We start from the raw sequence: 55912 nt of genomic DNA, 5'->3' as shown, positions 1-55912 counted from the left end.
CTCAGCGCAGCCGCAAGCAGTCCGAACGCACGATACTGGCGATAGATAGTTCCGCTTTGCAGGTCACGCCAAAAGCAATGGAAAAAGAGCCCAATCGCCAAAACCAAGTAAGCCAGGCCCAGCACGGTCGAGCCGTAGGCGATATGATGGGTTCGGTAGGCCAGTCGTGCGAAAACTTCAAATAATGAAAACTCTCCCAGCGAAGTTCTTTCTTCCAGTTGGTCGAAGATATTGCTCCAGACCTCAGGTCCGAACACAAGGGCAGTGACCCCGTATTTCGCAAGCATGAGGCCCAGACAGATCGTGCAGAAAACAAACGTCCCCAGAACGCTTCTGAGTACGGCCTCAGGGACATCTTCATCAGAGGTCAGGCAGAAGAAAGGGAGCAGTATGACAAAAGCCACGCCCAATGGAATTTGACCTGTCAGAAACTCAAAATAGATAATGACTGCTGCTGCGATCCCAATGATAGCCAAATACGTGTCGCGCCGGCAGGCAATCGCCCCGAACGAGACTATTGCAAGAAATAGAAGGTGAACGAACAGGTCAGCCGGTCCGATTGACAGCGACATTCCGAAGTATTGAACGCCGGACAGGGTGAGCAGCAATACTGACATCAGGCACAGCCCAAGATTTATCGATCGAGCCGGTGCCGGTATGTCTGGTCGGCTTGCGCGGACTAGTGTGATCACGGCCACCAACAGCAGTGTCAGAGAGTTGGCCGTCAGCAATAGATTGCGAAAACCCTGAACGCCGACCAGAGGCACGACAAGCTCGGCCAAGGCGCGCCCACCGTGCATGTACCTATGGTAAGGTACAAAGCGGTATGACTCTTCGTTCCCGTTTACGACCTGGTCCATCAAACGACCGCAAACTACCTCTATCAGAGGATTGTCCTCGACTGTCTCGCGGCCTTCGATAAGCGGGCGCCCAAATGGTGATACTGCCCTCTCCAACGCGGTTCCATGAGCGTTCAGCGCCATTGACAAGATGAGGCAATCATTGTCTTGAAACACGCCTCTTTCCCGGTTGTTGAGCAACCGGTGCACCGCAGTCAAATTCCCTTCTTCAATCGCTTCTGCGACCTTTATTCTGAGCTTCGCGTCGTCGGTGACGGCACTTGCCAAGTTCAATGCTAAGAAAAAAGCCCCTGCAACGATTATCACGACTATGGCGATCAGAAGTGCCGAACCGAACGCGCGCCTGATTTCGCGCCAATCGACTCTCTTGCCGGCGATAGTTACTCCAAACATTCGTTACTCCTTCGGCACCTTGACGCTTGGAAAAGGATCCTGCGCGGCCGACCACATGAGACAATTGCTTAATTTCAACCAATCAAATCAGCTTATATAATGACACGTGAATTCCCAGAAAAAAGTTCACGGGCTGATTGATACGTCGGTTCGTTTTGTTGTTTTGGCCTGTATTCTATGGGGTAAAGAGCAAGGAGGTGTCCCTTGGGGAACCTGGCCCCGCTAGGACACGGCCGGTGCAGGTGCCTTCTGCGTGTGCTGGTTGCGCAGCAGGTTCTTTTGTACCTTTCCCATAGTATTGCGCGGCAGTTCCGAGGCGAGTTCATAGCGGCGCGGATGTTTGAAACGCGACAGCTTACCTTTGACGGTCCCAGCAATCTGTTCCACGTCAAGTTTCGCACCGGGCTCGGGAACCAGAGTGGCAATGATCGCTTCGCCGAAGTCGCTATCGGGAATTCCGAAAACGGCTGATTCCAAAACGCCATCGATGTCGTTCAGGACGTCTTCAATTTCCTTGGGGTAGACATTGTACCCACCGGTGATGATCAGATCCTTCGACCGACCCACAATCGACAGGTAGCCATCCGCGCTGTATTGGCCCAAATCACCGGTTATGAAAAAGCCGTTGTCACGTAGTTCTTCCGCCGTTTTCTCGGGCATCTGCCAATAGCCTTTGAATACATTGGGTCCACGTATTTCGATCATTCCTACATCGCCCTGGGGCAGTGTTTCTCCTGTTTCGGGGTTGGTCACAATCACCTCGGTGCCGGGCAGAGCCATGCCAACAGTTCCAGCGCGGCGTTCGCCATCATAGGGGGTCGAGGTGTTCATGTTTGTTTCTGTCATGCCATAGCGCTCTAGGATGCGGTGGCCTGTGCGCGTTTCAAACGCCTGATGGGTTTCTGCCAGCAATGGGGCTGAACCGGAAATGAACAGGCGCATGCCCCGTGTGATCTGTTTGGTGAAACCGTCATCTTCCAGCAATCTGGTGTAGAAAGTTGGGACACCCATCAAAAGGGTCGACTTGGGCAATTCCTCCACGATCGCGCTTGCGTCGAACTTTTCCATCAGCCGAACTTTGGCGCCGGCGAGCAGCGACGTATTCATCGCTACGAAAAGTCCGTGCGTGTGAAAGATCGGCAGCGCGTGAATCAAGCGGTCGTCGCTTGTGATGCCCCACAATTCCACGAGAGTTTGGGCATTCGACAAAAGGTTCTGATGGCTCAGCATTGCGCCCTTAGAACGACCCGTGGTTCCCGACGTATACAGCAAGGCTGCAAGGTCGTCCGGGGCGCGATCCACGGTTTCAAACTCGTGGGGCTGTGCGTCAGCCTCGCGGCTCAGACTCGAAGTATCGCCGCCGAGGGTCCGCAGTTTTGCGCCATAACAGACCGCCAGTTTTCCGATCTCAGTTTCGTTGGTGCCGTCGCAGACGATCATGGCTGGTTGGGCATCAGAGATGAAATAGTCCAATTCTGCTAACGTGTAAGCGGTATTAAGCGGCAGGTAGACTGCGCCCGCCTGAACCGCAGCAGCGTATAGCGCCAGTGTATCAGCCAGCTTTGGGGCCTGCACAACGACGCGATCTCCTGGGGAAACTCCGCTGTTCTGCAAAACATGCGCGATCTGTGCGGCGCGTTTCAGAAACGCATCATATGACATCACCTGTCCGTCATCGAGTTGCAGGAAGGGAGCCTTGTTTCCCGCGTGGTGGGCAAACAAGCTGTCGTAGAGAGTGTTGGTCACGCTGTATTTTCCTCTGGTCTGGCCGCAAGTGCTGCGGTTGAAGCCGCGCGCACGGAACGCGAGGCTTCGATTGTGGCATGTGCCGCAAATTCTTCGTGGTGACGTTCTGTCTTTTTCAAATCGTAGAGGTAGTTGACCATTGCGCCGCCAGATTGGGATCGTCCGTTCTGCGACAGGTCGGCCTGGGCATGCAGTTCGTGAAGCTCGGCACCGTTGCCCAGATGAAAACGGGCCACGGGATCCAGCGGCATTCCATCTTCGCGCTTGGCGAATAACAGGTATCGGGCGGCCATCGCCCGCACGTCCTGTGCAAAGGCTGTTCCCGCAAGTACGGCTTTGGCGGCATGCCCATGCTCGGGGTGCCCTGTTTCGCCAGCCAACCACCGGTTCATACCCGGGATCGGGGACAAGGTCACAAATGTATCAAGCCCCGGCAGCTCTCGCGAGAGTTCCGTCACAACCTGCTTGATCAACAGGTTTCCAAAGCTGATGCCCGTTAGACCCTTCTGGCAGTTTGAAATGGAATAGAATGCCGCGACTTTTGCCTGTTCGGGTTCGATCGGTTCTCGGACTTGGGACAAAAGCACATCAATCGCGTTCGGAATTTCAGCCGTCAAAGCAACTTCGACAAAAATCAGCGGCTCATCCGGCATCGAGGGATGAAAAAACGCAAAACAGCGACGGTCGGGCGGGTAAAGCCTGCGCCGCAAGTCGTCCAGATCGTTAATCTGATGAACCGCCTCATACGCCACGATCTTGTCCAGAACGCGGGCTGGTGTATCCCAACTGATCTGTTTGAGGACCAGAAAACCCCGGTTGAACCAGCTTCGCAGCAAATGCACGAAATCTATATCTGTGCGCCTGAGTTCGGGGTTGGACTTGAGAAAACGCAACAGGTCGACGCGCATTGCCACAAGCTCTTGCGTTGCGCCTGAGGGTTGATTCAGCCGGCGCAGCAATTCTTGCCGTCGGGGTTCGGCGGCCTCGCTAAGCCTTTTATACAGATCGACGCTTTTATCTTTGGCATAGCGGCGCGCCGTTTCAGAAAGTTGATCCGCGTCCAACTCAAGCTGGTCATTCAAATAGGCGAAGAAGTCCAGTTTTTCGGGGCCGTCCAAGGTCTGGTATCGATCCAGGATCGTGGAGGCGAGCACGAAACCCGATACTTCACCTTCTGCAGACAAGAGTGCTTCACACAGCTCTGATATGGATCGCTTGTCGTCTTTGCCTCGCTTTTTTCCGGGGCGGTCGAACAACTGATCGAGCAGGTCGCCCAGAAACCAGTTCCGCTGCATTTCAGGGCTCCATCTGACTGCTCAGATACTCACCAGTTCGACGGTAGTGATCGATCAAATGCCGTGTTGCGCTTTCTGCGTCGCGATCCAGTGCCGCGTCCAGAATTTCCTGATGCTCTGCGTTGATATCGCGCTTTTTGTAACTCGACCCACCAGCCGCCAGATAACGATAGCGGATGTTCAGGTCGTAAAGCTGCGAACAATACCGCAACAGCAACGGCAGTTTCGCATTGTCCAACAAGGCCATATGAAACGCCTTGTGTGCGTCTTCAAAGTCGTGTGCCCCTTTTTGGCCCGCCTTTTTCATGTGGTGGTGACGCAAAACAAGCCTGTCTTCCCAGGCTGAGTCTGCATTGGCGATGGACGCGCGCAACGCGGTTTCTTCAAGATTGCATCGCAACAAAAGGATTTCCTCGAAGTTGCACTTGCTCACCGGTGCCGCCCTGAAGCCGCGCTGGTCAATTCGTTCCACCAGCATGTCCGAGGTCAAAAGGCTTAGTGCTTCGCGAACCGGGCTTGCGCCAGTGTCTAGCAGCCCGCGGAGCTGCTCGATCTTGAGCTTTTGACCGGGTGGCAGCTCGCCAGTCAGGATCATTTCGCGCAGCCTTCGATACGCACCATGAGTGGCGGAAGTCTCTTTGCCCTCGGTGTCAAGCATGGCGTCCATATCTGGCTTTCCCTTCTTCGTGGCGCAATCTTCTGGGGCCCTTAGCTGAGAGCGTTCGTTCCAGTCGAGAGCCCGACTGAGATGTTCAATGAGCCTTCGTTTATCATCCATCGCCGAAGTACAAAGCTGCGCGCCCCGCTTTTGTGCATCGGGTCATCTTCTGCCAGTTTTCTGGCGGCTTCGAGACTGTCGGCCCTATAGATGATGAGGCCCATCCCCTGCATATGCTCGCCGGTTTCATCCGACATCGGCCCGGCAAAGGCCAACTGCCCGGAACGTTCAAGCTGTGCCTGATATGCCAAGTGATCTGGAAGGGATGCCTTTACGTCTTCCGGCGCTTTGGCAGGCGTGCTGTGCGCGACGTAAAGCTCTAAAGCAAGTGCGCCCCGGCCTTTCGCTTCTGATTTGTAATCTGCCCAAGCAACCATTGCCGTCCTCCTAAAAATATCGATATTATTTGACATATGACAAAATAGTCGGCAAAAATCAAGCGAACTGACATGGATGGTGAAAATGAAATACCTGGTGGGAGAGACTTCGGAAGGCACTGCGGTTTTTGCCGTGAGCGGTGAAAACGCTGTGAATTTAACGGCTTTGGACCCCGCCGTCGGTTTCGACTTGATGGGTTTGATAGCCAACCCGGAACTGGCCGACTCACTGGCTGACAAAATCGCCGCTGCAGACCCTGTGGCTGTGTCTTCCATTGTGCCAGCCTTGCCCGTGGCGGCACCCGGCACGATTATTTGCATGGGGTTGAACTATACCGACCACATCAAGGAAGGCGGCTATGACATACCGGAGTATCCGACACTTTTCATGCGTGGGAAAAACTCGATCATGGCGGCGGGGCAGCCAATGGTGCGGCCAGCCTGTTCCGAGAAACTCGACTACGAAGCCGAGCTTATGCTGATCGTTGGAAAACGTGGCCGTCATATCTCGGAAGCGGACGCGCTGGATTATGTCTTTGGCTACACCGTGTTCAACGACGGTTCGCTGCGGGACTATCAGCGCAAGACCGTTCAATGGACGCCCGGCAAAAACTTCGATGACACGGGCGCGATCGGTCCTTTCACCGTAACGCCCGACGACCTGCCCGAAGGAGCGTCCGGCCTGAAAATCGAAAGCCGCGTAGGGGACGAAATCCTGCAAAGCTCGAACACCGCCAACATGATCTGGGGGGTTCCACAGGTCATCGCGACGATCTCGGAATATACCACTCTCGAGCCCGGTGATCTGATTGCGTTGGGGACGCCGCCGGGTGTTGGCCACGCCAAAAAACCCAATCCACGTTGGTTGAAGCCGGGTGAAACCGTCGAGGTCGAGATTGAAGGCATCGGCATATGCGCCAGCCCGGTCATCGACGAAAAGGATGCCAAGTCAAAGGTGGCCGCAGCATGAGTGCACCAACCGGGGCAGAATTAGAGGCACTTCGCGCCAAGGCGCAGCAAGATCATCGCGATCTGCGCGAGCGTATTCCCCGTTTGACGGATGACGCGATCGCCCTGATCCTGCGCGAATCCAGGTCGCACTACGCATGGACCGACCAGCCAGTTTCTGACGAATTGCTTGAAGAGATATACGACATCACGATCAACGGCGCGACCAGCATGAACACGCTGCCAGCCCGCTTTGTTTTCGTCAAAAGTGCCGAGGGTAAAGAGCGGCTTGCCAAGTCTTTGAAGCCAAAGAACGTGCCGAAAATGATGGACGCACCGGTTACTGCCATCATTTCGTATGACATGGAGTTCTGGAAAGAGCTGCCCTTTCTTTTCCCGCACGAGGATCGTCGACCCCTGTTCGTGGATAATCCCGAATACGTGGCCGATACTGCGTTTCGCAATGGGACTCTGCAGGGTGCCTACTTCATGATCGCAGCGCGGGCCGTAGGGTTGGACGTTGGTGCCATGTCGGGCTTTTCAAACAAGATCGTCGACGAGGAATTCTTTGCGGGCACGACGCTCAGGTCGAACTTTCTTTGCAATCTGGGCTACGCGGATGAAACAGGTTTGTTCCACAAACTTCCGCGATTTCCGTTTGAAAAGGTTTGTTCTTATGCATGAGGAGGCGCTGCCGTGGGTATGAAAGTGAAACCCGTCGTGACTTACCGCACGACAGCTCGGTGCCCGACACACGCGCGCACTGAGATTCCAATACGCGATCTGGATGTGGTTATCGACGAACCTGTCGAGCGGGGCGGGACAAATCTTGGTCCGTCTCCGACTGAAACCGCGATGGCAGCGCTGATCGCCTGTACCAACGTCATCGGGCACAAGAATGCGCACCGTCTGGGAATTGATCTTGGCACAGTGACAATCGACGCGAAATGCAGGTTGGACCGGCGCGGTGTCCTGATGGAAGAGGAGATTGATGTTCCGTTTCCGGAAATTGAACTCACCGTGAATTGTGAAACCCCCGCCAGTCAGGAGGAGCTGACACGCGTGGGTGAGGAAACAGCCAAATATTGCGCCATCGCAAAACTGTTTGAAGCGGCAGGCACCGACCTGACCGTCAACTGGGTCAAAGCAAACAAATAAAAAAGACCCGACTTTCTGGGAGGAGAGAAATGAAAAACTGGACCAAACGCAGTCTAATGGGCGCCGCTTTAGCTGGCGTTATGGCGCTGCCCGTTGCCGCAGAAGAAACCATCTCCGCGGTGGTGATAGATGGCTACCCCGACCGCGCCCTGTGGGTGAAGGAATTCACCAACTTCTTCATTCCAGAAGTGGACAAACGGCTGGCCGAGTCCGGCAACTATAAGATGAACTGGCAAGAGAACTATGGCGGTTCGATCGTAAAGCCAAAGGGCGTTCTGGAGGGGATACAGCTTGGCCTTGGCGACATCGGCATCGTCACAACGATCTTCCATTCCTCCAAGCTGCCAAGTCAGGGTATTTCCGGCTCGACGCCTTTTGTGGCATCGGATTCCCGTGCCGTTGCCAAGGCCGTGGATGAAATAGCACGTGAATTCCCGGCGATGCAAAACGAGTTTGCCGCGCAAAATCAGGTCTATCTGGCAACGGGTGTCGTTCTCGACACCTATCAGGTCTTCTGCACGGAACCGGTTTCAACTGTCTCTGATCTGGAAGGCCGCAAAGTGGCTGGGGCCGGGTTAAACCTGCGTTATCTTGAAGGTATCAAAGACGCGGCCGGAGTTCGCGGTGGCCTGACCGATTTCTACAACATGCTGCAAACTGGCTTGGTGGATTGTGCGATGCTCTGGCCCGAAGCCGCCAAGACCTTCAAAATCGCCGAGGTCGCGCCTTACATGCTTAAGGCTGACTTGGGTGCCGTGAATTCCAAGACGATCACGGTGAATTCGGACTATTGGGCAAAGCTGCCCGACGAAGTCAAAGACGTTCTGAAAGCCGTCGCCATTGACTATCGTGATCATGTGGCCGGCATCGCCATGGACCGCGCCGCGGCCTCAAGGGATGCTTATACCGAAGCAGGCGGGACGATTGTCGAAGTTTCGGACGAAGATCGCGCGGCTTGGGCCAACGCAATGCCAAATGTCGCCCAGGAATGGGCCGCCACGCTGAATGAAAACGGCGAGCAAGGCGACGAGATTTTGGCCGCCTATCTCGGCAAGCTTCAGGATGCCGGGTTCACCGGAGTGCGTGACTGGACGGTCGAGTAACCACCCGGCGACCCGAGAAAGGGGCCTTTCATGCTGAAGACCGCAGTTGCTGGCCTGTCGCGGGTCGCCAATTCGCTCGCTATAGCTGCCAACGCATTGGGCACGCTCGTCGTCCTTGCGTTGGTGGTCATCCTGAATGTCGACGTCATAGCGCGCGGCCTGTTTTCGGCCCCGTTGCGTGGAACCTATGAGATGGTTCAGTTCTCGGTCGTGATGATCGTTTTCCTGCAGTTGGCCGACGTGGTCAGGGTGGACCGGCTGACACGGTCAGACGGGTTCCTGAACCTGATGCACCATCGTCGCCCCGGCCTGACGGCCAACCTCAGGCGGATCATCAATGCGATCTCGGCGATCTTCATGGGATTGATCGCCTATGTGACCTTCCCGGAATTCCTGCATATGTGGGAGACACAGGACTATTTCGGAGTGCCCGGTCTTTTCACATTACCCTGGTGGCCGGTCAAATTGGTCATCGCGTGCGGGACTGCGCTTGCTTGCGTGATCTTCCTGCTCAAGGTCGTCACGGCGCAGGACCGCCCGCAACTTGTCCGCACCCCCGAGCATGACGAGGCCGCAGAATGACTCCGATCGAGATTGGCCTGATCTCGGTCGTTGCAATCGTTTTCCTGATTTACGCAGGCGTCTACATTCCGATCGCGCTGGGCGTCGTGTCGTTCGTGTCGATCTGGCTGATGCGGGACAACTTCACACTTGCGCTGAACCTGCTGAAAGTGGCGGTGGGCGACAGCGCGATGGAGTACAGTTTCGCGACCATTCCGTTGTTCACTTTTATGGGGCTCATTGTCTCGAAGGCCGGGTTGGGCAAGGACATCTACGAAGTCATGACCATGCGGTTTCGCAAGGTCAAAGGCGGCATCGGCATGGCAACCGTCGGAGCCAACGCCGTCTTTGCAGCCGTAACCGGGTCTTCAATAGCCTCCGCTTCCGTGTTCACAAAAGTCTCGGTTCCTCAGATGATGGCGCAGGCTTACAACCCGCGTTTTGCTGTTGGGGTGGTCGCCGGGTCTTCGGTCTTGGGTATGATCATCCCGCCTTCGGCCATGCTGATCATCTATTCCTTTGTCGCCGAACAATCCGTGGGCGATATGTTCCTGGCAGGCGTTATTCCGGGGATCATGCTGGCCATTGCCTACGTCGCCGCGATCTGGGTTATGGGCCGTTTTACGCCAGCTTTTGTCGGCGGTCGGGTCGTGGAAGACACTGAATGGATGTCCGGCCGTGAGGTCGCGTCGAAAACCTTGCCGACACTGTTCATTATCACAGTCGTGCTCGGCGGGATTTACACAGGGTGGCTAACCGCAGTCGAGGCCGGTGCAGCCGGAGCGCTGGTGGCGCTTATCATCGCTGTGGCACGCAAATCCATGACGCCCAGAGCCTTCTGGGACGCCCTGCTGGAAACCGGCCACATTACAGCGGCGATCCTGTTCCTGATCACTGCGGCTTCGATCTATAGCCGGATGCTGGGGCTGGCTGGGTTGCCCAATCAGTTGCAGGACTTGCTTGCGGGGAATTCGGCGTCCTTCTGGACGATCATGCTGCTTTACGTCCTGCTGATGTTGTTTCTGGGAACATTGCTGGACACGGCATCAATCATTCTGATCGTGGTCCCGCTGTTCCTGCCCATGGCCGAAGCCCTTGATATGTCGCTGATCTGGTTTGGCATCATCACCGTTGTCGGTGCTGAAATCGGGCTTTTGACGCCACCTTTGGGTATTTCCTGCTTTGTTATCAAATCCACGATTAACGATGACCGGATATCACTCAAGGACGTGTTCATGGGCGCGCTGCCCTTTGCGTTTGTTATGCTGATCGTCCTGTTCATTCTGATCGAATTCCCGATCCTCAGCCTTGCCCTGATTTAAGGAGACCCAGATGCGCTCTGTCACCAAAGACAATATCACCGACGTGTTCATGGGATACTTGTCCAAGGACACCGATCCGAGGATGCGAGAAATCATGGGGTCTCTGGTCAAGCACCTGCATGACTTTGCCCGAGAAACCAACCTGACGCATGAAGAATGGCGCGCCGGAATCGCGTTTCTGGAAGGGTGTGCCGCAGTGGAAACAGAGGACCGGCATGAATTCGTGCTGGCCTCGGACGTGCTGGGATTGTCGTCGCTGGTGGATATGCTGCATTCCAGCCCGGATGCGACCAGCTCGTCCGTATTGGGCCCGTTTCACGTCTCTGGCGCGCCTGCTTTGCCGATCGGTGGCGACATGAAACGCGACTACGGCGGGCCGGTGCTGCTTGCAGAGGGCGTTATTCGCGATACCGAAGGCAATCCGATTGCCGGGGCCGAGCTTGATATCTGGCAAACGGCACCGAATGGCCTTTATGCCAGTCAGGATGAAGAACAGGACACGTATTCTTTCCATGGTCTGATGACCACTGGTGAAGATGGTCGGTACGCGTTCACCACCGTGAAACCAGTCGAGTACACCGTGCCGTCAGATGGGCCTGTCGGGGATATTCTGCGGGCATGTGGCCGCCATCCGTGGCGACCGTCGCACCTGCATTACATCGTCAAAGCACCCGGCCATCGATCTTTGGTGACCGAGATTTTCCCCGACGACGATCCCTATCTGGATCAGGATACGGTGTTTGGCGTTCGGGACGATCTGGTGATGACCTATGTGGAACGACCAGCTTCGGAATTTCCCGATGGAATGGAGCTTTCTGGAAAGATAACCGAACCCTTCTTACACGTGACTTTCGACGTGAGGCTTGCCAAATCCTGATAGGTGTTGAGGATGTTTGAGGTGCTGAGACATACCTTCATCATAGGTGCCGCGCTGTTCTGCGGCGCGGCGATTGCTGACGAGCGACCAATCTTCGATGCGCATATTCATTACAGCCATGATGCCGTAAAGCTGGTTCCACCGGAACAAGTGGCCAAAATCCTTCAGGACGCAGGCGTGAGAAAAGCACTGGTTTCCAGCTCGGACGACAATGGAACTCAACTGTTATTGGCGGCTGCCCCGGAAATCGTTGTTCCGGCACTTCGCCCTTATCGTCGCCGCGGTGAAATCAACACATGGATGCACGACGAAACTGTCATCAACTATCTGGAGGCAAATCTGGCCAGGAACGAATACGAAGCTATCGGAGAGTTTCACGCATACGGCGACGATATAAAAACGCCGGTTATCCAACATATGATCGCGCTGGCGAAAGAAAGGAACCTGATTTTGCACCACCACGGCGATCGCGAGGCTGTTGATCTGATCTTCCAAACCTGGCCAGACGCTCGGGTTTTGTGGGCGCACTCTGGCTTTGATGATCCGACCCGCGTGGTTGATGCTTTGGATACATATCCCAGGCTTTGGGCAGACTTGGCTTTTCGGTCGGATATGGTTTCGCGCGGCCGTTTAGACCCGGATTGGAAGGCCGCGTTCGAGGCGCATCCCGACCGGTTCATGGTTGGTACGGACACATTTGCGCCGGAACGTTGGTACTATGTCAGCCCTCACGCAGATTTTTCGCGTGAATGGTTGGATCTGCTGCCGGATCGGATCGCAGACAACATCGCGTATGCCAACGCAGAACGTTTGCTGGCATCAGAATGATCCGCTGGGTTGTCTGGCTTATTGCTTCCCCCGGCGCAGCAATTGCTTGTGACGCTGTGGGGCAACGCATGGGTTCGCAAGCCCCAAATGCACCCGAGGTTTATGTGGATGTCGGCGAAATTCCGTTGGCTCAACCGTTTTCCGTTCAGATTTCAGTCTGCGCTGAAGCCACGGTCCATGAGGTGCGTGTTGATGCATTCATGCCCGCGCACCAGCACGGATTGAATTACGCTCCCGAAGTTTCGGCATTGGGTGACGGACTGTTCCGGGTCGATGGTTTGCTATTTCACATGCCGGGTCTGTGGGAATTGCAGACCGACGTTGAGTTTAGTGGGCGATCGGTGTCCTACACGTCAGAGATCACGCTAAAATGAAGCTCTGGGCCGCAGCCGTGCTAGTGTCGCTTCCGGTCGCGGTGCACTCAGAAGTTCTGTTGTCCGAAGATGAAATACAGCAAACGCTTTCCTTCGGGCCGTGGCCACCCACATATCAGCCAGACCCCAGCAATCGAGTTTCAGGTGACTCCAGTGCGATTGCGCTCGGCGCGGCCTTGTTCAACGATCCCGTGTTGTCGGTAGACGGCGCTTTTTCCTGCGCGAGTTGTCATGACCCCGAACAGGCATTTAGCACGTCCGAGGCGCGGGCGCTCGGCCGTGTCCTGTTGGATCGGAACTCCCCATCCCTGAGAAACCTTGCAGGTTTGCGCTGGTACGGTTGGGGCGGCAAAAGCGACAGTCTCTGGGCTGCCAGCCTGCATCCGATCATCGAAGAACAAGAGATGGCTCATAGCAACGAAAGTCTAAAAGCGGCCATTTCCGAGAGTTCTTATGTTGCCGATTTTGAGGCCGTTTTTGGCAGTATCAAAAGCCAAGACCCCGAGCTGGTTTTGGTCAACACTGCTAAATCTCTATCGGCTTATCTAGAGACGCTCAGAACCGAGCGGACACAATTTGACGGTTTTCGCGATGCGTTGGAACGCGGTGATCTGGCGGCGGCTGGGAATTATCCCGAAGCTGCTCAGAGGGGTCTGAAGCTCTTTTTGGGGCGCGGAAAATGTGCCCTTTGCCACAATGGTCCGACATTTTCCAACAATGAATTTCACGACGCCGGTGTGCCTTATTTTCTAAGCGACACCGAAGTGGATGAGGGGCGGTTTGGTGGTTTGAACTTTTTATTCTCAAGCGCTTACACGCTGGACGGGGAATGGAACGACGATCCGGCCAAGCAAGGCGCATGGGCGGTTCGCAGTGTGCGCAGGCGTCATTCTGATTTTGGAACCTTTCGTACGCCAAGCCTGCGGGGTGTGGCCGAAACTCCGCCCTATATGCACGACGGCAGTCAGATCGACTTGGAAGCGGTGATCCGGCACTACAGCGAAATTGATACCGAAAGGCTGCATGCTGACGGCGAGGCCATACTTTCTGAACTTACCTTGTCCGAACACGAGATCGCAGATCTACTCGCATTTCTGCTGACTTTGACCGGCACGCCGTAGCCCTTGACTTGGGTGTCCGCGGGGTAGAACGGAAGGTGAGGTGCTGCGCAGGTTTTCTCCATAGAATTCGGCGTTCAAACTGCCCGTTGTCTCCTCAGGCAACTTCAATCGGAATTTTCTGGGCATTGCCCCATTGCCTGGGCGACTGCCCATACATTCGTTTAAACTCACGACTAAACTGAGAAGGGCTGACATAGCCCACGTCCATCGCCGCCTCTGCTACAGGCGTGCCCGCTGCAATCTTCATTGCTGCATTGTTCAGGCGCATCGACTTTACGAATTGGATTGGAGCCATTGTGGTGACTTGTTTGAACTTTCGATGAAACGCCGCGCGGCTCATGCCTGCCAGGGTCGCCATATCATCGATTGAAATCGGGGTGTCCAAATGGGACGAGACATGCGCAATAGACCGCGCAATGGCATTGCCAGCCCCAAAGGCCCGTCTGGCGAAGATGCCTGCTTCGCCTTTCAGGATCGCGTAATACAGCTCGCGCAGTCGCGCATCCCCAAGGACCGCCGTATCCATCTGGCTGGTTCCAAGTTGCAGCAGCCGCAGCAACGCTTGGGTGAAACTGTCATCCCACCTCGCAAGTCTGATCCCTTGCGATCTCACTGCGCCGTTGGCCGCGGGTAGGGCAGCTCCGGCATTTTCCATTTCCATCGCCAGTTGGGACATTATTCGCGGGTTTAAAGAGATCAAAACGCCATAGAGAGGATTTTCCGGCGACGCGGCGGGCGTGCCAGCCTTGACTGGCAGCGACAACGGACAGCACAGGTATTGGCTGTTGTCATAGAGGTATCTGCGGCCATCCAGTACGGCTTCTTTTGCGCCGGTCAAAATGGCCACAACGCAGGGTTCGTAGACCGCCGGAGCGCACGGAATGGCTTGCGTGGCTCGAAACAGGCGCACGCCGTCGATGCCGGTATCCGTCAGGCCGTCTTGTACGGTTCGGTCTTCGATAAGTTGCTTGATCTGGTCTTTGCTCATGACGGACACTAGGTGCCTCGAATTGGCTTTGGCAACCACTTTGATACAATCAGGCAAGAAAGTGCGACGATCTCGTCTGTTAAGGTTAATGGAGGAGATTTATTTGCAACTCCAGGATGGACGCAAGCGCACACGACACAGACGCCATAAGGAACAAGAGCATGACGGACACGACATTTGGCCCCAAAGGTTGGACCCCAGAGCGCCTCGGGAACCTCGAGGGGAAAACCTACCTCATTACCGGAGCGAACGCGGGCGCGGGATTTCAGGCCGCACGCACGCTGCTGAAGAAGGGCGCCAAGGTTGTGATGCTGAACCGTTCGGTGGAAAAGTCACAAGCCGCTATCACGGAACTAAAAACTGAGTTTGGAATTGGCGCCGATGTCACCTTTGTCCGCATGGACCTTGCCTCTTTCGCCAGTGTGCGTGAAGCCGCGGCGGAAGTTTTGGGAACCGTTCCACATATCGACGCCCTGATTTGCAACGCCGCCATCGCCCAAGTGCCAACGCAGCAATTTACCGACGACGGGCACGAGAGCATGCTGGGGACGAACCATTACGGTCACTTCCTTCTGTGCGGGCTTCTATTCGAGGGGATACAAGCGTCCAGGGGCCGGATCGTGGTGGTCAGTAGCCTTGGCTACAACATGGGTATCAAGACCATCCAGTTCGACGATATGAACTGGGACGAGAACTATCATCAGAACCGGACCTATTGTCAGAGCAAGCTGGCCCAGATGATGTTTGCCTACGAATTGCAGGATCGGCTTGCGGCCGCTGGAAGAACCGAAGTTGAGGTCTTTGTTTGCCATCCCGGTGCCTCGCGCACCTCTCTCGTCCAAACCAGCGCTGATCTGAAGACGCGGATAATGTTTGGCGTTATGTCCGTTCTACCTATCGTGCAATCGGCCGAGAAAGGCTCTTGGCCCGAAGTCATGTGCGCGACCGAGGATGGTCTGGAACAGCGTGCGCTGTATGGCCCGACCGGTCTTTTGGAATTTGTTGGTCCCGTCGGCAAGGGCACGCTGCATTCCCACGCTTACGACAAGACGGTGATGGCAAAGCTGTGGGGTGTGTCTGAACAGGCGACGGGGTTCACCTGGACGCTTTGAACTGGTCCTTGATTGATCCGGGCGACGAACGCTTGATACCGTTCCCCAGCTATGCCTGAAGCCGATAAAACCGTTTTACCGTTTCGCAAAACACGTCGGGCTGCATTTCGGTCGGAATAATACTCAGATACCGGGAAACAAGGGCTTCGTAGGTCGAAGACAGGCTGTCGACCGGAAAGTTTGAGCCGAACATGCAGCGCTCGCCCCCAAACTGCGACAAACAAGCATCGACGATCGGCTGAACACTTTCCGCGCTCCAGTCATGATCGAACATCCCGAGGCCAGAGAGTTTGCAGTGCACCTGAGGCAAGCTCGACAAGGCTCGGAGGGCGTTCTTCCATTGCCGCAACCCTTCGGTGGTGCGGTCATAGGGCGAACCTGCATGACACAATGCGACCTGTGTATGAGGTGCCTGTTTCAGCACGTCGGCGGTTTGTTCCATCAGTTCAGGCAGTAATTGAAGGTCAAAGGAAAGGTTGCGCTCGCCCAATTGCTGTAGGTTGGCCAGAAATCTTGGATTTCTCAGAACTGCGTTGGTCCCCGTTTTTGCATCTTCGCCCGGTGCCCGCCCGATAATTTGGCGAACGCCGCGTACCGTCGGAAGGGTTTGAAGTTGATCAAGCTGTTCCTCCGCGTTCGCTGCGGTGAGGTCACAGAAGGCCACTTGCACCAAGGGCCAATCAGGATATTGGTCGGCCACGGATTGCACCCATTGCGCCTCGGCCCAGGGGTCGGCCGCGCCAACCTGGATGTGGACCGAAGCGGTCATACCTTGCGCTGCGGCATCGGTGCGGAATTCCGGCAAGAGGTAGTCGCGCTGGATCGGGGTAGGATCTCCGAAGAAACGGACCGCACCTTTCTCCATCAGCCAAGGGTACGTGACGGCAGATAGATCCCACAGATGGTGATGCGCGTCGATCTTCATGGAGTTTCGATCCCTGTGGTGCGGGTCAAGATATCGACCCCCTGTCCACGCCAGAAATGCAGAAGGTCAATAAAAATCCAGTTCTCGGCAAGCTTGTCACCAGCGCGCCTGTAGATGTCGATGACTCTGAACTCACCCGGTTTGCCGGTGGCTGGCATCCCCATGAACCCGCCTGACGGTACAGCCGTGAAGTTCGGCCAGCCGAAGAAGCCGCCATACATCCCCTCAGCCATACGGCAGATATGGTTGGTTTTGGATCTATCGGTAAAGCCTGCGCGAAACGGGCCTGAGTGCTGTTTGGCGTATCGTTCAATCGTATAGGTCGCACCGATCCCCTCGGGACCCCACCAGATCATGTCGTCATGCCATGTTCTGGCAAGCTCATCCTCTAGCGACAAGCCGCTGTTCCATTGACCCAGATCCGAGATCATCGCGTTTATCAAGGCCAGCGTCTTTTGGCCTTCTTCCGGCGGCTGAGGGTCAAGCAGCACACCGTCATGCGGCATCGGTCCGGGCTGTACCAAATGCGCTGCGGTCTGTGGGGGAAACGGGTTTTGGCCAGCCTGCGCCATCAAGTGCGGGATGTCGAAATACATCGCCGTTTCCGTGATCGTGTTGTTCACCACCTTGTAGAAGGCGCAATACCGCAGAAAGGCCATTTTACCAGTGGGTCGAATGCCCAGCCAAGGTCGGTCGAACAGACCCATCAGATGCCCCATGCAAGCGACCCAAACCTCGTCCTCGTCACACAGCGAATTCTGTCCAGCAAACAGAATATCGACCCGGTTCTGCAAACGGGTCAGGCTGTGTTTGAGCGGCTGCCAAAACTGTCGGGCAACGCTTTCTGCCCCGGTGATTTCGTTGAATGGATGAAAGCCACGCCACAGCATGTCTGGGGCGCAGAATTGGTTCATGGCATTGGGCAGATCAGCTTCAATCGCGGAATGGAACGCGCAGACAAGATTTTTTTCGGCCTGGAAGTTCAAAGCTTTTGCCTTTCAAGTCAGTGTCTTAGGGGCGCAAAGATTCCGACATGAGTCGAATTGTCAGCGCAGTCTTGCATACGTATGCAAAAAAGTCTTGCCAGAAATGATATGCGCCGATTACATTTTTGCAAACGTATGCAAGCGAATCTTTCTCGGGGGGATCATGGCGGAAATTCAGCTGCGCAATGTTGGCAAGCGCTGGGGCTCTTTCGTTGGGGTCCACAATTTCGATCTGACCATCGCAGACAGAGAGTTCCTTGTTCTTCTCGGCCCATCTGGGTGCGGCAAGACCACGACCATGCGTATGATCGCCGGGCTCGAGGATGTCACCGAAGGGGACATTCTGATCGACGGAAATGTCGTGAACGACCTAGAGCCAAAGGACCGGGACGTGGCGATGGTGTTCCAAAGCTATGCGCTCTATCCGAATATGAACGTCTACGAGAACATCCGCTTTCCTCTGAAAGTGCGCGGGATTGATCCCTCGACCCATGACGAAAAAGTCCGCCGGGCCAGCGCGATGGTAGAATTGGATGACTTCCTGCATCGCAAACCTGCCGAACTGTCGGGTGGACAGCGTCAGCGTGTGGCGCTGGCCCGCGCCATCGTCCGTGAACCCAACGTGTTCCTGATGGATGAACCGTTGTCCAATCTGGACGCCAAGCTGCGGGTATCGACGCGGGCGCAGATCAAAAACCTCAGCCACGAACTGGCGGTGACGACGATCTATGTGACCCACGACCAGATCGAGGCGATGACGCTGGCCGACCGCGTCGTCGTCATGAAGCAAGGCGTGGTTCAGCAGGTCGGCAGCCCGACCGAGATTTACGACCGGCCTGCCAATACGTTTGTCGCCAGCTTTATCGGTTCCCCGGCGATGAACCTCATGGACGGAAAGGTGTCGGACGGTGTGTTCCGCGCCGAGCACGTCCAGATTCCGGTCGAAGCCCCCGACGGTCCCCTGACCTTGGGTTTCCGGGCCGAAGACGCGGGTCTTGCCGAAGGGCAGGGCGAAATTACGGCTCCGATCTATACGCTCGAACTGCTGGGCGATGCGACCATGATCTCGGTCCGCGTCGGTGGGGCGCTGGTGTCCGTGAAAGCCGACAAAGCATTCCGCGCCGAGATCGGCGAAAGCGTCTCGTTCTCGGTGCCGAAAGACATCTGTCACCTCTTTGAAGCTGAAAGCGGTGCGCGGATCGGGGCATAGCCCCACAACAGCCCAACCGGGCAAACAACCGGTCCGGACGTCGACGACGGACCGATCCTGACAGGGAGAAACGCATGAAACTCAAATCAATCCTCTTGGCCGGTGCCATGTCCTTTGCCGCCGCAGGCGCGTGGGCGGACTGTGCCTTTGAAAACGATGTCCCGCTAAAGTCGCTCTCGGCCGGGTTTGAAGCCTGGAAAGCCGTGACTGACGCGATGGCCGAGTGTGGCAATTTCAGCGCCTCGCTCGATCAGGAATTCCGCGAAAAGCAGCCCGAAGCGTTCGCGGCTGACCCTGCACTGTACCAAATTGGCGGCGTCTCGAACGCCACGCTGGTGCCGTTGCTGAACGCGGGCACCATCCGGCCGCTGGATGATCTGGTCGAGAAATACGGACAGGACCTGCTGCCGAACCAGTTGATCAAGGTGGACGGCAAAACCATGGCGATTGCCATGATGGTGAACGCGCAACACCTGATGTATCGCGATGACGTTCTGGCCGAGCTGGGCATCGAAGAACCCAAAACCTATGCCGACGTTCTGGCCGCAGCCGCCAAGATCAAGGAAGCGGGCCTCATGGACTATCCCATTGGCGGTACGTTCAAAACCGGTTGGAATCTGGGTCAGGAATTCGTCAACATGTACCTTGGCGAAGGCGGCCAGTTCTTCGGCGACGGCAACATGCCTGCGATCAACAACGATCAGGGCGTCGCTGCGCTTGAGACGATGAAGGCCATGACCGAGTACATGGACCCGGAATATCTGGTGTCGGACTCGACCTATGTTCAGCAGCAGTTCCAGCAAGGCAAGATTGCGATGGCGAACCTGTGGGCCAGCCGCGCGGCTGCCATGAACGACGAAGCCGAAAGCCAGGTGGTTGGCAAGGTCACGATGGCCGCAGCCCCGATGGGATCGGCTGTTCCTGCGACCACGATCTGGTGGGACGGTATCGTGCTGGCCTCGAACATGAGCGATGAAGAGGCCGACGCCGCCTTCCGTGTCGCGCTTGAAGGTATGGACGGTGACATGGTCAGCGCCAATAACGACACGGCGGTCTGGCTTAGCACGGCGTATACTCCGGGCGATCTGGCCGCCGGTGCCGCGGCCTCGGCCGAAGGTGGCGCCAAAGCCTATCCTGCGTCGGGTCCGATGGGCATCATGCACACCTCTCTGGGCAATGGTCTGGCGGACTATCTGACCGGTGCCAAGGATGCGCAAACCACACTTGCCGACATCGAGGCGGATTACATCACCGCTGCGAAAGAAGCTGGTCTGATCAGCAACTGATCCTCTCTGGGGAGGGCCCTGTGCCCTCCCGCTTTTTCCACCCGAGAACCATGAGAAAGGCAGAGCCATGAATTTCCGGACATTTGCCGCCTTTGTCGGCCCCTCTGTCTTTATGATGCTTCTCTTTATCGCGTTCCCGCTGGTCAGCGTGTTCAAGCAGAGCTTTTACGTCACCCAGCCGATTTACGAGACGGTTGAAAAGGAAACCTGCACGCCGGGCTTTCTCACGCAGACCTGCGTGACCGAGCTGGTGTCGCAGCCGAAACTGGACGAACACGGCGAGATTATCACCCAGACCCAGTATGTCGGATTGCAAAGCTATCGTAACGTGCTAGAGCCCGAGCGGGCTTGGCGCGCGATCAGCGACGGGAACTGGCAGGTTCTGTCCACGATCAACTTCTGGAAAGCGCTGCGCTTCACGCTGACCTTCACGCTGATCACGCTGCCTTTGGTGGTTGGATGCGGTCTGGGTATCGCGGTTTTGATCAACAATGCGGCCCGGTCGATACGGGGTCCTGTGATCTTTGTCTCGCTGCTGCCCTTCATCATCACACCTGTGATCGGCGTCTTGTCGATCAACTGGCTGTTTCGCGGTGACGGGATCATGACAGCGTTGATTGAATGGTGGCTGAACCGCGACATCGCGTTGTTTGCTCAGGCGTGGACGATCGAATTCCTGATGATGCTTTACCGCGTCTGGCACGTCGCGCCGTTTGCCGCCATCGTCTTCTATGCGGGTCTTCAGACCGTCAATCAGGACAGTCTGGAAAGCGCCGTCATCGACGGGGCAACCCGCTGGCAGCGGATGAAGTACATCGTGATCCCGCATCTGATGCCGCTGATCATTTTCGTGTCGATGATCCACCTGATGGACAGCTACCGGGTGTTTGAAGAGATCGTCGGCTTCTCGAGCCAAGGCTACGTCATCTCGCTGCAATGGCTGACCTTCGATTACCTGACGCCGGATCAGGCGGGCAACCGGTCGATCAGTCGGGCCTCGGCCAACTCGATGCTGACCATGATCGGTGTTGTCATCCTGCTTATCCTGCCGCTGCGCCGTACATGGCGCGATCACAAAGGAGGCCACTGATATGTCCTCACGCGCGCTTCGCCAGCCTTTCAGCCTGCGACTGACCTCGAACATCTTTCTGGCGCTCTGGTGCCTGATTGCGGCCTTCCCGATCTTTTGGATCGTGGTGATGAGCTTCAAGTCACCCGTCGACGCCTTCGACAGCAACGCGCTGAACGTGATCTTTGGCCCCGCGACCCTGGGCGTCGGCAAGGGACTGTCCCTGCTGGATATCATTCTGGGGATCGCGGTGATCTGGGGAACGATCACTCTGGCAACCAAAAGGCTGCCGTCGATGATCAAATCCTACGCCAAGCCCGGGCAGGAGTGGTTTGGCTGGCTGATCGGCGTGCTGGCCTTGCTGGTTGTCTTCCTGTTGGTGTTCTTTGTCGTACTTCCCGCCATTCTGAATGTGCTGAATCCACTGTTCGGCCCTTTGGGGCGGGACGTGTTGGGCCTGACCACCGAACATTACAAAACGGTCTGGATTGACCGGGGGTTCTCGAATAACTTCAAGAACTCGCTGATCGTTACGACCGGGGTGGTTACCGTGTCCCTGACCGTCGGAACGCTGGCCGGGTACGGTCTGGCGCGGTCTGGGTCGACGCTGGCGTTCTGGATTCTGATTGTGGCGCTGGTGTTCCGCGCACTGCCGCATTCGGTTCTGGTTGCGGGCTACCTGCCGGTCTTCATCAACTCGGCCGAATGGCTCAGCCCCATTCTGGGGGAAAACGCGCCGACGCTTTACGGCAAGCCTTTCGCGGTCATCGCGGTTCTGGTTGCGATCAACCAACCCTTCACCATCTGGATGCTGCGGTCCTTCTTCCAGAATATACCTGCCGAACTGGACGAGGCCGCCCGCGTCGATGGGTGCAGCCATTTTCAGGCGTTCCGCCGTGTGATCATGCCGGTGATGTGGCCGGGGGTCATCACAACCGGTCTGTTCAGTTTCCTTCTGGCCTATAACGACTTTCTGGTCACCGCGCTGCTGCTGGACGCCCAGAACCAGACCATGGTTCCGGCCATCGTCGGCATGTTCAACCGCGAGACCACGACCACCGATCAGGTCGTCGCCGTGGCCGCCGCCGTTTCGATCACCGCGCCGCTGATCTTCCTTGTCCTGATCTTCCAGCGCCAGATTGTCAGCGGTCTGACGGCAGGGGCGGTGAAAGGCTGATGAGCAATCACGCCCGCCATAACGCCATGTCGCGCCACCCAGCGCTGAACAGGATGCCCAGAGATTTTCTGAGTGTCGGGGGTCACGCCCTCAACACCACTCTCTGGAAACCTGAAAGGATATGAAATGAAAGGTTCGCGCCCCGAACAAGCGGTTTTGACCCGTGACACAGACCTGAGCAAAACAGACGACACGCGACGGGTCATCGAAACCATGGTGGATGGTCTGAATGAACATCGCATTGACGACATTGGTGAGTTTTTCGCGCAGGGCTTTCGCTGGATGGGCAATCAGGGCTGCGGCACGAAGACGGGGTTACAGGAATTCCAGAACAACTGGCAGCGCCCGTTTCAGGCGGCGTTTTCCGACAAGGTCTGCATTGATGAGGCCCGCCTTTACATGGGTGAATGGGCTGCCGCCTTTGGCCGTCAGGAAGCAACCCATTCGGGTGAATTTCTGGGCATCGCCCCGACAGGAAAGCGGGTCGAGATCCGGTACATGGATTTCTGGAAAGTCGTCGACGGCAAGATTGTCGACAACTGGGTGAACGTGGATTTTGCCCATGTCGCCGCCCAACTGGGCGTTGACCTGTTCAACGGCCAGGGCTGGGAAGCATTTGACCGAGGGGAAAAACTTCCACCTCGGCCCGAAACCTGAGGATTTAAAAATGGCAATCGAGTATCTCAAACGCGGTAAATCTGACGCTGACCGGGCCGAAGATGACGCCAAAACCCGTGCCGTGGTCGAAGCGACTCTGAAAGACATTGAAACCCGCGGCGATGTCGCCGTGCGCGAACTGAGCGAAAAGTTCGACAATTATTCACCGGCCTCGTTCCGGCTGTCGCAGGACCAAATCGAAGACCTGATCAGCCAGCTTTCCGACCGTGAGCTGGCGGATATCAAGTTCGCCCAAGAACAGGTGCGCAACTTTGCGCAGGCGCAACGGGATTCGATGCTGGATATCGAGGTCGAAACCCTGCCAGGCGTCATACTGGGCCACAAGAATATCCCAGTGCAGTCCGTTGGATGTTACGTTCCCGGCGGTAAGTTCCCGATGGTGGCTTCGGCGCATATGTCGGTGGCGACGGCGTCCGTTGCGGGTGTTCCACGCATTATCGCCTGTACGCCTCCGTTTCAGGGCAAGCCAAACCCGGCGGTCATCGCGGCCATGCATCTGGGCGGAGCGCACGAAATCTACGTCATGGGCGGCATTCAGGCCATTGGCGCAATGGCGCTTGGCACTCAGACAATCGACCCCGTTCATATGCTGGTCGGCCCCGGCAACGCCTTTGTTGCCGAAGCCAAACGCCAGCTATTTGGCCGTGTCGGTATCGACCTGTTCGCAGGCCCGACCGAAACCATGGTGATTGCAGATGAAACCGCCGCCGATGCGGAATTGTGCGCCACCGACCTGCTGGGTCAGGCTGAACATGGATATAACAGCCCCTGCGTGCTTTTGACCAACTCGCGCAAACTGGCCGAGGATACTTTGGCCGAAGTTGACCGGCTGCTGGACATTTTGCCGACGGCGGACACCGCCAAAGTGTCATGGGCGGAATATGGCGAGGTCATCGTTTGCGACACATATGACGAGATGCTGAAAGTGGCGGACGACATTGCCTCGGAACATGTGCAGGTGATGACGGATCGTGACGATTGGTTTCTTGAGAACATGACCTGCTACGGGGCGCTGTTTCTTGGTCCTCGCACCAATGTGTCGAACGGGGACAAGGTGATTGGGACGAACCACACCTTGCCCACGAAGAAAGCAGGGCGATACACGGGCGGTCTTTGGGTCGGCAAATACCTGAAAACGCACTCGTACCAGAAGGTTCTGACCGACGAGGCCGCAACGCTGATCGGTGAATATGGCTCGCGCCTGTGCATGCTGGAAGGGTTTGTGGGGCACGCGGAACAATGCAATGTGCGCGTTCGCCGGTACGGGGGCATCAACGTGCCTTACGGAAAGGCCGCCCCGTATAGGGATGCGGCGGAATGAGCGATCGGCACAGTCTGCACAAAGACCTGATCGCCCCGCTGAGGGCGGCGATGTACGACTTTTCCGAAGCCGGGGTGCGCCGCGCCCTGGCTGACCTTTGTGCACCCGACGCCTTGTTCCGCCTGTGTCATCCGTTCGGAGACATGACCGGCAGCGATACCTACTACGATGGCGTCTACAAGGGTTTGCTGGCGGCGTGGCCCGATCTGGAGCGGCGCGACTATATCGTCATGGCCGGACCGGATGAGTTTGGCGCTGATTGGGTCGGGTGCGGCGGGTACTACACCGGCACCTTCACCGGACCATGGCTGGATATCCCGCCAACAGGTCATCAGGTCACGATGCGGTTCCACGAATTCTACCGGTTCGAGGATGGCAATGTGGTCGAGATGCAGGCGCTTTGGGACATCCCCGAGGTGATGATACAGGCAAATGCGTGGCCCATGGCCCCCAGCCTTGGCCGCGAATGGCACGTGCCCGGTCCTGCGACGCAGGATGGGTTTGTGCCCGGCCCCTATGATGCGGCAAAGGGCAAGGACACCTGTCAGCACATCACCGACATGCTGGAATACCTCAAGAAACACCCGTCAGAGGGCGGTCCCGAAGTGATGGAGATGGAGCGGTTCTGGCATCCGCGCATGAACTGGTACGGCCCGTCCGGGATCGGCACCGGGCGGGGTATTTCCGGGTTCCGTAACTGGCATCAGATCCCGTTCCTGAGCGGGATGCCAGATCGCGGGCAATATGTGGATGACATCACCTATCACTTCTTCGGAGATGGAGAGTATGCGGCCGTCACTGGTTGGCCCAACATGATCCAGACCGTGACCCATGACGGCTGGATGGGCATTGCGCCTTCCGGCAAAAAGATCACCATGCGCAGCCTCGATTTCTGGCGTCTCGAAGACGGTAAAATTCGCGAAAACTGGGTGCTGGTCGATCTTCTGGATGCTTACCAGCAGCTTGGCGTTGACGTCTTTGCCCGTCTGCGGGAATTCAATAAGGCCCGAAATTTGGGCCGTATCGAAATACCTGACGGAATGAGCCAATGACAGACCTGCCCCGAACGCCATCCTTTTCCCTGAACGGCAAAACCGCCCTGGTGACCGGAGCGTCATCGGGCATCGGGCAGGGATGTGCCGTTGCTCTGGCCGAGGCCGGGGCGCATGTGGTGTGTGCGGCGCGCGGGGCAGATCGGTTGCAGGACACCGTGACCGCATTGCAATCGAACGGCTGGTCCGCAGAGGCATTGGTTGTGGATCAAACGGACCTGGATGCGCTGAAGGCCCTGTTTGCGTCCCGTGTTTTTGACGTGGTCGTCAATTCCGCGGGATTGGCGCGGCACAGCCCGGCGACCGAGACAACGCCCGAGGATTTCGACGCGGTCACAAATCTGAACTTGCGATCCGCCTATTTCCTGTCGGCCTTTGCAGGCAAGGCTTTGATCGACGCGAGCAAACGCGGGTCAATCATACATATCTCAAGCCAGATGGGTCATGTCGGCGGGATTGACCGGGCCGTATATTGCGCGACCAAGCACGGGCTGGAGGGCATGGTTAAGTCCATGGCCATCGAATGGGGCAAACAGGGCGTACGGATCAACACCGTGTGTCCGACCTTCATTCGCACGCCGCTGACGCAATCGACCTTCGATAATCCCGAACGGGCCGCATGGATCATGGATAAGATCAAGCTGGACCGCGTGGGCGAGGTCGAGGACATCATGGGTGCCGTGCGCTACTTGGCGTCAGACGCCTCGGCGCTTGTGACTGGGACATCCATGCTGATTGACGGCGGGTGGACGGCAGACTGATGGCTGAGAAAGTCACATCCCTTCAGGTCGCACAGCGCGCGGGCGTCAGCCAGTCCGCAGTCAGCCGCGTCTTCACGCCCGGAGCATCCGTCAGCAAGAAGACCGAGGAAAAAGTGCGCAAAGCCGCCGAAGAATTGGGGTATCGCCCAAACGTGCTGGCTCGCGCCATGGTTTCGGGCAAAAGCCGTATCATCGGTTTGGTGGTCGGCTATCTGGACAACTACTTTTATCCCGAAGCGCTGGAGAAACTGTCGAACGGTTTGCAAGAGCATGGCTACCACGTTCTGATATTCATGGCCTCTCGGTCGGCTGGCAACATCGACGACGTGATGGAGGAGATTCTGGACTATCAGGTCGACGGCGTTGTTCTGGCCTCGGTTCCGATGTCTTCCGATATCGCAACGCGGTGCCAGCAGGCGGGTGTCCCGGTTGTCCTGTTCAACCGCAGTCAGGATATCGAGGGGATCACCACCGTCACGTCGGATAACTATGCAGGCGGCCGCAAAGTGGCCGAGTTCCTGCTGGCGGGTGGGCACGAACGGATCGGCTATATCTCGGGGTGGCAGGGCGCCTCGACCCAGCGGGACCGCGAGGCGGGTTTTCGGGCGGTGTTGTCCGAAGCGGGTCGATCCGTATTTGCCGTGCAGGACGGGATGTTTCACACCGAAAACGCCCAAGCCGCTGCGCGTCAGATGTTTGATGTAGACCCCGGTGAGCGCCCCGACGCGGTATTTGTGGCCAATGACCACATGGCATTGGCCGTGATGGACGTGATCCGGTTTGAACTGGGACTGCGCGTCCCCGAAGATGTCTCGGTCGTCGGGTATGACGACGTTCCTCCGGCTGGATGGCCAGCCTATAACCTGACAACGATCCGGCAGCGGGCCAATCTGATGGTTGCGGAAACCGTCGCGGCCCTGCTGGATCACATTCAAAATCCCGATGCAGCCGAGCCACGCAAGGTCGCGATTGACGGCCCGCTGGTCGTGCGAACCTCGGCGCGGTTGCCGCAGGGTTGGACTCCACAAAGGACAGAAACATGAAGGGCTTTGATCCGAAATTCCGGGATTTCCCGGACTATATCGTCGGAATCACCAAGGAAATCTGGGAAGATCGCGGTATCGCGACCTTGCACGATTATTACGGTGAGGACATCGTGGTTCGCTCGCCCGGCTCCGTTGTTCTTGGGAACCAGAATGTGATCGGCGCGACCATGGCGACCTTGGCAGAGTTCCCCGATCGTCAACTGCTGGGAGAGGACGTGATCTGGTCCGGCACCCCCGAACAAGGCATGCTCAGCTCTCATCGCATTCTGTCCACGGCCACACATCTAAGCGAAGGCGTCTACGGCAAGCCCAAGGGAACCAGACTGCAATACCGGATTCTCGCGGATTGTCATGCGAAAGATAACAAGATTGATGATGAATGGCTGATCCGGGATCATGGGGCGATCGTCCGTCAGTTGGGCTGGGATCCCAAGGACTATGCCGCCGATCTGATCGCCCGCGAAGGTGGCCCTGAAGAATGCGTTCGGCCCCTGACCCCGTCCAACGATGTCGAAGGTCCCTATAAGGGAAAGGGAAACGACAATGCGTGGGGCCAGCGCCATGCCGATCTGCTGACCCGGATGATGAACGCCGACATGGGCGCGGTCGAGCGTGACTATGACAGGGCCGTGCAATCCGAATACCCAGGTGGTGTGACAGGGCATGGGTGGGACCCGGTTGACCGGTTCTGGATGTCATTGCGTGCCGCGATGCCCAACGCCACGTTCACCATCCATCACCAGATCGGGCGCGACGATCCCAACATGCCGCCGCGTTCGGCCCTGCGGTGGAGCCTGCACGGAACCCATGACGGTTGGGGCACATTTGGTGCGCCCACAGGGGCCGAACTTTATGTTCTGGGCATCAGCCATGTCGAGTGGGGAGAGCTGATTGGCGGGGACATCAGGGTTCGACGCGAGTGGACCCTGTTCGATGAAACCGCTGTTTGGAAACAGGTGCTGCTGGCCACAGGGGACGTGTAATGCCGCATACCCTTGCCTTGCTCGATACCAGCGAAGGAAGCCGGCGGCTGCATGGTCATCGGGCGTCTTTGCGGGCAAGGCGGCTGAACAATCGTCCTCCGGGCGCAATGGGTTTGATCGACCCACCGCATTGTTATTCGTTTCGGAGACTATCATGAGCACAATCCAACACCGCATCGTTCGCTATGGCGAACTGCAACCCTGCAAAACCGCCTTTATCGACGCCCACACGCCGGGTTCGGACCAAAAGGAAAACTTCACGATCATCGGTGGCGGGGTGTCCGAGTCGCCTGATCAGCACGTCCATATCACTGACAAGATCGGGTTCAACATTGGCGCGGCAGGACAGCCGCCCAAGTGCCGCAACTCGCTGCACAGCCACACCACGGCCGAGGTGTTCTTTGTTGCGAAGGGCCGTTGGCGCTTTTTCTGGGGTCGCTATGGGACGGCGGGAGAGTTCATCGCCGAAGAGGGTGATATTTTCAACATTCCCACGGGCATCTTCCGCGGTTTTGAGAATGTCGGTCAGGACTACGGCATGATCATGTCGATCCTTGGCGGAGATGATGCAGGCGGCGGGGTGACGTGGGCTCCGCAGGTGATTGAGGACGCTCAGGCGCATGGGCTGATGCTCGGCGACAACGGGGTTCTTTATGACTCCAAAAAAGGGCAGGATTTGCCCCACAATGTCCGCCCGATGCCCTTGCTGACCGAAGAACAACTGAAAGACTATCCCGAAGTTCCTGTCGAGGATGTCATCGGCAAATATGTCGCGCGGTATTGGGATCTTATGGCGTTGTCGGCCAACACACCCGCGCAGGTGATCGGCGAGAACGGTATGATCAGGGACAAGCCTGGGTTTGAGGTCGACTTCCTTGGGCGCGGGTCTTGTGTGACAGACCCGGTAAAGGCCGAAAGGCCCGTGGTTCTTATGCCCGCAAGCGGCCACTGGCGCATTGCGGTCGATGGATACGAAACCACATTGTCCACGGGGGACACGGCTTTGGTTCTACCCGGTGAGGCCTATAGCGTGTCACCGTCGATGACCGGGCAGGCAGGCTTGTATCGCATCACCGCGACCGACGACCCGGCGGGCGCGACCTGGATCGGGCAATAGGAAACCGGAGGCTCTGCATGACCAAAATCCATACCACACATGTGGGGTCTCTGCCCCGAACTCAGGACGTCGTGGACTTTATCTTTGCCCGCGAAAACGGAAAAGCATTCGATCAAGGTGCTTTCGATGCATGCATGGCTGACACGGTCGCAGAGACGGTACGCAAGCAGGTCGAGGCCGGAATTGACATAGTCAGCGATGGCGAGACATCAAAGATTTCCTACGCAACCTATGTCAAAGACCGCTACACAGGTTTTTCCGGTGACAGCCCGCGCAACGCGCCTGCCGACTTGAAGATGTTCCCCGGCTTTCTGCAACGGCTGGCGGATGACGGTGGCACACCCCAGTATGCGCGGCCAATGTGCACGGGCGAGGTCCGCTCGAAAGGGCAGGGGGAGCTTGAAAAGGACATTGCAAACCTGAAGGCGGCAATGAAACAGCACGGGGCCGAACGCGGTTTCATGAACGCGGCATCTCCGGGTGTCATCTCGCTGTTTTTGCAGAACGATTTCTATCCCACGCGTAAAGCGTATCTTTCGGCATTGGCAGACGCGATGAAAGAGGAATACGAGACGATTGTGGCCGCTGGTCTGGACCTGCAACTCGATTGCCCCGATCTGGCCTTGTCGCGCCATATGCTGTTCACGGACCTGACCGACGAAGCCTTCGTTCAGATCGCTAACATGCATGTCGAAGCCCTGAACCACGCGCTTCAGAACGTGCCGCAGGACCGCGTTCGGGTGCATATCTGCTGGGGCAACTACGAAGGGCCGCATTGTTGCGACATCGCGATGGACAAGGTGTTCAGCACCTTGATGGCCACTAAATCGCGCTATGTGCTGTTTGAAACCTCAAATCCGCGCCATGCGCATGAATGGACCGTTTTCCGTGACCGCAAGGCTGAGATTCCCGACGACAAGATCCTTGTACCCGGCGTTGTCGACACGACGACCAATTTCGTCGAGCACCCGGAACTTGTGGCGCAGAGGATCGGACGCTTTACCGATATTGTCGGCGCGGATCGGGTGATTGCCGGCAGCGATTGCGGTTTCGGCACTTTTGCGGGTTTTGGCGCCGTTGATCCTCAGATCGCATATGCCAAACTGGGCGCGTTGTCCGAGGGCGCAAAGCTGGCCTCGGCATGACACCGTTGATCCTCTTGCCGGGCATGATGTGTGACGCCCGTCTTTTCGGACCCCAGATCGAAGTCTTGTCCGGCAGGATGCCTTTGATGACCTTTCCGCTAGGTATGCATGATAACGTTCAGGGCATGGCGGCCGACATCCTAAGCGCTGCGCCGCCGGTCTTTGCGCTGGCCGGTTTGTCGATGGGTGGCATCGTGGCGATGGAGGTGCTGCGGCAAGGGGCCGGGCGTGTTTCGCGCATTGCGCTGTTGGACACCAATCCGCTGGCCGAGATGCCCGAGGTCAAAGCGCGACGCGGACCCCAGATGGCCGCCGTGCGCGAGGGCCGTTTGTGGCATGTGATGCGCGATGAAATGAAGCCCAACTATCTGGCCGACGGGCCGCGTCAGGGCGCTATTCTGGACTTGTGTATGGAAATGGCGACGAATCTGGGCGCGGACGTGTTCTTGCGCCAATCCAAGGCGCTGATGGATCGCCCCGACCAGCGGGCGACCTTGTCCGCCTATCCGGGAAAGTCGCTGGTGCTATGCGGCAGGGAAGATGGTCTATGCCCCGTCGAGCGGCACCAGTTAATGCACGATCTGCTATCACACAGTGTGCTTGAAATCATCGAAGGCGCGGGCCACCTGCCGACGTTGGAAAAACCAAATGAAACCACGGCGGCCCTGATCCGCTGGTTGGAGGACACATGACACCGTCCCTTTTGTCACTACTTCGCAAGGTTGATACGCCAACCGTCTGCAACGCGATCGAAGTTGCGCAGGGTAAACGAGGCTTTGACGGCTTCACACGCGGAACCATGTTGTGTTCGGCACCGGACGAACCCCCAATCGTTGGCTACGCCCGTACTGCCAAGATCGCGGCGGTAAACCCGCCTACCGAGCCTGCGGACGTCATCCGAGCCCGTCGCATGGCGTATTACAAATATATGGCAGACGCGCCCGCCCCATCGGTTGCAGTGCTGGAAGATGTGGACTTTCCGAATTGCATCGGTGCCTACTGGGGTGAGATTAACACCTCAATTCACAAGGGGTTCGGAATATCCGGCGCTTTGACCAATGGTGTGATGCGTGACCTCGGGGATGTGCCAGCAGGTTTCCCGGTGGTTGCTGGCTCTGTCGGGCCAAGCCACGGTTTCGTCCATGTTCGAGAGTTCGACACGCCCGTTTCGGTTTTTGGCCTGACCGTCAATCCGCAAGACCTGATACACGCCGATCGGCACGGTGCGCTTGTAGTGCCTGACGATGTTGTCGATCAGTTGGAAGGTGCTATCCAAAAGCTATTGTCCACCGAGCGCATTGTTCTGGATGCAGCCACACAGCCTGACTTTGACTTTGACGCATTCCAAGCCGCGTGGACAGCTTTTGAGAAAGCCAGGGTTTGAGGGCAAGCGCCCTCAAACCTAAGCTACTGACCGGTCGCCCGCTTTTGTGTCGGCGATTTTCGACTTGGCGGGCGGAACCTTACGCGGCGCCTTCCGTCACCTCATCAGGAATATTCAATCCGCCTATCCGGGCCAGCAAAGCGACGATTTGATCAACACCTTTGCGGTGCCGAAGTGCGGTGAACACAAAGGGCCGACCATTGCGCATCTTTGTTGCGTCACGGTCCATCACATCAAGCGAAGCCCCCACATGCGGGGCCAGATCGGTTTTGTTGATGATCAGTATGTCAGACTTCGTGATTGCCGGGCCGCCCTTGCGCGGGATTTCCTCGCCCGCTGCCACGTCGATCACGTAAAGCGTCACGTCTGCCAGTTCGGGGCTGAACGTGGCCGACAGGTTGTCGCCGCCGCTTTCGATCAGCACAACCTCGACATCCGGGTGGCGTTCTTGCATTTCGGCCACTGCCGCAAGGTTGATAGAGGCATCCTCGCGGATAGCCGTATGCGGACAGCCGCCGGTCTCGACCCCGATGATACGGTCTTGAGGCAGAATCTGCATCCGCATCAAGGCCTCGGCATCTTCGCGCGTGTAGATGTCATTGGTGATCACACCCACCGAGAGCTTTTCGCGCAAAGCCTCGGACAGGGCCGCGGTCAGAGTGGTTTTGCCTGCACCCACCGGTCCACCGATGCCTACACGCAGAGGGCCGTTCATGCTGCTCATGTTCGGAACATCCTTGAGTATTGAGTTTCGTGTTTCATCGACGCGATGTCGGACAGGAATGTGGTTGATCCCAGATCGCCCAGCCCTGCGTCCAATGCGGTTTTCGCCACCTTCTGGCAAATCGGCGTGAGGTCGCGGATCATTCGTTGCCCCTCGGTCTGACCCAAGGGCACAAGCCGCGTGGCGCATGCGACCAGATTTGACATGAAGGCCTGAAGAAACATTTGCGCCGTAAGGGGCAGGGGCAAACCTTGGCGTTGCGCTGCGTAGCCTACCGCCACCGGATAGGTCAGGCTCTCTATTTCCATTGCCCAAACGTCGGCAGTTACGCCGCAAAACGCTTCGCCCAGAAGTCGGGTTTCCAGTAGCCGCTCGGACGAGGCGCAAAAGGCGCGTGCTGTCTGATCGGCAGCCGCCAAGTCTGCCCGAGTTTTCGCGGAATATGCAGAGGCAAGAAACACGCAGTCATTTCGACCCGAGCCGTGCTGGATCACGTCTGCAATCCATTCCTGCGTGTCGCTTGCATCGGTGACGCTTCCACATTCGATGGCCCATTCCAGCCCGTGCGAATAGGCGAATCCGCCCACGGGATAGGCGGGTGACAGCCATTGTGACAACGTCAGGATATCTATGTCAGTGGGAGTGGCCATGGGTCCTGCCGTGGCCATAAGCGCCGCCCTCGGGGGTGAACGGCTCTTGCACCTCGCGCACAGTTGCGCCGATTTTCAGAAGCATGTCCCGAATGACATGATCCACCTGGATCAGCAGCCGATCTGCCTCGACCTGACAGGGTGTGTGGCGGTTGCCGATGTGCCAGGCGATACGGATCAGATCCGGTGCGGTGACTTCCAGCAATGCCTCGGGCGCTGCCTGAATCCCGACCTCGCGCCCGTCATCAAGGATGAGCGCTCCGCCGTGGTCCAGCGACGTGGTCTGAGCCAGATCGATAAGGATTTGCTCGCCGCTTTCGCAGGTCAGAACTTTCCGACGCAAAAAACGGTCTTCATAGGTCAGTGACAGGTGATCCGCAGGATCGCCATGTGAGTGACCTGAATACTGGCGTGCAGTGCAGAGCAGGGCGGTCATGCGTACGCCCCCACTGCGGTATCGGCTGTCAGAGCCAGATGGAATCCGCGAAGACGCGGTGCACGATCCGATCGCGTTTCAAGCCAAGCTTTTCCAGTTCCTCGTCGCTGAGCGACTGCAGGTGCTTGACGTGCTGAATCCGAGACTGGGCTTCGCCCATTCTGATCAGGGCCGAGTAAATCGACGATCCAACTGCGGCGATTGCGCCGGACAGCGAAAAGCCGGTTTGTGTGTGATGTGTCGTGTCTGCCATTTGGACCCTCGTAAGTATTCAAAACGTTGGTCCTCCCTTGGGTCATATATTTTGTCATTTCAGCCTCACTGAGTAGTGGGTGTTTGATCATGGCTGCATTGCACATGCTGCAATGCAGCATAATTTTTGGTCAGAACATAAAGTACCTCTGAGCCATCGGTAGAACTTCGGCCGGTTGGCAGGTCAGTAGTTCACCGTCGGCGCGCACTTCGTATGTTTCAGGGTCGACTTCGACCTCGGGGGTTGCGTCGTTCAGCTTCAAGTCGCGTTTGCCGATGTTGCGCGTGTTCTGGACGGCAATCGTTTGCTTGGCCAGCCCCAGTGTATCACCGATCCCCCCGGACTGCGCGGCCTCAGAGACAAAAGTGATAGCCGAATTTTCGACCGAGCGGCCATAGGCTCCGAACATCGGGCGGCTATAAACCGGCTGCGGCGTAGGGATCGAGGCATTCGGGTCGCCCATTTGTGCGCAGGCAATCGTACCGCCCAGCAGAACCATCTCGGGCTTGACCCCGAAGAAGGCCGGGTTCCACAACACAAGGTCGGCGCGTTTGCCTTCCTCGATGCTGCCGATCTGATGGCTGAGGCCGTGGGCAATCGCCGGGTTGATGGTGTATTTGGCGATATAGCGGCGCACGCGCATATTGTCGTTCTCGCCGGTTTCTTCGGGCAAACGACCGCGCTGTTTCTTCATCTTGTCAGCAGTTTGCCAGGTGCGGATCAGAACTTCTCCGACCCGGCCCATCGCCTGACTGTCCGACGCGATGATCGAGAACGCGCCCATGTCGTGCAGGATATCCTCGGCCGCAATCGTCTCGCGCCGGATGCGGCTTTCGGCAAAGGCCACGTCCTCGGGGATGGATTTGTCGAGGTGGTGGCACACCATCAGCATGTCCAGATGTTCCTCGACCGTGTTGACGGTGAAGGGGCGGGTCGGGTTGGTCGAGGAGGGCAGAACGTGGTTCTCGCCACAGATTTTGATAATGTCAGGGGCGTGGCCGCCGCCTGCGCCTTCGGTGTGGAAGGCATGAATAGTCCGGCCTTTAATCGCGGCCACGGTGTTTTCCACGAACCCGGATTCGTTCAGCGTGTCGGTGTGGATCATCACCTGCACGTCCATCGCATCCGCGACCGAGAGGCAGCAGTCGATGGCCGCGGGGGTGGTGCCCCAATCCTCGTGCAGTTTCAGCGCGCAGGCGCCCGCGTTGATCTGTTCTTCCAGCGCGGCGGGCAGCGACGCATTGCCCTTGCCCGCAAAGGCCAGGTTCATCGGGAAGGCATCTGCGGCCTGCAGCATCCGCCCGATATGCCATGGCCCCGGCGTGCAGGTGGTGGCCAGAGTGCCGTGCGCGGGGCCGGTGCCGCCGCCTAACATGGTCGTCAGGCCGGAATGCAGCGCGTCTTCGATCTGTTGCGGGCAGATAAAGTGAATATGGCTGTCGAACCCACCGGCGGTCAGGATACGCCCTTCGCCAGCGATGGCCTCAGTCCCCGGACCGATGATGATGTCGACGCCGGGCTGCGTATCGGGGCTTCCGGCCTTGCCGATCTTGGCGATGCGCCCGTCTTTCAGACCCACATCCGCCTTGTAGATGCCCGAGTGATCCACGATCAGCGCATTGGTGATGACCGTATCTACGGCTCCTTCGGCGCGGGTGGCCTGAGACTGCCCCATCCCGTCGCGGATCACCTTGCCGCCGCCAAACTTGACCTCTTCGCCATAAAGCAGCGCGTTGCTACCTGCCCCGCCGGTCGCGGCGGCCCCAGCGCGTTCGGCGGTCAGGTCGCGTTCCACCTCGATCACCAGATCGGTATCGGCCAGCCGCAGCTTGTCGCCGGTGGTGGGGCCGAACATGGCGGCATAGTCAGAGCGTTTGATTGTTGCTGGCATCAGAGCGACCCCATAACTTTTTGATTGAACCCATAAACCTTACGTGCGCCGCCGATTGGGATCAGCGTGACCTCGCGCGCCTGACCCGGCTCGAACCGCACGGCGGTGCCGGGGGCGATGTCCAGACGCAGGCCATGAGCTGCGTCCCGGTCGAAGTCCAGAGCGGGGTTGGTTTCCGCAAAGTGGTAGTGCGAGCCGACCTGAACAGGGCGGTCGCCGGTATTGGCAACCATCAGAGTAATGGCCTTGGCGCCAGAGTTCAGGGTGATCTCGCCCTCGGCCGGGAACAGCTCTCCGGGGATCATTTGTTCAGCTTTACCATCAGGGCCAAAGCGGCCAGCGCAACGACCGCCAGACCTACGCCCAGAGTTGCATAGTCCGAACCATGCGCATGGACATGCGTTCCGTTATGGGCAGCGGCAGGGCCAGCAAGGATCAGTGCGGGAAAGAGCATACGGGTCATATCGGTGTTCCTTTTTTCAGCGAATGGGGTTGTGCACGGTCACCAGCTTGGTGCCGTCGGGAAAGGTCGCTTCGACCTGAACCTCGTGGATCATCTCGGGTACACCTTCCATGCATTGTTCCCGTGTGATCACCTCGGCCCCGGCCTGCATCATGTCCGCGACCGAGCGACCGTCACGCGCGCCTTCGACGACGGCGTCGGTGATCAGGGCGATCGCTTCGGGGTGGTTCAGCTTGACACCACGCGCCAGTCGCTTGCGGGCGACCTCGGCGGCCATAGCGACCATCAGTTTATCTTTTTCGCGAGGGGTCAGGTTCATGTCAGATCATCCAGCATCGGGGTAGAGTGTCGTTGTTCAATCGTCGCAGCACCGGCATCAGCGAACGACGGAGTGTGAAACTGTTTTCAGCCAGCAACCGCACTACAAGAAGGTCGCTTTGAATCAGGCTGGCTCCGGCGGTTTCAGGCAGCATCGCGCGGATCGCGTCCAACTGGCCCTCGGCGGTATGCGAAGCAAATGCGATCAACGCCATTGCCCCAGCTTTGTTCGCGATGTGGGGCTTGGATAAATGAGCGTGCAGATTTCCAGTGAACCGAGTGGCGTCCAGGAATACAGCCTCTCCGTCCCGCCGGATTTCAATGCTGTCCTGCAGGCGGATATTGGTCAGGGTCTCACCCATTGCCGCGCGTCCAAAGACCAGTGGTTCAACCAGCAGTGCAGTCGCATCCGGTGCCATTTCGATCGACAGTTTTCGATCCAGCGCGCTGCCGTCAAAAAGGATGGTTTCCTGCGGCAGCCAGTTCAGCCGCGCCCCGGCATCAACCATCACGTGATTGTTGATTTTACCCGCTGGCCCGGGTTTAGCCTTGTACGCCCTCTCACACGCCTGGGTCGTTATGGTCAGAGTGGTGCCGTATCCCGCGTGTCCGTGAAAGCGGAACGAGTCCCCGCCAGTGATCCCGCCAGCCGTGTTCAAAAGCACCGCGTCCAATGCGTTTCCGTCGGTTCGGGGAAACAGGCACTTGAACGACCCGGACTGCCGAAACCCGTCCAAAACCGACTTTTCGCCCATTTGCTTGGCACTCAGGCGAATCGCACCCTTTGCACGCGGAGGCATTGCGTCCTGCTTGGGCAATATGGAGGCATGATGAGTAATGGCGCACCTGCGAAACAAGAAGTTATGCCGCTTGTTTCACCGTTCTCGCGTCGGAACTCTATTCCGCGACGCCGTTTTTCGACGGTTTTCCCTAGCGCGAGATTAAATTTTAGGCACGCTCTGAAAGTTGCGATCAAAAATTAAGCAGAAACCGCCGATGTGGGAAATTGGTCTGACAACTATTTGCTAAAACGTCGGCAATACAGAATCCGTATGGGTGCCCGCCGTGGAGATGACCCGGGGGTGTGTGACGGCTGCGCGAATTGGACCTCGGACACAACCGCCACACGGAACGCAACAATAGTTGCGGGGATCAGGTAGAAGAAGAGCGCGCCTATGCGCAAGTCCTCTCGCCCGGAACCCGCCAGGAGGATTACATGAAATCTCTCAAATCCACACTCGCCGGTTCGGCGGTATTCGCAGCCATGGCAACCGCTGCGCTGTCGGCTGAAGACACCATCAAGGTTGGCGTGCTGCACTCGCTGTCGGGTACAATGGCAATTTCGGAAACCACCCTGAAAGACACCATGCTGATGCTGATCGACCAGCAAAACGCCAAGGGCGGCCTGCTGGGCAAGCAGCTTGAGGCCGTTGTGGTTGACCCCGCATCCGACTGGCCGCTGTTCGCAGAAAAAGCGCGCGAGCTGCTGACCGTGCATGAGGTGGACGTGATCTTTGGCAACTGGACATCTGTAAGCCGCAAGTCGGTTCTGCCGGTGATCGAAGAACTGAACGGCCTGCTGTTCTACCCGGTTCAGTATGAGGGTGAGGAATCCTCGAAGAACGTATTCTACACCGGTGCCGCGCCGAACCAGCAGGCCATCCCTGCGACCGACTACTTCCTGGACGAGCTGGGCGTCGAGAAATTCGCGCTGTTGGGCACTGACTATGTGTATCCCCGCACCACGAACAACATTCTGGAAAGCTATCTGAAGCAGAAGGGCATCGCGGACGAGGACATCTTCGTCAATTACACCCCGTTCGGTCACTCTGACTGGTCCAAGATCGTGGCTGACGTCGTCGCGCTGGGCGCGGATGGCAAGAAAGTCGGTGTGATCTCGACCATCAACGGCGACGCGAACATTGGTTTCTACAAGGAACTGGCAGCGGCTGGCGTTTCGGCCGATGACATTCCGGTTGTGGCGTTCTCGGTTGGTGAGGAAGAACTGTCCGGTCTGGATACCGCAAACCTGGTCGGTCACCTGGCAGCTTGGAACTATTTCCAGTCGGCGGACACCGAAGCCAACGCGGAATTCGTTGAGACATGGAAAGCCACCATGGGTGATGAGCGTGTGACCAATGACCCGATGGAAGCTCACTATATCGGTTTCAACATGTGGGTTAACGCTGCGACCGCGGCTGGCTCGACCGAAGTCGACGCTGTGCGTTCGGAAATGTACGGGCAGGAATTCCCGAACCTGACCGGCGGCACCGCGGTTATGCTGCCGAACCACCACCTGGCCAAGCCGGTACTGATCGGTGAGATTCAGGAAGATGGTCAGTTTGACATCATCAGCGAAACCGACGTTGTGCCGGGCGACGCCTGGACCGACTTCCTGCCGGAATCGGCAGTGCTGAAATCGGATTGGAAGGAACTGGACTGCGGTATGTACAACACCGAGACCAAGACCTGCGTTCAGACTCTGTCGAACTACTAAACGATCCTGCAAGGCGGGTATGATCACCCGCCTTGCCTCAAGACATTCGGGTTTCACTACATGTTACGACTATTCCTTGCGGGCCTAGCATTCCTGTGCGCCTGCATGACGGCCAACGCGCAAGAGGTCGGTCTGCAACCGATCCTGCAAGAGCATCAGGAAATTATCGCCAAGAGTTCGCGCAAGACCATCGGGCCTGCGATTGACGCCATTGCGTCCAGTGGATTGCCACAAGCGCAAACCATGCTTGAGACTTGGGCTGCCAAGAACATGTGGATGCGCAAATCCGATGGGCTGTTTTTTGCAGGCGAAAAGGCCGAGGGCCGGTCGTACACGCTGACCGATTTGGATACCGGCGAGGTCATCGGTACTTTTGAAAAATCGGACCTGAAGCAACTGAAACCCAACAGCGGTGTGCGGGCGATGATCGGCACGGCGCTGGTGCAATTTCAACTGACCGACCCAAGCCGTACCAGGCGTCTGGCCGCCTTGGAATCCATTCAGCGAGACCCCGAAGGCGCGTTGCTGGAACCTTTGCGGGCTTCGATCGATGATGAAACGGACGCGGACCTGAAGGCGCGGAAACAACGACTCGAGCGACTGCTGACGATTGGGTACGACACCGACACTGCGGCTCGTTTGGCCGCGATCGAGGAAATGTCCGACGATCTGGGTGTGGATGTACGCGCTGCGCTTAACCCTCTTGTCGTGACCAGGCGACAGGCGGCTGTAGACCTGCCGTCGGACGTCAATATCGCCGAAATTCTTGAGCCGGGCTCGGATGAGCTTTCGCAGGATGAGGCATATGACCTACTGGTCGCCGCCGACCTTGCCTCGGCGCGCGTTTCGCCCGATGACATTCGGGCCGCGCTGACGGCCAACATAGATGGCGGGCGCGTTGGCGGTATCCCGGTTGCCCAGCTAAACACGGAAGCGGCACGCGCGCAGGCATATGCAGCGCTGGCCGAGGCCGGAACCGTGCCGGCGCTTGCCACCCAAGCCGGCATCGACGCAGCGCTTGGATCACATGTGTTTTATGAAACCTATGCCGAGTCGGTGCCAGAGGTGACTGCCGCCGCCGAAGCCGCCTTGGAACAGATCGAGGTGAAGGTCGGCCTGAACCAGACACTCGACCTGACGCTGGACGCGATCTCTCTGGCTTCGATTTACTTTCTGGCGGCTATCGGGCTGGCCATCACCTTTGGTGTGATGGGCGTGATCAACATGGCCCATGGCGAGTTCATCATGATGGGCGCCTACACAGGCTATGTGGTTCAGCAGTTCATCCCGGATCATACATTGTCGATCATCGTCGCCATCCCAATGGCCTTTGCCGTCACCTTCGCCATGGGCGTCGCGATGGAGCGGCTGGTGATCCGTTGGCTTTATTCGCGCCCGTTGGAAACACTGCTGGCGACTTTCGGTATCTCGATCGCGCTGCAGCAACTGGCCAAGAACATCTTTGGCACACAGGCGCGCCCGTTGACCGCTCCGGGTTGGCTGGACGGGGCGTGGGTGCTGAACGATGTTGTTTCGATCAGCTATATCCGCATCGCGATTTTCGTGCTGGCGATGATCTTTCTTGGGCTGTTCCTCTACATCATGAAGCGCACGCGCCTGGGGCTTGAGATGCGCGCTGTGACACAGAACCCGCGCATGGCGGGGTCAATGGGGATCAACCCCGGTCGGGTAAACATGCTGACGTTTGGTCTTGGCTCGGGCATTGCCGGGATCGCTGGTGTCGCCATTGGTCTCTTTGCCAAAGTCACGTCTGATCTGGGTAGCGACTACATCGTCCAGAGCTTCATGACCGTGGTAGTCGGCGGCGTCGGCAACATCTGGGGCGCGCTGGCGGGGGCAGGCATGATTGGCTTCCTGCAAAAAGGGATCGAGTGGATGAACCCCTCGAACACCCTTGCAGCGCAGACCTACATGATCGTCTTCATCATCATATTCATTCAATTCCGGCCCAGAGGCATCATCGCTCTCAAAGGCCGCGCAGCGGGGGACTGAGTCATGGAACGCAGTTTTGTCGCCAAGAATCCGTCCGTGCTTGTCTTTCTGGCCATCCTGTCCTTGTTCACCCTCGGCGTGACAATCCTGTCCGAAGGGTTTGGGATTGGCGTTATCTCGACCAGCTTCGTCAAGACTTTGGGCAAGACCTTGTGCCTGTGCCTGATCGCTGTGGCGATGGATCTGGTCTGGGGCTTTACCGGCATCCTGTCGCTTGGCCATTTCGCCTTTTTCGGGCTGGGCGGTTACATGATCGGCATGTGGCTGATGTATGAGCGCACCCGCTTGATTGTGGTCGAGTCGCTATCGCAAGCCGACATCCCGCCAACCTCGGCCGAGGTCGTGGATGCGATCGGTACGCAAATCTTCGGCGTCGTTGGGTCGTCGGACTTCCCTCTGATCTGGGCCTTTTCAGACAGCTTGGTGCTGCAACTGGCGCTGGTCGTGCTGGTGCCGGGCCTTCTGGCGCTAATCTTCGGCTGGCTTGCCTTCCGCAGCCGGGTGACAGGCGTTTACCTGTCCATTCTGACACAGGCGATGACACTGGCGCTGGCGCTGTACCTGTTCCAGAACGACAGCGGATTGCGGGGTAATAACGGCCTGTCCGGGTTGCAGAACCTGCCGGGCGTCACCGCCTCGCAGGACGTGGTGTCGGTCTGGTTCCTGTGGGCCTCGGCGCTTGCGCTGGGGCTGGGGTACATGCTGGCCGCTTGGGTCGTGTCGGGCAAGTTCGGCTCGGTCATTCGCGGCATCCGCGACAACGAGGCGCGCGTTCGGTTCCTTGGGTATTCGGTCGAGGTCTACAAGCTGGCCGTATTCACGCTGACCGGCTGTGTCGCGGCCATTGCGGGCGCGCTGTACTATCCGCAGGCAGGCATCATCAACCCCGAAGAGATGGCCCCCATCGCCTCGATCTATCTGGCTGTCTGGGTCGCCATCGGCGGGCGTGGGCGCTTGTACGGTGCCGTCATCGGCGCGGCGTTCGTCAGTCTGCTTAGCACGTGGTTCACCGGTGGTCAGGCACCGGATATTCCGCTGGGGTTCTATACGATCAAGTGGGTCGATTGGTGGCAGGTGCTGCTGGGTGTCTCTTTCGTGCTGGTCACGTTGTTTGCCCCGCAGGGTATCGGTGGACTGTTTGACCTGTGGTCCAATCGAAAGCACCCGGACAGACACGGAGCCAACCTTGGCCCGGATGACGGAGCCCTGCGCGAGAAGGAGGCTATCGAATGAGCACCCTGTTAGAGGTCAGCGGAGTCTCGGTCACGTTCGACGGGTTTCGCGCAATCAACAATCTGTCTTTCCAGATCGGCAACGCCGAGCTGCGTGCCGTGATCGGGCCAAACGGCGCTGGCAAGACGACCTTTATGGATATTGTCACCGGCAAGACCCGGCCCGATGAAGGCCGTGTGATCTGGGGCGAAAAATCCATATCTCTGCTGCGCATGAGCGAGGCCAAAATCGCGCAGGCCGGAATTGGGCGAAAATTCCAGAAACCCACCGTGTTCGAGGATCAGACCGTGCAGGAAAACCTGCTGATGGCGCTGAAGAACAAGCGCGGCTGGCTAGGTGTTCTGTTTTATCGACCCTCGGCACAGGATCTTGAGAAGGTCGAGGAACTGGCCGCCGAGATTGGGCTGAAGGATGAGTTGAGCCGCAAGTCGGGTGAGCTCAGCCACGGTCAGAAGCAATGGCTCGAGATCGGTATGCTGCTGGCGCAAGAGCCGCGACTGCTGCTTGTGGATGAACCCGCGGCAGGAATGACCCCGCAGGAACGAGAGCACACGACCGACCTGCTGGTGCAGGCTGCGAAAACCCGCGCCGTGGTAGTCGTAGAGCACGACATGGAGTTCGTCCGCCGCCTGAACTGTAAAGTGACAGTTCTGCATGAGGGCTCGGTTCTGGCCGAGGGGTCTCTGGACCACGTGACGTCTAATCAGGACGTCATCGACGTCTATCTGGGGCGCTGAACGATGCTGAAACTGAACGATCTGACCCTTCACTATGGTCATTCGCAAATTCTCCACGGCATTTCGATGGAGGCGGCACAGGGCGAAGTGACCTGCGTGATGGGCACCAACGGGGTCGGCAAAACAAGTCTGATCAAGGCGATCTCGGGCACGCATCCACGTTCGGGCGGTCGGATGGAGTTGAATGGGGAAAACCTGGGTATCCTTCCGGCACATCGGATGGCTTGGAAAGGCGTGGCCTATGTCCCTCAAGGGCGCGAGATTTTCCCCCTGCTGACCGTGCGTGAGAATCTTGAGACGGGATTTGCCTGTCTTCCGACCAGCGAGCACTACGTCCCAGACGAGATATTTGAGCTGTTTCCAGTGCTCAAACAGATGCAGAATCGGCGCGGCGGTGACTTGTCTGGCGGCCAGCAGCAACAACTGGCGATTGCGCGTGCACTGATCACCAAGCCCAAACTCTTGTTGCTGGACGAGCCGACAGAAGGCATCCAGCCCAACATCATCCAGCAAATCGGAGAGGTCATACGCCACCTTCGTTCCAAGAGTGAAATGGCGATTGTGCTTGTCGAGCAGTATTTCGACTTTGCCTACGATCTTGCAGACCGTTTCGTCGTGCTAAGGCGTGGCGAAATACTGATGAAGGGAAGCAGGCAGGAACTTTCACGCGATCAGGTTCTGCAGGGCGTCACCGTATAGAACGCACTTTCAGGCAATTTTTAGAACCGCCTCGTGGAAACGGGGCGGTTTTCCCGTCTGATGTTAAAGATTTCTTAAGAATCACATCCCGACTCGTCCTCTGACGACCGGGTTTTGGACACAAATCTGCCCAAAACGAACAAAAATTCCCGTTATGCGGGAATTCCTTTTCGTTTGAGGGGAGGTTTGGGCGTCAAACAATTGGTAACGATTTTATTAACGGGGATGTCTGCCTCGTGTGTGTGCGAATTTCGCACTTGGTAAAACAGTCTGGAGTAAAAATTATGTCGAATACTATTCGCAAGTTCTTTCTGAAGCTGCGCAAAGACGAGCGCGGAGCGACCCTGGTGGAATATGGTATCGCCCTGCTGGTCGCGATCGTTGCCGGTGGCGGCGTTCTGATCACCGTTGCACAAAGCACCAGCTCTAACTTCGTAGAAGCAGATGGTGCTATCACTGCACGTACAGCGACCCCAACAACGCCGTAAACCAGTGGTTTACCACTCGGGCGCGGCTTATTCTTGTCAGTTGGCAGCGCGCTCGAGCTCTTTCATTGGAAGGCCATTCAGTTGATCCCGTCTTTCAAGTGGAAAGACCAAAAAATTCAACTCTCCCGGAGCATCTGCTGGGTGAGTTGGAACATTCGACCCAAAATTGCGTCAGTGTGAATGCTGATTTGCTCAGTTTGATTGAAGATCGCCCAAACCTGACAGCCAAAGCTAACTTCGGAAATTGGAGGGCAAAATGCGCGTTAAGTCTTTTATGATGACAGTCTTCGGTGTCGCCTTAGCAGGTGGCGCGGTGTTCTGGGCAAAGGACCAGCTTGAGAGAAACCAAGCTCAGGAAGCGGAAAGCGCTATCGTGCGCGTCGTTGCTGTTGCAGAGGATATTCCGTTCGGCAACCCGATTGAGGGACACAAGCTGACCACGATTGATTGGCCTGCTGACTCCGTGCCGTCCGGGGTCTTCACCAACTTTGAGGACGTAGTTCCACCGGTCGGCGGAGAGCCGCGCCGTGCCAAACGCGCCTTGGCTCAAGGGGAAATCCTTTTGATCTCAAAGGTTTCGGAATTCGGTGAAAAAGTAACGATTGTTCAGACGCTTGGTGAAGGTAATCGCGCAATGGCGATCAGCGTTAACGCCCAGACAGGCGTTGGCGGGTTTGTGACGCCGGGTGACTTTGTCGACATCGTTTTGACGCGGGGCAGAGACGCTGAGCTGCGTGCTCTGACCATCCTGCAGAATATCCGTGTCATCGGGGTCGACCAGAAAAACGATGAAGAATTGGATCAGCCAGGGGTCGCTCGTACTGTGACTGTCGAAGTGACGCCTGATGAGAGCCAGCGACTGGCCCTTGCTCAAAAAGCCGGTCAGCTGAGCCTGTCTCTGCGGTCGCTCGATGAACTTGACGATGAACCGCTGGAAACCGTCCGCCTAAGCGACATCCTGCTGGAAAAATCGCCGGTTGATGATGGAACGCCTCAGCCGATCGTCAAAGTACGCCGTGGAATTTCCGATGTTCAGGAAGTGCCGGTGGCCGACAATACACGTGAAGAAGAAGTGCCCGTTACAGATACGTCCAGCGCCGTGAACTAAAGCGCACCGAGTTAAGGAGGGTTAACGATGTTCTCGCTAAGCAAGTTCAAGAAAAAAGAAGACGGTACGATCCTGATCTTTGTCGCCTTGTGCTTAGCCATGATCGTCGGGTTTGCCGCGCTAACCTTTGACTTGGGCCGCATGGCCTCGACCCAAACCGACCTACAGGCTTATGCCGATCACGTCGCATTGGCCGCCGCTGGAGAGTTGGACGGAAACGCGGACGCAATCACTCGTTCCACAAATGCTGCCGGGGCGATGATCGTAGACAAACAGTTCTTTGCCGAGGGTGATCAGACCCTGGACTCGGCTGCGGATTTCTCACTGCGTTTTCTGACTGGTCTGCCGGACCCGGACGATGATCCTGAAGATTATGACTCTGTCGATAGTTTTGTTACAACGGATCCCACTCTGGCCGTAATGGTCGAGGTGACAGCCACGCCCAGAACAGTTTTCCTGCCATTCGCCCGAGCCTTGGCGACCCTGGTAGGAGCTGCCGCTCCAAACGAACAGATCAGCGCACAGGCCATCGCGGGTTACACGTCTTATGCCTGCGATGTGACGCCGCTGATGTTCTGTATTCCTCGGGGTTGGTCTTCCAGCGATCCTAAGGTTGTTGGGTCGACCATCAAATTGCGTACCGGTGGGAATAGTTCTGCGTGGGGGCCGGGGAATTTCGGGTTCCTTGACCCGGAGAATTTTATCAACCCGAATGGTCCTTGTAAAGAATTGACCGGCTCCAAACTCTATATCTGCTTGATCGCGGCAAACGGCAACTTGACCAAATGCATTGCCCAACGCGGTGTCAACACCGAGCCAGGTCAAAGGAACGGGATCGGCAGTGCCATCTACAATTCGCGCTTTGACATGTTCGATGCGACGATGAAGGGCTTCAAAGATGATGCTGCGTATGCGCCTGGACCCCAAGTGATTTCCGGTTGGGAAAACAAAGGCGGTAGCTGCCTTGGCAACAACCCGACGCGATCTACTGATACGATGCCTTTCCCGCCCGATGACTGTTTTGCAGAAAATACCTGTGCTTCGGCGGTTCCAAATGGCGCTGGTCGGTTTGGGGATGGTGACTGGGATGAGGGCAAAAGCGACTACCTCGCCCTGAACTATGGCACTGGTCTTGACCCTGAAAATAGTCCCCTGAAACAGCATCCATTAATTGAAAATGGATCTATCGTGATGCCGGCAGGTGACACTCGTTATCAAATGTATCTTGATGAGATCGAAAAGTTTAAGAATGAGACGACCATTCTTGAAAATCGGAGTGAGACTGGTCGAGCGCAATGTTCCAAGCAACCCAGTTCCGATCCTGATCGCAGAACCTTTATCGCTGCCGCGATCAATTGCGACGACAACCCAGTGGCAGGTCGTGCAGAGAACGTCCCGGTCCAGGAATTTGTGAAAGTGTTCCTGATCCAGCCGCTTGAGGAATCCACTGGCAGTGATTTTGACATCTACGTTGAGGTTGTCGAGAAAGTTGGTGGTGCAGGTACTAGCACCGAAGAAGGTATCTTCCGCGATGTCGTGAGGTTGTACCGGTGAGACGTCTGATTGCACATATCACGCGGCTCAAGCGTTGTGACGCTGGCGCACCGATGGTTGAATTCGCCATGGTCCTTCCTCTGATACTGCTGTTTCTCGCAGTGATCATCGAAGGGGGGCGCATCACCTGGATTCATCAGGCGACGGCGGCGGGTGTTCGGGATGCGTCCCGAATGGTCGCACGTATTGCGCCTGTGAACTTGTGCGGCACTGGACCCGGCGCTGGAACCGTTGCGAATTATGATCTGCTGGTGACTGATATCGTAACCAAACAATTGGGTGGCTCGTCGATCATGCCGGGGGGGGTGAACATAGTGGATGTCACCCCGACGTGCATTCCCCGGACGGGAACGTACCGCGTAAGCCCGGCATCCGTTGTTCAGGTCACAGCAGAGATCGAAATCGATTATCTTTTTGGCGGAATATTTGGCTGGTTTGGTGACTCACTAACTTCGTTGACCGCAGAAATCTCGGATCAAAGCAGGGTGTATGGCGTATGAAACGGTTTGCACAAATCCCCCGCAGATTTTGGCGTCAGGAACGTGGATCGGCTCTGGTCGAGTTGGCCATCGTTATCCCGCTGTTTTTGCTTCTGATTTTCGGAGTGGTGGACTATGGTCGCCTGTTCTGGTCAACGACCGCCGCGCAGAAGGCTATGCACACGGCCGCCAGACTTGCGACCGTTGGCCCGCCTTTGTGCGGAATTCTTCCCCCGGAACATGAGCTGGCAGGTGGTGTGACCACCAACCCTAGATTTGGGACTTTGTGTAGAACAGGTGGCTCAGGTGGTATTTGTGTTGACGAAAGCAAAACAGGGAATCTGCCAGAGCCGTGCACCTTAGATACGTCAACGCCGTATGGAGCCCGCATCTGGGATGAGATTGGGCCTTTGCTGCCGCCGGGTTCGTCCCCTGCCAATGTTCAGTTTACCTATTCGCATGATTGGCGGCTTGGTTTCCTGGGTGGCCCCTACACGCCAGTTGTCACGGCGGACCTTATCGAAGTTGATTTTGATTTTGTAATGCCACTGGCGGGACTGGCTGCATTTGCAGCACGCAATCCTGCGGTCACGTCCAATACCCCAAACAGCATTTCCCTTCCCGCCATGAGCACTTCGGTCCCTGCCGAGGACCTTGCTGTAGGTGACGGGGTGGTAGAGTGAGGAGAAAGATAATGAGTTCCAAGCAGATTTCCGTATTGCTGATTTCGCCTGATGAACAGATCTATTCGGCTATCGAAGGATCGCTGGCTGATCAGGACAACTGCGAGTTCACGGGCCGAAAGGATACGGTGGAAGGCGTAAACGGGTCGGCAATCTCACTTACTGCGCTGCATGACGTGGTCCTTTTTGATGTCGACGAAACGTCCGACAATATGCTCAACACGGCGCAATCGATTTGCGACGCGCGTATGCCGAACGCAATCATTATCGCACTGGCCCCCGAGGATCTGCCGCTTGAAAAGGCCCGGCAGCTCAAGAAGCTGGGCGTGGATGACGTGCTGCCCCGAAAGGCGATCAACGAAGAGATCGTCCCGCAGGTAGACGCAATCCGGGCTCGCCGCCAGGCGCAGTTGCCTGCTGTTTGGGGCGGTCAGGCGACTCTCGGCAAAGTTATTGCCGTAGCGAAGTCCCGAGGTGGGGTCGGGTCTTCGCTCGTTGCCGCAAACATGGCCAACGAGTTGCAGTGCAAGGAAGGTTTCTTCAAGAAAAAGGCCGCGAACGAAGTTGCGGTTGTGGACCTCGATTTCCAGTTCGGCTCCATTGCGGCCTTGATGGATGTGGAAGAAAGCGACGCGATGTGGCGGATGGCGATGGAAGAAAGCATCCCCGATTCCGCATTTCTTGAGCAAGCCATTACAAAAGCGCCCTGCGGCGTGGACGTATTGGCCGCGCCTTCGCGCTATGGCCCGCTATCTGCCATCAAAGAGGAACAGATTTCCGCGATCCTTGATAGCCTGAAGCGCACCCATGACTATGTCGTTGTCGACCTGCCGCGTGCGCTTGTGGAATGGATTACTCCGGTGTTGGCGCAGGCCGACAGACTGTACCTTGTGACGGATGTAGCGGTTCCCTCGGTGCGTTCAGCACGCAAACTGATGGATTTCTATCAGGCTGAAAACCCGTCCATTGATATCCAACTGGTCGCTAGCCTTGAGAAAAAGCCGCTATTCCCCGCTGCGCATCATCGCGCTGCCGCGAAACTGCTGGAACAGGACTTCGCCTATTGGGTGCCAAAGGATGACCGTACCGTGCGTGAATCCGTTGATCGCGGCATTCCTCTGCAGGACGTTTCAAACAGGGCACCTGCGACGCGGGCGATCAAGAAGCTGGCCGATGAAACCCGTATCTCTATGCCTCCTCGTGTGGGCAAGTGATCGTTCATCAGAAAAAGACGTGAAATAACAAGTAGTAAGGGTTGGAATATGTTTCGTGAATTTGACAGAACAGGTCGCACGTCCGCTGGCGCAGCCAAGGTTGTGCCTTTGGACACGAAGCAGGTTCCCGACAACGTGTCGGATATTGCTGCATTTGATGCCGAGAAAAAGGCAAATCAACAAGCGTTGGAACTGGATCGAATTGATCTGAAGGCGCGGATGCACAACTCTTTGCTGGACAAGCTGAACCTGGCAGTAATCGACAAGGTCGAGGAGGACACACTCCGCGGTGAAATCGGCAGGCACGCGACCGAGCTTTTGCGCGCCGAAGGCCGCGCCATGCGCAGCGAAGAAGTCAAGCTGTTGGTTGAGGAGTTGATGCACGAGGTGCTGGGGCTTGGGCCTCTGGAGCCCCTGCTGGCCGATCCGACGATCAACGACATTCTGGTCAATGGACACCAGCAGATTTTTGTTGAACGTGGAGGTATTCTTGAAAAAACCTCAGCACGTTTCCGCGACGAGCGCCACTTGCTGAGAATTATCGACAAGATTGTCAGCCGCATTGGTCGCCGTATCGATGAACGCCAGCCTTGGGTGGACGCGCGTCTCGAAGATGGTAGCCGCGTGAACGCGATTATTCGCCCCTGTGCGCTGGACGGCCCAGCCTTGTCCATTCGTAAATTTGCGCGCGTTCCCCTGACGATGCAGCGCTTGGTTCAGAACGAAGCCCTGAACGATAGCGCGGCGACCCTGTTGCGGGGATTGGTCGAAGCAAAGATGAATGTCTTGATTTCTGGCGGTACGGGTTCCGGTAAAACCACCATGCTGAACGCCCTGTCGTCGTATATTGGGGGCAGAGAGCGGATCGTTACCATCGAAGATGCCGCTGAATTGCAGTTGCAGCAGGAACACGTGCTGCGCATGGAAACACGCCCCGCGGGTCTGGACGGAACCGGCGCAGTTGCACAGCGTGACCTTGTCCGAAATGCGCTGCGGATGCGACCCGACCGCATCATCGTTGGCGAGGTTCGCGGTTCAGAAGCCTTTGACATGTTGCAGGCGATGAACACCGGTCACGACGGTTCGATGACCACGGTACACGCCAACAGCCCACGGGATGCATTGTCGCGTGTTGAGCAGATGGTTCAGATGGGCGGAATGGAGCTTCCACACTCGGCGATCCGGGCGACCATCGCCTCGGCCATCAATTTCGTGCTGCAGCTGAATCGTTTGTCCGACGGGACACGTCGTGTGACTTCCATTGCCGAGGTAACCGGTATGGAAGGCGATATTGTCACCATGCAGGACATTTTTGTCTTTAAACGCGAAGGCAAAGACGAAAATGGCAAGGTTCTGGGGCGCTTTATGGCTACTGGTATTCGTCCGAAATCCAGTGATGCCTTGGCTGCCGCCGGGATCGACCTGTCCTCTGTCAAGTTCAACTGAGGAGATCAGACATGTTCGAGCAAATTCGGTCTTTCTTTGAGAACCTAAATCTTAACGCCGTCATGGGCCCAGAGATGGAAGTGGCCGGGTTTGACGTTCGATTTGTTCTGGCTTTGGCGATCTTTATCGGCGCCTTGATTGCTTTTGAAGGAATTCGACAATTCCTCAAGCGCGGTGAAAACCGGGATGAGGCAATCAACCGCCGGATTCAGATGTTGAATGAAGGCAAAACGGGCGAAGATGTCCTGAGCCTTCTCAAGCCTCAAGAAGCCAGGCCGTTTCTGCGAAAGTTCCCTTTCGTGGGCGACTTGCCAGCCGCGCTGAAGGCTTCGGGCCTGAATATGGTTCCCGAGATGTTCTTGATTGGTTGCGGTGCGGCATTCCTGATCTGTGCGATTGGCGGGTCCATGGTTGCCAATCCGCTTCATGTGATCCCGATTTCCGCGTTTGTTTTCCTGATTGGGCCTTTGATGGCCTTGGGGGCCACGCTTCAACAGCGCAAGGCAGCCTTGATCAAGCAACTTCCCGATGCTTTGGATCTCATGTCGCGCGGGCTCAAGGTGGGACATCCTCTCAACGCGACTCTGCAAAGCGTCGCAGAGGAGATGCCGGATCCGATTGGAACTGAATTTGGATTGGTTGTTGACCAGGTCGCTTTTGGTGAAGAGCTTACGACAGCCATGAAAAGCATGGCCGACCGTATCGACGAAGAAGATGTTCGGTATTTGGCCGTCGCATTGATGATGCAGCACGGTTCAGGTGGTGATCTTGCGGGTATTCTTAGAACGCTCGCGCGGGTGATCCGAGCGCGCATGTCCTTGCGACGCAAAATCAAGGCGATCTCAGCCGAAGGCCGTATGACCGCCTATATTCTGTCGGCCATTCCTGTCGCAATCGCCGTTTTCATGACAATCCTTACGCCGTCTTATTACGGCGATGTCATGGATGCTCCGGCGTTTTGGCCGGTTATGAGCGTCATTGCGGTTGCGGTCGTCCTGAACGCTATCGTGATGTTTAAGCTCGTGAATTTCCGGATATAAGGGGTATTTGCGATGGAGTATTTCAATTCACTTCTCGACGGCGGATGGGTAACTCAAGCTCTGATCCTCGCCTTGGTTCTAGTTGGTGCAATTATTGCCTTTCTGGGGATTTCGTCATCGCTGAGCGAGCGGTCTACGGCCGCCGAACGCATGATGCCAACCCGACAGCGTCAGAATCTTTCAAGGGCCATCCCGGACAAGGTCGAAGGAGATGAGCCCACCGGACTGAGCGCTGCCCTTATTCCAAGTGACGCCAGCGTGCGTTTTGAAGTTGGCCAGGTCTTGGCGAAATCGGGCTTTCGCGGAAAAAACGCGATCGCCGGATACTATATGCTTCGTCTATTGCTGGCGACATCTTTGCCGCTGTTGTTCATTCTTCTGCTGAACTGGCAGCCTGCGAACAGCATTGGCTTCTCCGTCGGCGAATATATGTCCAGCCTGAACATGTTGGAAATCATGCGGAATGTGGCCATCCTATGTGGGATCGGCTTCTTTGCTCCGCATTATTGGATGGAAGCGCGCATCAAAGAGCGCAGGCGCCTTATGGAAAATGCGTTTCCCAATATGCTGGACCTTCTTCAAATCGGCGTTGAAGCAGGAATGGGCTTTGATCAGGCGTTGCTGAAAGTCGCTGTAGAAATGCAGCTGGTTTCCCCGGAAATGTCCGAGGAAATCCTGATTGCCTTGAGCGAGATCCAAGCTGGACGAGATCGGGACACCGCCTTGATGCGCATGGCCCGTCGCACAGGCATCGAGGAGATGAGCTCATTCGTCAGCGTCGTGCTGCAGTCGACCCGGTTCGGGGTGCCTCTTGCCTCTGCTCTCAACACTTATGCAGAAGAGATGCGCGAGCTTCGTGAACTGCGTGCGCAGGAGATGGCGAACAAGCTGCCGGTTAAAATGTCTGCGGTAATGGCCTTCCTGATGCTGCCCGCCATCGCTGGCCTCATCCTGGCGCCCGTCTTCATTCGCTATGCAGAAGCATTTGGTGGCTGATCGTTAGCGTGTCATCTGCAATATAGACAGCGCGATCAGAACCAAACCCGAAGACCCGATTGCGATGCCCATTGGAAACTCGCGTGACTGGGCGGTGGACTTGAAGCGCGGCGAAGCGCTGCTGGCAAAACGCCTAAACAGAGACATCGCAACCAGCCCAACGGCCATCGCAGCCGCAAACAGCAAAAGGTAATAAGACACGACATCTGGCGGGATGGTCAGGAATACAACGGGCAGCATTTTGGCGTCTCCGCCACCCAGCCAATTGATGGCGAAAAGGGTTAGGCAAATAACAAAGCATGCCCCACCGATTAAAAGGCGAATAAGCAGATCATTCCATTCCAGAAATGGTGCTGCTGCAACAAATACGACAATGCCGGCGATACAGTACGAGTTCGGAATCCGGAGTTGGGTAAAGTCCGTCCACGCCATAGCTACGAAAAGTGGCGCAAACAACCAAAGAGAAAGCCAATTCTGCCAGTCGTGTTCAGGCATCAAGCCCTTGCCTGATGCTGCTTTCCGTGCAGTGCTTCGCGTTCCTCAACCGATACCAAGCGGCGTGCCAGCATGTGAAAATTATCCAAACCAGTTTTCGAGTAGATATGCTTCAAATGCGTTCTAACGGTTGCCGGGCCAATTCCAAGCTCTTCGCCGATCCCCTGAGGAGAAATGCCGCGAGAGACCAGCGTGCACACACGCCATTCCGCGCGCGTCAATCCAGCCGGGTTTCCGGTGCTGAGGATCGGAGTGTCCGTAGCGCTTTTCCGGATTGTAGACACCGTTTGACGAGACAAGGCTTCGGTGACCAAACCCGGTCGGCGGCTTTGGTACGTTTCCGATAGCTGCGGAGCGATTTGTTCAATAGCTTCCTTGAACCCAGGTTCCGGGTTTTGCGCGAAATGCAGCTCAAGAAAGTCGATTTCACCGCCTTGATGGTCCAGGCAGACAAACAGGATGTCTCTTACCTTTCGGTGAGATACCCAGTCGACCAGGACGGCTGACAAGTTGCCGGGGTCTTCTCCGTCATCTTGCAGGCTGAAAACAGAAGCGCGCTTGGGCATATTGCGGAAAGAACCCAGCGCATCATTCGCAAAAGACAGGAACAGCGGACGGCTGACCGTGGGGTCGTGCGTATCTGCCCTGGCGGCCACACGATGTGCGCCTTTGTTAAGCCACAGCCGACTGATTACACCACATTCAGCGCCGAAGGCTTCAACAATACCTTTCAGCGCGGCGTCCAATACCAGACCGCCCTGGCTCCAGTGAATGAAATTGATGATGGCTCTTGCGTGAAGTGCGTTTGGCAGCCACACCCCGCTATGAGCTTTCCCCCCATCCATGTCACACCGTTCCGTTACTTGTTACAAAAAAAATTACAGGCTTATGATTTATAATGTCTTTTCACTTCTACCGATTCTTCCCGGCCTTCTAGAATTATCATCAAAAAATTAACCCAAAATTAATTTCCACTAAATTCGAGGGCATCTGATGGAAGCTGTGACTAATTAGTCGCCGTGGCGGTGACAATGCCTCCGTGGGCGCGGCACTGTACCCTAATCGGGGTCTGCGGATGCGCCTGGAAAATACCTTTTCCGTCACTGTCTGCGGCGATTTTTCGGTTTTCAGGTCCGGCTTGGCCCTCAGATTTGAGCGTGGGACTTGCATGAAAACAAGTGGCGGGCTTGGTCTGGAAATTCCAATTTTGCACTACGCTCTGGTTCCTTTGGACCAAATTGGTTGAAGGCTTGTGGAAAAATATTTGTTCTGCTCGGTGCAGCGACCCATGGAATTTACTAATTATCCAAACAAAAATAAGGGCTAACCGATAGCTGATGAATAAATGGTTACAGATTTTTAATCGCTCTGTGGATTTGTTTACACAAGATTCTTGCAAAATTAATGGGTTGTTGTGAATTTTTCAGAAGCGCCTCCATACTTGCCTTACGCAGAAATGCGATTTCGTCCGATGGAAGAGGAGCCAGAGGGCGGAAAACGGGAAATGGGAGGAATTAATGACTAATAAATCTGTCACACGCCGCGGCGTGCTGAAGTCCGGTGCCGTCGCGGGGACCGGTCTGGCCCTGCCAACGATCTTTACGGCTTCGTCGGCTGCTGCCTACACCAACGAACCGACAGGGTCCTCTGTCACTTTGGGGTTTAACGTCCCTCAGACGGGTCCTTACGCTGAAGAAGGCAATGACGAACTGCTGGCGCAACAGCTGGCGGTCGAGCATCTGAATGGCGAAGGCGACGGAGGCTGCCTGAACACGTTCTCGTCCAAGGCTCTGCAGGGGAACGGTATCCTCGGCAAGAAGGTCGAGTTCGTCACGGGCGACACGCAGACCAAATCGGATGCCGCACGCGCATCGGCCAAGTCGATGATCGAAAAAGACGGCGCGATCATGATCAACGGCGGCTCGTCCTCGGGCGTGGCTGTTGCGGTTCAGGGTCTCTGCCAAGAAGCAGGCGTGATCTTCATGGCTGGCCTGACCCATGCCAATGACACCACCGGCAAGGACAAGAAGGCCAACGGCTTCCGTCACTTCTTCAACGCCTATATGTCGGGTGCAGCCCTTGCACCGGTGCTGGCGGCCGAGATGGGCAACGAACGCCGCGCCTATCACCTGACGGCAGACTACAACTGGGGCTGGACCCAGGAAGAGTCGATCGTCGCCTCGACCGAAGCCTTGGGATGGGAAACGGTCAACACGGTCAAAACACCACTCGCGTCGACAGACTTCTCGTCTTACATCGCTCCGGTTCTGAACTCGGGCGCGGACGTGCTGGTTCTGAACCACTATGGCGGTAACATGGTGAACTCGCTGACCAATGCGATTCAGTTCGGCCTTCTGGACAAGGTGGCCAACGGCAAGGACTTCAAGATCGTCGTGCCGCTCTATTCCGAGCTGATGGCCGCGGGTGCGGGCGAGAACATCAAAGGTGTTCTGGGGTCGATGAACTGGAACTGGCAGCTACAGGATGAAGGCACCAAAGCCTTTGTGAAGTCCTTTGGTGAGAAGTATGGCAAACCGCCGTCCAACTCGGCCCAGACCTGTTATGCGCAGACAC

Annotated in this window: 59 protein-coding genes (2 of these 59 cut by a window edge); 40 read left to right on the top strand and 19 right to left on the bottom strand. The window is 56.9% G+C overall.

Annotated features, from left to right (window positions below; translation table 11 throughout):
* From ACR0LH_RS14105 to ACR0LH_RS14085, 5 genes are all read right to left on the bottom strand, one after another.
* Positions 1-1253, bottom strand: the 5' portion of a protein-coding gene (locus ACR0LH_RS14105; protein WP_480721465.1) for a hypothetical protein. Its footprint begins 184 nt before the window's first position; only the first 1253 of its 1437 coding nucleotides appear in the window; it begins with the start codon at positions 1251-1253; its stop codon lies beyond the left edge, outside the window.
* Between the two features lie 222 nt (positions 1254-1475).
* Positions 1476-2999, bottom strand: a complete 1524-nt coding sequence (locus tag ACR0LH_RS14100) for a malonate--CoA ligase (protein ID WP_480721464.1) — start codon at positions 2997-2999, stop codon at positions 1476-1478.
* The gene (locus ACR0LH_RS14095) at positions 2996-4294 is read right to left on the bottom strand and encodes a malonyl-CoA decarboxylase (RefSeq protein WP_480721462.1); all 1299 of its coding nucleotides are present in this window, start codon (positions 4292-4294) and stop codon (positions 2996-2998) included. Before ACR0LH_RS14095 ends, ACR0LH_RS14100 begins: the two co-directional genes overlap by 4 nt.
* A gap of 1 nt (position 4295) precedes the next feature.
* Positions 4296-4961 carry a GntR family transcriptional regulator gene (locus tag ACR0LH_RS14090; protein ID WP_170385104.1) on the bottom strand — a complete coding sequence of 222 codons (666 nt, stop codon included), beginning with the start codon at positions 4959-4961 and terminating at the stop codon, positions 4296-4298.
* Positions 4962-5002: 41 nt separating this feature from the next.
* Positions 5003-5389, bottom strand: a complete 387-nt coding sequence (locus ACR0LH_RS14085) for a YciI family protein (protein ID WP_480721460.1) — start codon at positions 5387-5389, stop codon at positions 5003-5005.
* Positions 5390-5474: 85 nt separating this feature from the next.
* Here ACR0LH_RS14085 and ACR0LH_RS14080 point away from each other — a divergent pair, with 85 nt between their 5' ends.
* The 10 genes from ACR0LH_RS14080 to ACR0LH_RS14035 all read left to right on the top strand — a co-directional run bounded on the left by ACR0LH_RS14080 (position 5475) and on the right by ACR0LH_RS14035 (position 13681).
* Positions 5475-6359, top strand: coding sequence for a fumarylacetoacetate hydrolase family protein (locus ACR0LH_RS14080; RefSeq protein WP_480721459.1), 885 nt, complete (start codon positions 5475-5477; stop codon positions 6357-6359).
* On the top strand, positions 6356-7021 hold the full coding sequence (locus ACR0LH_RS14075; RefSeq protein WP_480721457.1) for a malonic semialdehyde reductase: 666 nt from the start codon (positions 6356-6358) through the stop codon (positions 7019-7021). Before ACR0LH_RS14080 ends, ACR0LH_RS14075 begins: the two co-directional genes overlap by 4 nt.
* Before the next feature lie 18 nt (positions 7022-7039).
* Entirely contained in the window at positions 7040-7495 is a 456-nt protein-coding gene (locus ACR0LH_RS14070) for an OsmC family protein (protein ID WP_170416674.1), read from the top strand.
* 29 nt (positions 7496-7524) lie between these two features.
* Complete coding sequence (locus ACR0LH_RS14065) at positions 7525-8598, top strand: C4-dicarboxylate TRAP transporter substrate-binding protein (protein ID WP_170485576.1); 1074 nt, start codon at positions 7525-7527, stop codon at positions 8596-8598.
* Positions 8599-8628: 30 nt separating this feature from the next.
* Positions 8629-9180 carry a TRAP transporter small permease subunit gene (locus ACR0LH_RS14060; protein ID WP_170385122.1) on the top strand — a complete coding sequence of 184 codons (552 nt, stop codon included), beginning with the start codon at positions 8629-8631 and terminating at the stop codon, positions 9178-9180.
* Complete coding sequence (locus ACR0LH_RS14055; RefSeq protein WP_170385124.1) at positions 9177-10481, top strand: TRAP transporter large permease; 1305 nt, start codon at positions 9177-9179, stop codon at positions 10479-10481. Before ACR0LH_RS14060 ends, ACR0LH_RS14055 begins: the two co-directional genes overlap by 4 nt.
* Before the next feature lie 10 nt (positions 10482-10491).
* Positions 10492-11358 carry a dioxygenase family protein gene (locus tag ACR0LH_RS14050; RefSeq protein WP_480721456.1) on the top strand — a complete coding sequence of 289 codons (867 nt, stop codon included), beginning with the start codon at positions 10492-10494 and terminating at the stop codon, positions 11356-11358.
* A 12-nt stretch (positions 11359-11370) separates the two neighbouring features.
* Positions 11371-12186 (top strand): amidohydrolase family protein, encoded by an 816-nt coding sequence (locus tag ACR0LH_RS14045; protein ID WP_480721454.1) that lies wholly within the window; start codon positions 11371-11373, stop codon positions 12184-12186.
* A gap of 68 nt (positions 12187-12254) precedes the next feature.
* Positions 12255-12560: a hypothetical protein gene (locus ACR0LH_RS14040; protein ID WP_480721453.1), complete on the top strand. Its 306-nt coding sequence runs from the start codon at positions 12255-12257 to the stop codon at positions 12558-12560.
* Positions 12557-13681: a cytochrome-c peroxidase gene (locus ACR0LH_RS14035; protein ID WP_480721452.1), complete on the top strand. Its 1125-nt coding sequence runs from the start codon at positions 12557-12559 to the stop codon at positions 13679-13681. Before ACR0LH_RS14040 ends, ACR0LH_RS14035 begins: the two co-directional genes overlap by 4 nt.
* A gap of 94 nt (positions 13682-13775) precedes the next feature.
* Here ACR0LH_RS14035 and ACR0LH_RS14030 read toward each other — a convergent pair whose 3' ends face one another.
* Positions 13776-14669 carry an AraC family transcriptional regulator gene (locus tag ACR0LH_RS14030; protein WP_480721450.1) on the bottom strand — a complete coding sequence of 298 codons (894 nt, stop codon included), beginning with the start codon at positions 14667-14669 and terminating at the stop codon, positions 13776-13778.
* A gap of 161 nt (positions 14670-14830) precedes the next feature.
* Here ACR0LH_RS14030 and ACR0LH_RS14025 point away from each other — a divergent pair, with 161 nt between their 5' ends.
* Positions 14831-15781 carry an SDR family oxidoreductase gene (locus ACR0LH_RS14025; protein WP_480721449.1) on the top strand — a complete coding sequence of 317 codons (951 nt, stop codon included), beginning with the start codon at positions 14831-14833 and terminating at the stop codon, positions 15779-15781.
* A gap of 49 nt (positions 15782-15830) precedes the next feature.
* On the opposite strand, the gene ACR0LH_RS14020 is transcribed toward ACR0LH_RS14025, so the two are convergent.
* Together ACR0LH_RS14020 and ACR0LH_RS14015 are read right to left on the bottom strand one after the other, a co-directional pair.
* Positions 15831-16706, bottom strand: coding sequence for an amidohydrolase family protein (locus ACR0LH_RS14020; RefSeq protein WP_480721448.1), 876 nt, complete (start codon positions 16704-16706; stop codon positions 15831-15833).
* Entirely contained in the window at positions 16703-17692 is a 990-nt protein-coding gene (locus ACR0LH_RS14015) for an ester cyclase (RefSeq protein WP_480721446.1), read from the bottom strand. Before ACR0LH_RS14015 ends, ACR0LH_RS14020 begins: the two co-directional genes overlap by 4 nt.
* A 163-nt stretch (positions 17693-17855) precedes the next feature.
* On the opposite strand from ACR0LH_RS14015, the gene ACR0LH_RS14010 reads away from it, so the two are divergent.
* The 14 genes from ACR0LH_RS14010 to ACR0LH_RS13945 all read left to right on the top strand — a co-directional run bounded on the left by ACR0LH_RS14010 (position 17856) and on the right by ACR0LH_RS13945 (position 31921).
* Positions 17856-18902 (top strand): ABC transporter ATP-binding protein, encoded by a 1047-nt coding sequence (locus ACR0LH_RS14010; RefSeq protein WP_480721445.1) that lies wholly within the window; start codon positions 17856-17858, stop codon positions 18900-18902.
* Positions 18903-18976: 74 nt separating this feature from the next.
* The gene (locus ACR0LH_RS14005) at positions 18977-20188 is read left to right on the top strand and encodes an extracellular solute-binding protein (RefSeq protein WP_170566232.1); all 1212 of its coding nucleotides are present in this window, start codon (positions 18977-18979) and stop codon (positions 20186-20188) included.
* A gap of 67 nt (positions 20189-20255) precedes the next feature.
* Positions 20256-21278 carry a carbohydrate ABC transporter permease gene (locus tag ACR0LH_RS14000; RefSeq protein WP_480721444.1) on the top strand — a complete coding sequence of 341 codons (1023 nt, stop codon included), beginning with the start codon at positions 20256-20258 and terminating at the stop codon, positions 21276-21278.
* 1 nt (position 21279) lies between these two features.
* Positions 21280-22434, top strand: a complete 1155-nt coding sequence (locus tag ACR0LH_RS13995) for a carbohydrate ABC transporter permease (RefSeq protein ID WP_480721443.1) — start codon at positions 21280-21282, stop codon at positions 22432-22434.
* Between the two features lie 126 nt (positions 22435-22560).
* Complete coding sequence (locus ACR0LH_RS13990; RefSeq protein ID WP_480721442.1) at positions 22561-23091, top strand: ester cyclase; 531 nt, start codon at positions 22561-22563, stop codon at positions 23089-23091.
* Between the two features lie 10 nt (positions 23092-23101).
* Positions 23102-24433, top strand: a complete 1332-nt coding sequence (gene hisD / locus ACR0LH_RS13985) for a histidinol dehydrogenase (protein WP_170558748.1) — start codon at positions 23102-23104, stop codon at positions 24431-24433.
* Positions 24430-25485 (top strand): ester cyclase, encoded by a 1056-nt coding sequence (locus tag ACR0LH_RS13980; RefSeq protein WP_480721440.1) that lies wholly within the window; start codon positions 24430-24432, stop codon positions 25483-25485. The genes hisD and ACR0LH_RS13980 overlap by 4 nt, the downstream gene beginning before the upstream one ends.
* Positions 25482-26246 carry an SDR family NAD(P)-dependent oxidoreductase gene (locus ACR0LH_RS13975; protein WP_480721439.1) on the top strand — a complete coding sequence of 255 codons (765 nt, stop codon included), beginning with the start codon at positions 25482-25484 and terminating at the stop codon, positions 26244-26246. The genes ACR0LH_RS13980 and ACR0LH_RS13975 overlap by 4 nt, the downstream gene beginning before the upstream one ends.
* The gene (locus ACR0LH_RS13970) at positions 26246-27289 is read left to right on the top strand and encodes a LacI family DNA-binding transcriptional regulator (RefSeq protein ID WP_480721437.1); all 1044 of its coding nucleotides are present in this window, start codon (positions 26246-26248) and stop codon (positions 27287-27289) included. Before ACR0LH_RS13975 ends, ACR0LH_RS13970 begins: the two co-directional genes overlap by 1 nt.
* Positions 27286-28275 (top strand): nuclear transport factor 2 family protein, encoded by a 990-nt coding sequence (locus tag ACR0LH_RS13965; protein WP_480721436.1) that lies wholly within the window; start codon positions 27286-27288, stop codon positions 28273-28275. The genes ACR0LH_RS13970 and ACR0LH_RS13965 overlap by 4 nt, the downstream gene beginning before the upstream one ends.
* Before the next feature lie 154 nt (positions 28276-28429).
* The gene (locus tag ACR0LH_RS13960) at positions 28430-29392 is read left to right on the top strand and encodes a cupin domain-containing protein (protein WP_480721434.1); all 963 of its coding nucleotides are present in this window, start codon (positions 28430-28432) and stop codon (positions 29390-29392) included.
* A 17-nt stretch (positions 29393-29409) separates the two neighbouring features.
* Positions 29410-30537, top strand: coding sequence for a cobalamin-independent methionine synthase II family protein (locus tag ACR0LH_RS13955; RefSeq protein ID WP_480721433.1), 1128 nt, complete (start codon positions 29410-29412; stop codon positions 30535-30537).
* On the top strand, positions 30534-31229 hold the full coding sequence (locus ACR0LH_RS13950; RefSeq protein ID WP_480721432.1) for an alpha/beta fold hydrolase: 696 nt from the start codon (positions 30534-30536) through the stop codon (positions 31227-31229). Before ACR0LH_RS13955 ends, ACR0LH_RS13950 begins: the two co-directional genes overlap by 4 nt.
* Positions 31226-31921 carry an RraA family protein gene (locus ACR0LH_RS13945; RefSeq protein WP_480721430.1) on the top strand — a complete coding sequence of 232 codons (696 nt, stop codon included), beginning with the start codon at positions 31226-31228 and terminating at the stop codon, positions 31919-31921. Before ACR0LH_RS13950 ends, ACR0LH_RS13945 begins: the two co-directional genes overlap by 4 nt.
* Before the next feature lie 79 nt (positions 31922-32000).
* Here ACR0LH_RS13945 and ureG read toward each other — a convergent pair whose 3' ends face one another.
* The 9 genes from ureG to ACR0LH_RS13900 form a co-directional block, all read right to left on the bottom strand.
* Positions 32001-32645 (bottom strand): urease accessory protein UreG, encoded by a 645-nt coding sequence (gene ureG, locus ACR0LH_RS13940; RefSeq protein ID WP_170697130.1) that lies wholly within the window; start codon positions 32643-32645, stop codon positions 32001-32003.
* The gene (locus ACR0LH_RS13935) at positions 32642-33295 is read right to left on the bottom strand and encodes an urease accessory protein UreF (protein ID WP_480721429.1); all 654 of its coding nucleotides are present in this window, start codon (positions 33293-33295) and stop codon (positions 32642-32644) included. Before ACR0LH_RS13935 ends, ureG begins: the two co-directional genes overlap by 4 nt.
* Positions 33279-33731: an urease accessory protein UreE gene (locus ACR0LH_RS13930; RefSeq protein ID WP_170385189.1), complete on the bottom strand. Its 453-nt coding sequence runs from the start codon at positions 33729-33731 to the stop codon at positions 33279-33281. Before ACR0LH_RS13930 ends, ACR0LH_RS13935 begins: the two co-directional genes overlap by 17 nt.
* A 28-nt stretch (positions 33732-33759) precedes the next feature.
* Positions 33760-33984 (bottom strand): hypothetical protein, encoded by a 225-nt coding sequence (locus tag ACR0LH_RS13925; RefSeq protein WP_170416725.1) that lies wholly within the window; start codon positions 33982-33984, stop codon positions 33760-33762.
* Positions 33985-34114: 130 nt separating this feature from the next.
* Complete coding sequence (gene ureC / locus ACR0LH_RS13920) at positions 34115-35875, bottom strand: urease subunit alpha (RefSeq protein WP_480721428.1); 1761 nt, start codon at positions 35873-35875, stop codon at positions 34115-34117.
* Positions 35875-36180, bottom strand: a complete 306-nt coding sequence (locus ACR0LH_RS13915) for an urease subunit beta (protein WP_170385197.1) — start codon at positions 36178-36180, stop codon at positions 35875-35877. The genes ureC and ACR0LH_RS13915 overlap by 1 nt, the downstream gene beginning before the upstream one ends.
* Complete coding sequence (locus ACR0LH_RS13910; protein ID WP_170385200.1) at positions 36177-36338, bottom strand: peptidase M23; 162 nt, start codon at positions 36336-36338, stop codon at positions 36177-36179. Before ACR0LH_RS13910 ends, ACR0LH_RS13915 begins: the two co-directional genes overlap by 4 nt.
* Positions 36339-36354: 16 nt before the next feature.
* Complete coding sequence (locus tag ACR0LH_RS13905) at positions 36355-36657, bottom strand: urease subunit gamma (RefSeq protein ID WP_170385203.1); 303 nt, start codon at positions 36655-36657, stop codon at positions 36355-36357.
* A 1-nt stretch (position 36658) separates the two neighbouring features.
* Positions 36659-37456, bottom strand: coding sequence for an urease accessory protein UreD (locus ACR0LH_RS13900; RefSeq protein ID WP_480721427.1), 798 nt, complete (start codon positions 37454-37456; stop codon positions 36659-36661).
* A 416-nt stretch (positions 37457-37872) separates the two neighbouring features.
* Here ACR0LH_RS13900 and urtA point away from each other — a divergent pair, with 416 nt between their 5' ends.
* From urtA to ACR0LH_RS13830, 14 genes are all read left to right on the top strand, one after another.
* On the top strand, positions 37873-39153 hold the full coding sequence (gene urtA, locus ACR0LH_RS13895) for an urea ABC transporter substrate-binding protein (protein ID WP_170485602.1): 1281 nt from the start codon (positions 37873-37875) through the stop codon (positions 39151-39153).
* A gap of 60 nt (positions 39154-39213) precedes the next feature.
* Positions 39214-41166: an urea ABC transporter permease subunit UrtB gene (urtB, locus tag ACR0LH_RS13890; RefSeq protein WP_480721426.1), complete on the top strand. Its 1953-nt coding sequence runs from the start codon at positions 39214-39216 to the stop codon at positions 41164-41166.
* A 3-nt stretch (positions 41167-41169) separates the two neighbouring features.
* Positions 41170-42399 carry an urea ABC transporter permease subunit UrtC gene (urtC, locus tag ACR0LH_RS13885; RefSeq protein ID WP_170416735.1) on the top strand — a complete coding sequence of 410 codons (1230 nt, stop codon included), beginning with the start codon at positions 41170-41172 and terminating at the stop codon, positions 42397-42399.
* Positions 42396-43136 (top strand): urea ABC transporter ATP-binding protein UrtD, encoded by a 741-nt coding sequence (urtD, locus tag ACR0LH_RS13880; RefSeq protein ID WP_170550008.1) that lies wholly within the window; start codon positions 42396-42398, stop codon positions 43134-43136. The genes urtC and urtD overlap by 4 nt, the downstream gene beginning before the upstream one ends.
* 3 nt (positions 43137-43139) lie before the next feature.
* Positions 43140-43835 carry an urea ABC transporter ATP-binding subunit UrtE gene (urtE, locus tag ACR0LH_RS13875; protein ID WP_480721424.1) on the top strand — a complete coding sequence of 232 codons (696 nt, stop codon included), beginning with the start codon at positions 43140-43142 and terminating at the stop codon, positions 43833-43835.
* 284 nt (positions 43836-44119) lie between these two features.
* Positions 44120-44323, top strand: coding sequence for a Flp family type IVb pilin (locus ACR0LH_RS13870; protein ID WP_170778267.1), 204 nt, complete (start codon positions 44120-44122; stop codon positions 44321-44323).
* A gap of 256 nt (positions 44324-44579) precedes the next feature.
* Positions 44580-45431: a Flp pilus assembly protein CpaB gene (gene cpaB / locus ACR0LH_RS13865; RefSeq protein ID WP_170778268.1), complete on the top strand. Its 852-nt coding sequence runs from the start codon at positions 44580-44582 to the stop codon at positions 45429-45431.
* 27 nt (positions 45432-45458) lie between these two features.
* A complete protein-coding gene (locus tag ACR0LH_RS13860) occupies positions 45459-46985 on the top strand; it encodes a pilus assembly protein TadG-related protein (protein ID WP_480721422.1) in 1527 nt (508 codons plus the stop codon).
* Positions 46982-47485: a TadE/TadG family type IV pilus assembly protein gene (locus tag ACR0LH_RS13855; RefSeq protein WP_480721420.1), complete on the top strand. Its 504-nt coding sequence runs from the start codon at positions 46982-46984 to the stop codon at positions 47483-47485. The genes ACR0LH_RS13860 and ACR0LH_RS13855 overlap by 4 nt, the downstream gene beginning before the upstream one ends.
* Positions 47482-48147: a TadE/TadG family type IV pilus assembly protein gene (locus ACR0LH_RS13850; protein ID WP_480721418.1), complete on the top strand. Its 666-nt coding sequence runs from the start codon at positions 47482-47484 to the stop codon at positions 48145-48147. Before ACR0LH_RS13855 ends, ACR0LH_RS13850 begins: the two co-directional genes overlap by 4 nt.
* 11 nt (positions 48148-48158) lie before the next feature.
* The gene (locus tag ACR0LH_RS13845) at positions 48159-49361 is read left to right on the top strand and encodes a CpaE/TadZ family protein (RefSeq protein ID WP_480721417.1); all 1203 of its coding nucleotides are present in this window, start codon (positions 48159-48161) and stop codon (positions 49359-49361) included.
* A gap of 48 nt (positions 49362-49409) precedes the next feature.
* The gene (locus ACR0LH_RS13840) at positions 49410-50807 is read left to right on the top strand and encodes a TadA family conjugal transfer-associated ATPase (protein ID WP_170485611.1); all 1398 of its coding nucleotides are present in this window, start codon (positions 49410-49412) and stop codon (positions 50805-50807) included.
* Between the two features lie 11 nt (positions 50808-50818).
* The gene (locus tag ACR0LH_RS13835) at positions 50819-51847 is read left to right on the top strand and encodes a type II secretion system F family protein (protein ID WP_480721415.1); all 1029 of its coding nucleotides are present in this window, start codon (positions 50819-50821) and stop codon (positions 51845-51847) included.
* A gap of 12 nt (positions 51848-51859) precedes the next feature.
* Positions 51860-52843 carry a type II secretion system F family protein gene (locus ACR0LH_RS13830; RefSeq protein ID WP_170485613.1) on the top strand — a complete coding sequence of 328 codons (984 nt, stop codon included), beginning with the start codon at positions 51860-51862 and terminating at the stop codon, positions 52841-52843.
* A gap of 3 nt (positions 52844-52846) precedes the next feature.
* Here ACR0LH_RS13830 and ACR0LH_RS13825 read toward each other — a convergent pair whose 3' ends face one another.
* Both ACR0LH_RS13825 and ACR0LH_RS13820 read right to left on the bottom strand, forming a co-directional pair.
* Positions 52847-53338, bottom strand: a complete 492-nt coding sequence (locus tag ACR0LH_RS13825; protein ID WP_480721414.1) for an A24 family peptidase — start codon at positions 53336-53338, stop codon at positions 52847-52849.
* Entirely contained in the window at positions 53338-54183 is an 846-nt protein-coding gene (locus ACR0LH_RS13820) for a helix-turn-helix domain-containing protein (protein ID WP_170485615.1), read from the bottom strand. Before ACR0LH_RS13820 ends, ACR0LH_RS13825 begins: the two co-directional genes overlap by 1 nt.
* Positions 54184-54855: 672 nt before the next feature.
* Here ACR0LH_RS13820 and ACR0LH_RS13815 point away from each other — a divergent pair.
* Positions 54856-55912 carry the 5' portion of a substrate-binding protein gene (locus ACR0LH_RS13815; protein WP_170385256.1) on the top strand. 290 nt of this gene lie beyond the right edge of the window, so the window shows 1057 of its 1347 coding nt (coding positions 1-1057); its start codon is at positions 54856-54858; the stop codon falls past the right edge of the window.

This window comes from Ruegeria sp. CL6 (genome assembly GCF_056536465.1).
This window is presented reverse-complemented; position numbering and strand designations above follow the sequence as displayed.

Bases quoted from the DNA above. Each gene is read 5' to 3' on its own strand.
- ACR0LH_RS14095 (WP_480721462.1), bottom strand. From the start codon at position 4,294: ATGCAGCGGAACTGGTTTCTGGGCGACCTGCTCGATCAGTTGTTCGAC.
- ACR0LH_RS14090 (WP_170385104.1), bottom strand. From the start codon at position 4,961: ATGGACGCCATGCTTGACACCGAGGGCAAAGAGACTTCCGCCACTCAT.
- ACR0LH_RS14085 (WP_480721460.1), bottom strand. From the start codon at position 5,389: ATGGTTGCTTGGGCAGATTACAAATCAGAAGCGAAAGGCCGGGGCGCA.
- ACR0LH_RS14080 (WP_480721459.1), top strand. From the start codon at position 5,475: ATGAAATACCTGGTGGGAGAGACTTCGGAAGGCACTGCGGTTTTTGCC.
- ACR0LH_RS14075 (WP_480721457.1), top strand. From the start codon at position 6,356: ATGAGTGCACCAACCGGGGCAGAATTAGAGGCACTTCGCGCCAAGGCG.
- ACR0LH_RS14070 (WP_170416674.1), top strand. From the start codon at position 7,040: ATGAAAGTGAAACCCGTCGTGACTTACCGCACGACAGCTCGGTGCCCG.
- ACR0LH_RS14065 (WP_170485576.1), top strand. From the start codon at position 7,525: ATGAAAAACTGGACCAAACGCAGTCTAATGGGCGCCGCTTTAGCTGGC.
- ACR0LH_RS14060 (WP_170385122.1), top strand. From the start codon at position 8,629: ATGCTGAAGACCGCAGTTGCTGGCCTGTCGCGGGTCGCCAATTCGCTC.
- ACR0LH_RS14055 (WP_170385124.1), top strand. From the start codon at position 9,177: ATGACTCCGATCGAGATTGGCCTGATCTCGGTCGTTGCAATCGTTTTC.
- ACR0LH_RS14050 (WP_480721456.1), top strand. From the start codon at position 10,492: ATGCGCTCTGTCACCAAAGACAATATCACCGACGTGTTCATGGGATAC.
- ACR0LH_RS14045 (WP_480721454.1), top strand. From the start codon at position 11,371: ATGTTTGAGGTGCTGAGACATACCTTCATCATAGGTGCCGCGCTGTTC.
- ACR0LH_RS14040 (WP_480721453.1), top strand. From the start codon at position 12,255: ATGGGTTCGCAAGCCCCAAATGCACCCGAGGTTTATGTGGATGTCGGC.
- ACR0LH_RS14035 (WP_480721452.1), top strand. From the start codon at position 12,557: ATGAAGCTCTGGGCCGCAGCCGTGCTAGTGTCGCTTCCGGTCGCGGTG.
- ACR0LH_RS14030 (WP_480721450.1), bottom strand. From the start codon at position 14,669: ATGAGCAAAGACCAGATCAAGCAACTTATCGAAGACCGAACCGTACAA.
- ACR0LH_RS14025 (WP_480721449.1), top strand. From the start codon at position 14,831: ATGACGGACACGACATTTGGCCCCAAAGGTTGGACCCCAGAGCGCCTC.
- ACR0LH_RS14020 (WP_480721448.1), bottom strand. From the start codon at position 16,706: ATGAAGATCGACGCGCATCACCATCTGTGGGATCTATCTGCCGTCACG.
- ACR0LH_RS14010 (WP_480721445.1), top strand. From the start codon at position 17,856: ATGGCGGAAATTCAGCTGCGCAATGTTGGCAAGCGCTGGGGCTCTTTC.
- ACR0LH_RS14005 (WP_170566232.1), top strand. From the start codon at position 18,977: ATGAAACTCAAATCAATCCTCTTGGCCGGTGCCATGTCCTTTGCCGCC.
- ACR0LH_RS14000 (WP_480721444.1), top strand. From the start codon at position 20,256: ATGAATTTCCGGACATTTGCCGCCTTTGTCGGCCCCTCTGTCTTTATG.
- ACR0LH_RS13995 (WP_480721443.1), top strand. From the start codon at position 21,280: ATGTCCTCACGCGCGCTTCGCCAGCCTTTCAGCCTGCGACTGACCTCG.
- ACR0LH_RS13990 (WP_480721442.1), top strand. From the start codon at position 22,561: ATGAAAGGTTCGCGCCCCGAACAAGCGGTTTTGACCCGTGACACAGAC.
- hisD (WP_170558748.1), top strand. From the start codon at position 23,102: ATGGCAATCGAGTATCTCAAACGCGGTAAATCTGACGCTGACCGGGCC.
- ACR0LH_RS13980 (WP_480721440.1), top strand. From the start codon at position 24,430: ATGAGCGATCGGCACAGTCTGCACAAAGACCTGATCGCCCCGCTGAGG.
- ACR0LH_RS13975 (WP_480721439.1), top strand. From the start codon at position 25,482: ATGACAGACCTGCCCCGAACGCCATCCTTTTCCCTGAACGGCAAAACC.
- ACR0LH_RS13970 (WP_480721437.1), top strand. From the start codon at position 26,246: ATGGCTGAGAAAGTCACATCCCTTCAGGTCGCACAGCGCGCGGGCGTC.
- ACR0LH_RS13965 (WP_480721436.1), top strand. From the start codon at position 27,286: ATGAAGGGCTTTGATCCGAAATTCCGGGATTTCCCGGACTATATCGTC.
- ACR0LH_RS13960 (WP_480721434.1), top strand. From the start codon at position 28,430: ATGAGCACAATCCAACACCGCATCGTTCGCTATGGCGAACTGCAACCC.
- ACR0LH_RS13955 (WP_480721433.1), top strand. From the start codon at position 29,410: ATGACCAAAATCCATACCACACATGTGGGGTCTCTGCCCCGAACTCAG.
- ACR0LH_RS13950 (WP_480721432.1), top strand. From the start codon at position 30,534: ATGACACCGTTGATCCTCTTGCCGGGCATGATGTGTGACGCCCGTCTT.
- ACR0LH_RS13945 (WP_480721430.1), top strand. From the start codon at position 31,226: ATGACACCGTCCCTTTTGTCACTACTTCGCAAGGTTGATACGCCAACC.
- ureG (WP_170697130.1), bottom strand. From the start codon at position 32,645: ATGAGCAGCATGAACGGCCCTCTGCGTGTAGGCATCGGTGGACCGGTG.
- ACR0LH_RS13935 (WP_480721429.1), bottom strand. From the start codon at position 33,295: ATGGCCACTCCCACTGACATAGATATCCTGACGTTGTCACAATGGCTG.
- ACR0LH_RS13930 (WP_170385189.1), bottom strand. From the start codon at position 33,731: ATGACCGCCCTGCTCTGCACTGCACGCCAGTATTCAGGTCACTCACAT.
- ACR0LH_RS13925 (WP_170416725.1), bottom strand. From the start codon at position 33,984: ATGGCAGACACGACACATCACACACAAACCGGCTTTTCGCTGTCCGGC.
- ureC (WP_480721428.1), bottom strand. From the start codon at position 35,875: ATGCCAGCAACAATCAAACGCTCTGACTATGCCGCCATGTTCGGCCCC.
- ACR0LH_RS13915 (WP_170385197.1), bottom strand. From the start codon at position 36,180: ATGATCCCCGGAGAGCTGTTCCCGGCCGAGGGCGAGATCACCCTGAAC.
- ACR0LH_RS13910 (WP_170385200.1), bottom strand. From the start codon at position 36,338: ATGACCCGTATGCTCTTTCCCGCACTGATCCTTGCTGGCCCTGCCGCT.
- ACR0LH_RS13905 (WP_170385203.1), bottom strand. From the start codon at position 36,657: ATGAACCTGACCCCTCGCGAAAAAGATAAACTGATGGTCGCTATGGCC.
- ACR0LH_RS13900 (WP_480721427.1), bottom strand. From the start codon at position 37,456: ATGCCTCCGCGTGCAAAGGGTGCGATTCGCCTGAGTGCCAAGCAAATG.
- urtA (WP_170485602.1), top strand. From the start codon at position 37,873: ATGAAATCTCTCAAATCCACACTCGCCGGTTCGGCGGTATTCGCAGCC.
- urtB (WP_480721426.1), top strand. From the start codon at position 39,214: ATGTTACGACTATTCCTTGCGGGCCTAGCATTCCTGTGCGCCTGCATG.
- urtC (WP_170416735.1), top strand. From the start codon at position 41,170: ATGGAACGCAGTTTTGTCGCCAAGAATCCGTCCGTGCTTGTCTTTCTG.
- urtD (WP_170550008.1), top strand. From the start codon at position 42,396: ATGAGCACCCTGTTAGAGGTCAGCGGAGTCTCGGTCACGTTCGACGGG.
- urtE (WP_480721424.1), top strand. From the start codon at position 43,140: ATGCTGAAACTGAACGATCTGACCCTTCACTATGGTCATTCGCAAATT.
- ACR0LH_RS13870 (WP_170778267.1), top strand. From the start codon at position 44,120: ATGTCGAATACTATTCGCAAGTTCTTTCTGAAGCTGCGCAAAGACGAG.
- cpaB (WP_170778268.1), top strand. From the start codon at position 44,580: ATGCGCGTTAAGTCTTTTATGATGACAGTCTTCGGTGTCGCCTTAGCA.
- ACR0LH_RS13860 (WP_480721422.1), top strand. From the start codon at position 45,459: ATGTTCTCGCTAAGCAAGTTCAAGAAAAAAGAAGACGGTACGATCCTG.
- ACR0LH_RS13850 (WP_480721418.1), top strand. From the start codon at position 47,482: ATGAAACGGTTTGCACAAATCCCCCGCAGATTTTGGCGTCAGGAACGT.
- ACR0LH_RS13845 (WP_480721417.1), top strand. From the start codon at position 48,159: ATGAGTTCCAAGCAGATTTCCGTATTGCTGATTTCGCCTGATGAACAG.
- ACR0LH_RS13840 (WP_170485611.1), top strand. From the start codon at position 49,410: ATGTTTCGTGAATTTGACAGAACAGGTCGCACGTCCGCTGGCGCAGCC.
- ACR0LH_RS13835 (WP_480721415.1), top strand. From the start codon at position 50,819: ATGTTCGAGCAAATTCGGTCTTTCTTTGAGAACCTAAATCTTAACGCC.
- ACR0LH_RS13830 (WP_170485613.1), top strand. From the start codon at position 51,860: ATGGAGTATTTCAATTCACTTCTCGACGGCGGATGGGTAACTCAAGCT.
- ACR0LH_RS13825 (WP_480721414.1), bottom strand. From the start codon at position 53,338: ATGCCTGAACACGACTGGCAGAATTGGCTTTCTCTTTGGTTGTTTGCG.
- ACR0LH_RS13820 (WP_170485615.1), bottom strand. From the start codon at position 54,183: ATGGATGGGGGGAAAGCTCATAGCGGGGTGTGGCTGCCAAACGCACTT.